At 40.4% G+C, this 57671-nt stretch carries 58 protein-coding genes and 4 pseudogenes (1 of these 62 running past the window's edge); 35 read left to right on the forward strand and 27 right to left on the reverse strand.

The genetic code is table 11. The features are described from left to right. The 4 pseudogenes from ACIQ6T_RS03405 to ACIQ6T_RS03420 form a co-directional block, all read left to right on the forward strand. A pseudogene (locus tag ACIQ6T_RS03405) lies at nt 1-387 on the forward strand (hypothetical protein); the annotation flags it as partial. Between the two features lie 93 nt (nt 388-480). Further along, nucleotides 481-1059, forward strand: a pseudogene (locus tag ACIQ6T_RS03410) (M16 family metallopeptidase); the annotation flags it as partial. 45 nt (nt 1060-1104) lie between these two features. Further along, nucleotides 1105-1698: pseudogene (locus ACIQ6T_RS03415) on the forward strand (M16 family metallopeptidase); the annotation flags it as partial. A gap of 393 nt (nt 1699-2091) precedes the next feature. Continuing rightward, nucleotides 2092-3288 (forward strand): annotated as a pseudogene (locus tag ACIQ6T_RS03420) (M16 family metallopeptidase); the annotation flags it as partial. Nucleotides 3289-3356: 68 nt separating this feature from the next. Here the strand turns inward: ACIQ6T_RS03420 and ACIQ6T_RS03425 are convergent. From ACIQ6T_RS03425 to sufC, 6 genes are read right to left on the reverse strand one after another with little or no spacing between them, the layout of a single operon-like run. Then, nucleotides 3357-3770: a BrxA/BrxB family bacilliredoxin gene (locus ACIQ6T_RS03425; RefSeq protein ID WP_395784245.1), complete on the reverse strand. Its 414-nt coding sequence runs from the start codon at nt 3768-3770 to the stop codon at nt 3357-3359. A gap of 31 nt (nt 3771-3801) precedes the next feature. Continuing rightward, nucleotides 3802-4113 (reverse strand): iron-sulfur cluster assembly protein, encoded by a 312-nt coding sequence (locus ACIQ6T_RS03430; RefSeq protein ID WP_395784247.1) that lies wholly within the window; start codon nt 4111-4113, stop codon nt 3802-3804. Between the two features lie 12 nt (nt 4114-4125). Next, nucleotides 4126-4548, reverse strand: coding sequence for a SufE family protein (locus ACIQ6T_RS03435; protein ID WP_395784249.1), 423 nt, complete (start codon nt 4546-4548; stop codon nt 4126-4128). Nucleotides 4549-4550: 2 nt separating this feature from the next. Further along, nucleotides 4551-5780, reverse strand: coding sequence for a cysteine desulfurase (locus tag ACIQ6T_RS03440; protein ID WP_395784251.1), 1230 nt, complete (start codon nt 5778-5780; stop codon nt 4551-4553). A 2-nt stretch (nt 5781-5782) separates the two neighbouring features. Further along, nucleotides 5783-7027 (reverse strand): Fe-S cluster assembly protein SufD, encoded by a 1245-nt coding sequence (sufD, locus tag ACIQ6T_RS03445; RefSeq protein ID WP_395784253.1) that lies wholly within the window; start codon nt 7025-7027, stop codon nt 5783-5785. Between the two features lie 3 nt (nt 7028-7030). Further along, nucleotides 7031-7783 (reverse strand): Fe-S cluster assembly ATPase SufC, encoded by a 753-nt coding sequence (sufC, locus tag ACIQ6T_RS03450; RefSeq protein ID WP_395784255.1) that lies wholly within the window; start codon nt 7781-7783, stop codon nt 7031-7033. Between the two features lie 144 nt (nt 7784-7927). Here sufC and ACIQ6T_RS03455 point away from each other — a divergent pair, with 144 nt between their 5' ends. After that, the gene (locus ACIQ6T_RS03455; protein WP_395784257.1) at nt 7928-8254 is read left to right on the forward strand and encodes a HesB/IscA family protein; all 327 of its coding nucleotides are present in this window, start codon (nt 7928-7930) and stop codon (nt 8252-8254) included. Here ACIQ6T_RS03455 and ACIQ6T_RS03460 read toward each other — a convergent pair. Next, nucleotides 8251-8862 (reverse strand): Maf family protein, encoded by a 612-nt coding sequence (locus ACIQ6T_RS03460; protein ID WP_395784259.1) that lies wholly within the window; start codon nt 8860-8862, stop codon nt 8251-8253. The genes ACIQ6T_RS03455 and ACIQ6T_RS03460 overlap by 4 nt on opposite strands. Before the next feature lie 99 nt (nt 8863-8961). Between ACIQ6T_RS03460 and ACIQ6T_RS03465 the strand changes: the two genes are divergently transcribed. The 6 genes from ACIQ6T_RS03465 (at nt 8962) to ACIQ6T_RS03490 (ending at nt 11523) form a co-directional block, all read left to right on the forward strand. Next, on the forward strand, nt 8962-9426 hold the full coding sequence (locus ACIQ6T_RS03465) for a MarR family winged helix-turn-helix transcriptional regulator (RefSeq protein WP_395784261.1): 465 nt from the start codon (nt 8962-8964) through the stop codon (nt 9424-9426). Between the two features lie 12 nt (nt 9427-9438). After that, nucleotides 9439-10005 (forward strand): YceI family protein, encoded by a 567-nt coding sequence (locus tag ACIQ6T_RS03470; RefSeq protein WP_395784263.1) that lies wholly within the window; start codon nt 9439-9441, stop codon nt 10003-10005. A gap of 72 nt (nt 10006-10077) precedes the next feature. After that, the gene (locus tag ACIQ6T_RS03475) at nt 10078-10704 is read left to right on the forward strand and encodes an NAD(P)H-dependent oxidoreductase (protein WP_395784265.1); all 627 of its coding nucleotides are present in this window, start codon (nt 10078-10080) and stop codon (nt 10702-10704) included. A 176-nt stretch (nt 10705-10880) separates the two neighbouring features. Further along, complete coding sequence (locus ACIQ6T_RS03480; RefSeq protein ID WP_395784267.1) at nt 10881-11057, forward strand: hypothetical protein; 177 nt, start codon at nt 10881-10883, stop codon at nt 11055-11057. Between the two features lie 27 nt (nt 11058-11084). Continuing rightward, nucleotides 11085-11261 (forward strand): hypothetical protein, encoded by a 177-nt coding sequence (locus ACIQ6T_RS03485; protein WP_395784269.1) that lies wholly within the window; start codon nt 11085-11087, stop codon nt 11259-11261. Between the two features lies 1 nt (nt 11262). Beyond that, nucleotides 11263-11523 (forward strand): hypothetical protein, encoded by a 261-nt coding sequence (locus ACIQ6T_RS03490; protein WP_395784271.1) that lies wholly within the window; start codon nt 11263-11265, stop codon nt 11521-11523. 9 nt (nt 11524-11532) lie between these two features. Here ACIQ6T_RS03490 and ACIQ6T_RS03495 read toward each other — a convergent pair whose 3' ends face one another. From ACIQ6T_RS03495 to ACIQ6T_RS03505, 3 genes are all read right to left on the reverse strand, one after another. Beyond that, nucleotides 11533-11727, reverse strand: a complete 195-nt coding sequence (locus ACIQ6T_RS03495) for a helix-turn-helix domain-containing protein (RefSeq protein WP_395784273.1) — start codon at nt 11725-11727, stop codon at nt 11533-11535. 75 nt (nt 11728-11802) lie between these two features. After that, nucleotides 11803-13245 carry a CCA tRNA nucleotidyltransferase gene (locus tag ACIQ6T_RS03500; protein WP_395784275.1) on the reverse strand — a complete coding sequence of 481 codons (1443 nt, stop codon included), beginning with the start codon at nt 13243-13245 and terminating at the stop codon, nt 11803-11805. A 2-nt stretch (nt 13246-13247) separates the two neighbouring features. Then, nucleotides 13248-13811: an L-threonylcarbamoyladenylate synthase gene (locus ACIQ6T_RS03505; protein ID WP_395784277.1), complete on the reverse strand. Its 564-nt coding sequence runs from the start codon at nt 13809-13811 to the stop codon at nt 13248-13250. A gap of 83 nt (nt 13812-13894) precedes the next feature. Here ACIQ6T_RS03505 and argS point away from each other — a divergent pair, with 83 nt between their 5' ends. From argS to ACIQ6T_RS03525, 4 genes are read left to right on the forward strand one after another with little or no spacing between them, the layout of a single operon-like run. Continuing rightward, complete coding sequence (gene argS, locus ACIQ6T_RS03510) at nt 13895-15676, forward strand: arginine--tRNA ligase (protein ID WP_395784419.1); 1782 nt, start codon at nt 13895-13897, stop codon at nt 15674-15676. A 45-nt stretch (nt 15677-15721) separates the two neighbouring features. Then, entirely contained in the window at nt 15722-16300 is a 579-nt protein-coding gene (locus ACIQ6T_RS03515) for a glutathione peroxidase (protein WP_395784279.1), read from the forward strand. A 2-nt stretch (nt 16301-16302) separates the two neighbouring features. Next, the gene (gene menA / locus ACIQ6T_RS03520; protein WP_395784281.1) at nt 16303-17211 is read left to right on the forward strand and encodes a 1,4-dihydroxy-2-naphthoate octaprenyltransferase; all 909 of its coding nucleotides are present in this window, start codon (nt 16303-16305) and stop codon (nt 17209-17211) included. A 15-nt stretch (nt 17212-17226) separates the two neighbouring features. After that, the gene (locus tag ACIQ6T_RS03525) at nt 17227-18579 is read left to right on the forward strand and encodes a tetratricopeptide repeat protein (protein WP_395784283.1); all 1353 of its coding nucleotides are present in this window, start codon (nt 17227-17229) and stop codon (nt 18577-18579) included. Here ACIQ6T_RS03525 and ACIQ6T_RS03530 read toward each other — a convergent pair. Then, entirely contained in the window at nt 18576-19349 is a 774-nt protein-coding gene (locus tag ACIQ6T_RS03530; protein WP_395784285.1) for an AMP nucleosidase, read from the reverse strand. The two genes, ACIQ6T_RS03525 and ACIQ6T_RS03530, sit on opposite strands and share 4 nt — an antisense overlap. A gap of 69 nt (nt 19350-19418) precedes the next feature. Between ACIQ6T_RS03530 and ACIQ6T_RS03535 the strand changes: the two genes are divergently transcribed. The 4 genes from ACIQ6T_RS03535 to ACIQ6T_RS03550 all read left to right on the forward strand — a co-directional run bounded on the left by ACIQ6T_RS03535 (nt 19419) and on the right by ACIQ6T_RS03550 (nt 23866). Beyond that, the gene (locus ACIQ6T_RS03535) at nt 19419-19877 is read left to right on the forward strand and encodes a type I restriction enzyme HsdR N-terminal domain-containing protein (protein WP_395784287.1); all 459 of its coding nucleotides are present in this window, start codon (nt 19419-19421) and stop codon (nt 19875-19877) included. Further along, nucleotides 19874-21499: an alkaline phosphatase PafA gene (gene pafA / locus ACIQ6T_RS03540; protein WP_395784289.1), complete on the forward strand. Its 1626-nt coding sequence runs from the start codon at nt 19874-19876 to the stop codon at nt 21497-21499. The genes ACIQ6T_RS03535 and pafA overlap by 4 nt, the downstream gene beginning before the upstream one ends. 81 nt (nt 21500-21580) lie before the next feature. Next, the gene (locus ACIQ6T_RS03545; protein ID WP_395784291.1) at nt 21581-22891 is read left to right on the forward strand and encodes a UDP-glucose dehydrogenase family protein; all 1311 of its coding nucleotides are present in this window, start codon (nt 21581-21583) and stop codon (nt 22889-22891) included. A gap of 3 nt (nt 22892-22894) precedes the next feature. Beyond that, nucleotides 22895-23866, forward strand: coding sequence for a UDP-glucuronic acid decarboxylase family protein (locus ACIQ6T_RS03550; protein ID WP_395784293.1), 972 nt, complete (start codon nt 22895-22897; stop codon nt 23864-23866). A gap of 131 nt (nt 23867-23997) precedes the next feature. Here ACIQ6T_RS03550 and ACIQ6T_RS03555 read toward each other — a convergent pair whose 3' ends face one another. The 3 genes from ACIQ6T_RS03555 to ACIQ6T_RS03565 form a co-directional block, all read right to left on the reverse strand. Next, entirely contained in the window at nt 23998-24606 is a 609-nt protein-coding gene (locus tag ACIQ6T_RS03555; RefSeq protein ID WP_395784295.1) for a hypothetical protein, read from the reverse strand. A 46-nt stretch (nt 24607-24652) separates the two neighbouring features. Beyond that, nucleotides 24653-24874: a hypothetical protein gene (locus tag ACIQ6T_RS03560; protein ID WP_395784297.1), complete on the reverse strand. Its 222-nt coding sequence runs from the start codon at nt 24872-24874 to the stop codon at nt 24653-24655. Between the two features lie 177 nt (nt 24875-25051). Beyond that, nucleotides 25052-28372, reverse strand: a complete 3321-nt coding sequence (locus tag ACIQ6T_RS03565; protein ID WP_395784299.1) for a carboxypeptidase regulatory-like domain-containing protein — start codon at nt 28370-28372, stop codon at nt 25052-25054. A 245-nt stretch (nt 28373-28617) separates the two neighbouring features. On the opposite strand from ACIQ6T_RS03565, the gene selD reads away from it, so the two are divergent. From selD to purS, 6 genes are read left to right on the forward strand one after another with little or no spacing between them, the layout of a single operon-like run. After that, nucleotides 28618-29664 carry a selenide, water dikinase SelD gene (gene selD, locus ACIQ6T_RS03570; RefSeq protein ID WP_395784301.1) on the forward strand — a complete coding sequence of 349 codons (1047 nt, stop codon included), beginning with the start codon at nt 28618-28620 and terminating at the stop codon, nt 29662-29664. Further along, a complete protein-coding gene (locus ACIQ6T_RS03575) occupies nt 29664-30425 on the forward strand; it encodes an alpha/beta fold hydrolase (protein ID WP_395784303.1) in 762 nt (253 codons plus the stop codon). Before selD ends, ACIQ6T_RS03575 begins: the two co-directional genes overlap by 1 nt. Then, complete coding sequence (locus ACIQ6T_RS03580; protein ID WP_395784305.1) at nt 30422-31129, forward strand: SAM-dependent methyltransferase; 708 nt, start codon at nt 30422-30424, stop codon at nt 31127-31129. The genes ACIQ6T_RS03575 and ACIQ6T_RS03580 overlap by 4 nt, the downstream gene beginning before the upstream one ends. A gap of 19 nt (nt 31130-31148) precedes the next feature. Next, a complete protein-coding gene (locus ACIQ6T_RS03585) occupies nt 31149-31790 on the forward strand; it encodes an MBL fold metallo-hydrolase (protein ID WP_395784307.1) in 642 nt (213 codons plus the stop codon). After that, nucleotides 31787-32503: a CDP-diacylglycerol--serine O-phosphatidyltransferase gene (pssA, locus tag ACIQ6T_RS03590; RefSeq protein ID WP_395784309.1), complete on the forward strand. Its 717-nt coding sequence runs from the start codon at nt 31787-31789 to the stop codon at nt 32501-32503. The genes ACIQ6T_RS03585 and pssA overlap by 4 nt, the downstream gene beginning before the upstream one ends. After that, a complete protein-coding gene (gene purS / locus ACIQ6T_RS03595; protein WP_395784311.1) occupies nt 32500-32751 on the forward strand; it encodes a phosphoribosylformylglycinamidine synthase subunit PurS in 252 nt (83 codons plus the stop codon). Before pssA ends, purS begins: the two co-directional genes overlap by 4 nt. Before the next feature lies 1 nt (nt 32752). On the opposite strand, the gene ACIQ6T_RS03600 is transcribed toward purS, so the two are convergent. Continuing rightward, nucleotides 32753-33109, reverse strand: a complete 357-nt coding sequence (locus tag ACIQ6T_RS03600; protein ID WP_395784313.1) for a CoA-binding protein — start codon at nt 33107-33109, stop codon at nt 32753-32755. A 95-nt stretch (nt 33110-33204) separates the two neighbouring features. Here ACIQ6T_RS03600 and ACIQ6T_RS03605 point away from each other — a divergent pair, with 95 nt between their 5' ends. Then, nucleotides 33205-33759 carry an HNH endonuclease gene (locus ACIQ6T_RS03605; RefSeq protein ID WP_395784315.1) on the forward strand — a complete coding sequence of 185 codons (555 nt, stop codon included), beginning with the start codon at nt 33205-33207 and terminating at the stop codon, nt 33757-33759. Here ACIQ6T_RS03605 and metF read toward each other — a convergent pair. The 3 genes from metF to kdsB are packed head-to-tail and all read right to left on the reverse strand — an operon-like array spanning nt 33751 to nt 39315. Beyond that, complete coding sequence (gene metF, locus ACIQ6T_RS03610; protein ID WP_395784317.1) at nt 33751-34704, reverse strand: methylenetetrahydrofolate reductase [NAD(P)H]; 954 nt, start codon at nt 34702-34704, stop codon at nt 33751-33753. The two genes, ACIQ6T_RS03605 and metF, sit on opposite strands and share 9 nt — an antisense overlap. A 3-nt stretch (nt 34705-34707) precedes the next feature. After that, nucleotides 34708-38469 carry a methionine synthase gene (gene metH, locus ACIQ6T_RS03615; RefSeq protein ID WP_395784319.1) on the reverse strand — a complete coding sequence of 1254 codons (3762 nt, stop codon included), beginning with the start codon at nt 38467-38469 and terminating at the stop codon, nt 34708-34710. Between the two features lie 42 nt (nt 38470-38511). After that, nucleotides 38512-39315 (reverse strand): 3-deoxy-manno-octulosonate cytidylyltransferase, encoded by an 804-nt coding sequence (gene kdsB, locus ACIQ6T_RS03620; RefSeq protein WP_395784321.1) that lies wholly within the window; start codon nt 39313-39315, stop codon nt 38512-38514. 3 nt (nt 39316-39318) lie between these two features. Here kdsB and ACIQ6T_RS03625 point away from each other — a divergent pair, with 3 nt between their 5' ends. The 5 genes from ACIQ6T_RS03625 (at nt 39319) to ACIQ6T_RS03645 (ending at nt 43706) form a co-directional block, all read left to right on the forward strand. After that, on the forward strand, nt 39319-40083 hold the full coding sequence (locus ACIQ6T_RS03625; RefSeq protein ID WP_395784323.1) for a hypothetical protein: 765 nt from the start codon (nt 39319-39321) through the stop codon (nt 40081-40083). Next, complete coding sequence (locus ACIQ6T_RS03630; RefSeq protein WP_395784325.1) at nt 40070-40897, forward strand: LysM peptidoglycan-binding domain-containing protein; 828 nt, start codon at nt 40070-40072, stop codon at nt 40895-40897. The genes ACIQ6T_RS03625 and ACIQ6T_RS03630 overlap by 14 nt, the downstream gene beginning before the upstream one ends. A gap of 166 nt (nt 40898-41063) precedes the next feature. Next, nucleotides 41064-41843 (forward strand): TIGR02757 family protein, encoded by a 780-nt coding sequence (locus ACIQ6T_RS03635; RefSeq protein WP_395784327.1) that lies wholly within the window; start codon nt 41064-41066, stop codon nt 41841-41843. Next, nucleotides 41840-42787, forward strand: a complete 948-nt coding sequence (locus ACIQ6T_RS03640) for an aldose 1-epimerase (protein ID WP_395784329.1) — start codon at nt 41840-41842, stop codon at nt 42785-42787. Before ACIQ6T_RS03635 ends, ACIQ6T_RS03640 begins: the two co-directional genes overlap by 4 nt. A gap of 28 nt (nt 42788-42815) precedes the next feature. Beyond that, nucleotides 42816-43706: a DUF3078 domain-containing protein gene (locus ACIQ6T_RS03645; RefSeq protein ID WP_395784331.1), complete on the forward strand. Its 891-nt coding sequence runs from the start codon at nt 42816-42818 to the stop codon at nt 43704-43706. On the opposite strand, the gene ACIQ6T_RS03650 is transcribed toward ACIQ6T_RS03645, so the two are convergent. Together ACIQ6T_RS03650 and ACIQ6T_RS03655 are read right to left on the reverse strand one after the other, a co-directional pair. Further along, entirely contained in the window at nt 43703-44602 is a 900-nt protein-coding gene (locus tag ACIQ6T_RS03650) for a Ppx/GppA phosphatase family protein (RefSeq protein WP_395784333.1), read from the reverse strand. The two genes, ACIQ6T_RS03645 and ACIQ6T_RS03650, sit on opposite strands and share 4 nt — an antisense overlap. After that, nucleotides 44602-44895, reverse strand: a complete 294-nt coding sequence (locus ACIQ6T_RS03655; protein ID WP_395784335.1) for a HesB/IscA family protein — start codon at nt 44893-44895, stop codon at nt 44602-44604. The genes ACIQ6T_RS03650 and ACIQ6T_RS03655 overlap by 1 nt, the downstream gene beginning before the upstream one ends. A 128-nt stretch (nt 44896-45023) precedes the next feature. Between ACIQ6T_RS03655 and ACIQ6T_RS03660 the strand changes: the two genes are divergently transcribed. Next, complete coding sequence (locus ACIQ6T_RS03660; RefSeq protein WP_395784337.1) at nt 45024-46589, forward strand: response regulator; 1566 nt, start codon at nt 45024-45026, stop codon at nt 46587-46589. A gap of 1 nt (nt 46590) precedes the next feature. On the opposite strand, the gene ACIQ6T_RS03665 is transcribed toward ACIQ6T_RS03660, so the two are convergent. Beyond that, entirely contained in the window at nt 46591-47262 is a 672-nt protein-coding gene (locus tag ACIQ6T_RS03665) for a cell division ATP-binding protein FtsE (protein WP_395784339.1), read from the reverse strand. 4 nt (nt 47263-47266) lie between these two features. Continuing rightward, the gene (gene fsa, locus ACIQ6T_RS03670) at nt 47267-47923 is read right to left on the reverse strand and encodes a fructose-6-phosphate aldolase (RefSeq protein WP_395784341.1); all 657 of its coding nucleotides are present in this window, start codon (nt 47921-47923) and stop codon (nt 47267-47269) included. A 196-nt stretch (nt 47924-48119) separates the two neighbouring features. Here fsa and ACIQ6T_RS03675 point away from each other — a divergent pair, with 196 nt between their 5' ends. Genes ACIQ6T_RS03675 through ACIQ6T_RS03685 form a run of 3 tightly spaced genes read left to right on the forward strand, consistent with a single transcriptional unit; the run spans nt 48120 to nt 50114 of the window. Then, nucleotides 48120-48824, forward strand: a complete 705-nt coding sequence (locus ACIQ6T_RS03675) for a tetratricopeptide repeat protein (RefSeq protein ID WP_395784343.1) — start codon at nt 48120-48122, stop codon at nt 48822-48824. An 11-nt stretch (nt 48825-48835) separates the two neighbouring features. Next, nucleotides 48836-49201 carry a transmembrane 220 family protein gene (locus ACIQ6T_RS03680; protein WP_395784345.1) on the forward strand — a complete coding sequence of 122 codons (366 nt, stop codon included), beginning with the start codon at nt 48836-48838 and terminating at the stop codon, nt 49199-49201. Then, nucleotides 49194-50114, forward strand: coding sequence for a sugar phosphate isomerase/epimerase family protein (locus ACIQ6T_RS03685; protein ID WP_395784347.1), 921 nt, complete (start codon nt 49194-49196; stop codon nt 50112-50114). The genes ACIQ6T_RS03680 and ACIQ6T_RS03685 overlap by 8 nt, the downstream gene beginning before the upstream one ends. Nucleotides 50115-50149: 35 nt before the next feature. Here the strand turns inward: ACIQ6T_RS03685 and ACIQ6T_RS03690 are convergent, their stop codons facing one another. From ACIQ6T_RS03690 to ACIQ6T_RS03710, 5 genes are all read right to left on the reverse strand, one after another. Continuing rightward, complete coding sequence (locus ACIQ6T_RS03690) at nt 50150-50881, reverse strand: outer membrane lipoprotein-sorting protein (RefSeq protein WP_395784349.1); 732 nt, start codon at nt 50879-50881, stop codon at nt 50150-50152. 68 nt (nt 50882-50949) lie between these two features. Beyond that, the gene (locus ACIQ6T_RS03695; RefSeq protein WP_395784351.1) at nt 50950-52164 is read right to left on the reverse strand and encodes a TCR/Tet family MFS transporter; all 1215 of its coding nucleotides are present in this window, start codon (nt 52162-52164) and stop codon (nt 50950-50952) included. Nucleotides 52165-52188: 24 nt separating this feature from the next. Further along, on the reverse strand, nt 52189-53082 hold the full coding sequence (locus ACIQ6T_RS03700) for a sugar phosphate isomerase/epimerase family protein (RefSeq protein WP_395784353.1): 894 nt from the start codon (nt 53080-53082) through the stop codon (nt 52189-52191). Nucleotides 53083-53361: 279 nt separating this feature from the next. Then, nucleotides 53362-54105 (reverse strand): alkaline phosphatase, encoded by a 744-nt coding sequence (locus tag ACIQ6T_RS03705; RefSeq protein ID WP_395784355.1) that lies wholly within the window; start codon nt 54103-54105, stop codon nt 53362-53364. 1 nt (nt 54106) lies between these two features. After that, nucleotides 54107-57671, reverse strand: the 3' portion of a protein-coding gene (locus ACIQ6T_RS03710) for a pyruvate carboxylase (RefSeq protein ID WP_395784357.1). The gene runs 296 nt beyond the window's last position; only the last 3565 of its 3861 coding nucleotides appear in the window; its start codon lies off the right edge, out of view; the stop codon is at nt 54107-54109.

Consider the following 57671-nt stretch of genomic DNA (forward strand, 5'->3'; position numbering starts at 1 on the left):
CCTTTGTATTGGACCGGCTTAGCCGATGTAGAAGCATACCTTGGGAACACAATTTCTGCGGATGAAGCCTACCAAAAATCACTCGAATTAGATTCATTCTTCGCCCCTACCTGGGTAAAATGGGCACAGTTGCACTTTGATTTGGAGGATTTTGAGAAATCGGCTGATATCATGCTTTCGGCCATCGATGAACTGCCTGAAGAGGCCGAATTGTATTACCGTTCTGCCATATTTCTAATTAAAGCCGGCCAATTCAAGGAGGCTTTTCATTTTCTAGAAACGGGTTTAGTCTTAGATTATGACAAGCACGTGCTCATCTTTGACTATTTTCCAAACTTGGAAACACAAAAGGCTATTTTTAAGTTAATCCAACAATACAAAAAATAAATTCCTTCCGAACAGGAAATCAACCTTTCATCCAAATCGCTTTCGATATACGAAATGCTTTGGTAAATTCGCTTCTTATTCAAATTTAACAAAATGAAAAAATTGTTTTACACGGGTCTTGCGATCCTACTACTTCAAGGTGCCGCATTTGCGCAACAAAAAGCGAAATCGCTACCTATCCCTGAAAAAGTGACTTCTGCTGAAGGAATCACAGAATACAAATTGGCCAACGGTCTTAAAGTATTATTATTTCCAGACCCTTCTAAGCAAACCATTACGGTTAACATCACCTACTTAGTGGGTTCGCGCCACGAAGGATATGGTGAAACAGGAATGTCCCACTTATTGGAGCACATGGTGTTCAAGGGCACAAAAGAAAAACACAAAGAAGTTGCCAAAGAGATCTCTGATCATGGAGCTCAATTTAATGGTACAACCTGGTTAGATCGAACTAATTACTTTGAAACTTTTGCATCAACAGACGAAAATCTAGATTGGGCATTGGATATGGAGGCTGACCGTATGATCAATTCACGTATTTCAAAAAGTGAATTGGAAACGGAAATGACTGTAGTTCGTAACGAATTTGAGAGTGGCGAAAATGATCCGGGAAGTGTCTTGATGGAGCGTATTGTTTCAACAGCTTTCTTATGGCATAACTACGGTAACTCGACGATTGGTGCTCGTTCTGATATAGAAAAAGTGCCTATCGAGAACTTGCAGGCCTATTACCGCAAGTATTACCAACCAGACAATGCGGTATTACTAGTGGCGGGCAAATTTGACCCGGTAAAAACATTGAAATTAATCAATGAGAAATTTGGGGTAATTCCGCGTCCAGAGCGTGTATTAACACAAACATTTACGGCAGAACCTACACAAGATGGCGAGCGTGAAGTGACTTTACGCCGTGTGGGAGATGTCCAACAAGTGGGAATGGCTTATCATATTCCATCCGGATTACATCCTGACTTTATTGCTTGCGATGTTTTAGTTGACCTACTAACAGATGCTCCATCAGGTCGTTTGTACAAAGCGTTAATTGACACGAAGAAAGCGTCCAGCCAATCTGGTTTTACCTTTCAGTTAAAAGAACCAGGTTTAGTGTATTTCGGTGCTGAGGTTTTAAAAAGCAAATCAGTCGATTCAGTCAAAAACATCATGATTGAGACGATTGAGCAGTTTGCTAAAAAAGCACCAACCCAAGAAGAGGTTGATCGCATCAAAACAAAAGGCATTAAGAATATTGAGTTATTGTTAAATAATGCACAACGTGTGGGCGTAGGTCTATCTGAGTATATTGCTCAAGGAGATTGGAGATTGTTATTCCATACACGTAATCAATTAGAAAAAGTTACCGTTGCTGATGTTCAACGCGTTGCAGCAAAATACTTTAAATCAGCGAATCGTACGTCGGGTATTTTCTACCCAACTGAGAAACCGGAACGTGCTGAAATTCCAGAAGCAAAAGATGTTGCTGAAATACTAAAAGACTTCAAAGGGAAAGCTGCTGTTGCGGAAGGAGAAGCTTTTGATCCATCACCAAGTAACATTGATGCGCGGACTAAAAATGAGAAAATAGCGGGTATTTCATTGGCTTTATTGCCAAAGAAAACACGTGGAAACTCAGTTTATGCACGAATGACCTTACGTTTTGGTGATGAAAAATCATTATTGGGAACGTCAACTGCCGCTGACTTAGCTTCGGATATGTTGACAAAAGGAACAGCAAAACACACACGCCAACAATTCCAAGATGAATTGGATAAATTAAAGGCGCGTGTATCCATCTCAGGCATGGCCTACCAAGCAAACGTTTCAATCGAGACAACGCGTGAAAATTTAATCCCTGCTATGAAGTTAGTAGCTGAGGCATTAAAACAACCTGTTTTCCCTGCTGATGAATTCGAAAAGTTAAAGCAAGAAAATTTAACGCAAATAGAAGCGCAGAAAAGTGATCCACAAGCAAAAGCATCCGAAGTGTTAGGACAATGGAGGTCAGGACATTATGCAAAAAATGATGTGCGTTACCAACCTACTATGGCAGAACAAACAGAGCGTTATTCTAATGCGAAGTTAGAAGAAGCTATTGCTTTCTACAAAGGATTCTATGGTGCTTCAAACGCAACGTTCTCAGTTGTAGGCGATTTCGATGAAGCTGCTATCAAGGCATTGATCAAAACTGAATTTGCAGATTGGAAATCACCTAAGCCGTACACGCGTATTCAAGATAAATTCAAAGATGGCAATGGTCAGGTGAAATCAATTGAAACACCAGACAAAGCAAATGCATTTTTCTTAGCATACCAGCCGCTCAAGATGGCCGATTCAGATCCTAACTATGCAGCCATGGAATTAAGTAATTACATGCTGGGTGGTGGTAGTGGATTAAGTTCCCGCTTAATGAATCGTATCCGTCAAAAAGATGGTTTATCCTATGGTGTAGGCTCGCAATTTATAGCGAGTCCACTTGACCAATCAGGTGCATTTATCGGTTATGCAATTTATGCTCCTGAAAATGTAGCCAAATTAGAAGCTGCATTTAAAGAGGAAATTGAGAAAGCGCTGAAAGAAGGATTTTCTCAGAAGGAAATCGATGAAGCGAAGAAATCATGGTTACAATCGAAGCAAGTTACGCGCTCGCAAGACAATGCTTTAGTAGGTACTATAAACTCAAATATATACCTAAATAGAAACATGAAATGGTCTGAAGATTTAGAAAATAAAGTTAAGAATTTGACTTCAGAGCAAATCACCGAGGCCTTACGCAAGACAATTGACTTGACTAAAATGTCATTCATTAAAGCTGGTGACTATGAAGGAGCTGCTAAGAAAATGGCAGAAAAAGCAAAGAACACACCGTCTGAATCAGGCGCTGTAGGCGGAGCACCGAAGCCATAAAACAAGAAGAGCCGTTCGATGAACGGCTCTTCTACTTAAAAAAAGGAGCTTTAAGGCTCCTTTTTTTATTAACAATACTCTTCAAAAACACCCTCTAAATGTTGCGCAATTAAAGCCGCCGAACGACCTTCGATGTGATGACGCTCAACAAAGTGAACCAACTCACCATCCTTGAATAACGCGATTGATGGAGATGATGGAGGATAAGGCAAGGTATACTCACGTGCTTTTTGGGTGGATTCTTGATCTACACCCGCAAAAACAGTTGCCAAGTTTGTTGGCTTTTTAGCTGAAGCCGAAACTGCCGCTTTCACGCCTGGACGAGCTGTAGATGCAGAACATCCGCAAACTGAATTAATAAACAATAAGGTTGTACCTGGTTTTGCCATGGTATCTTCTACTTCGGATGCCGACTTCAATTCTTGAAATCCACCTTCAACGATATCCATCCGCATGGGATGTACTAAATGTTCTGGATACATATATTTCTAATTTTTAGTTTTTAAAACACATTTACATAAATCCAAGTTCCAACTTGGCAACTTCTGACATCATATCTTGCGCGTAGGGTGGATCAAATGTTAGTTCCACAGAAACCTCTGCAATTCCTTCCACTTCCCTAATTGCTTTTTCGATGTCAACGGGAATACTTTCGGCCGATGGACATGACGGAGAAGTTAACGTCATTAACACATACACATTATTGACTGGAAAAATTTTGATTTCATAAATCAAACCCAACTCATATACATCCACCGGAATTTCGGGGTCATATACCGTTTTGATTGCCTTTACTACTTCTTCCTTTAATTCTGCTTCGGTCATGCTTCTTTTTGCTTAAGCGATTGCATGAAATGCAACAGCGTAATTCTTCATTTGTTTAACCATGGAAACCAATCCATTTGAACGCGTTTGGGCCAAATGCTGGGACATCCCAATTTGATCAATGAAATACAAATCAGCTTTCATAATCTCCTCGGGTGTATGATTCGATAAAACTCGTATCAACATACTTATCATACCTTTAACGATAATCGCTTCAGAATCTGCTTGAAAAACAACTAAATCTCCTTGTTTCTCCGCATGTAACCAAACCTTACTTTGGCATCCTTTAATGACATTTTCTTCTGTCTTAAATGATTCCGACATAGGCAAAAGCTTTTTACCTAAATCGATCAAATACTCATATTTATCAGCCCAGTCTTCAAAAAGACCGAACTCCTCAATTAATTCATCTTGGGTATGACTGATTGTGCTCATATTTATGATAACATCATTAAACAGCGCTTTAATGCCTTGACAAATAAATCAATTTCTTCTTTCGTGTTGTAAAACGCGAAGGACGCGCGGCAAGTTCCTACCAAATCATAGCGAGCCATTAAAGGCTGCGCGCAATGATGACCAGTCCGAATCGCCACACCAAATTTGTCTAACAACACACCGATATCCTGCGGATGCACTCCATCAATCACAAAACTTACAACTGCGATTTTCTCCGGAGCTTGACCAACGATACGTAAACCGTCAATTTGACTTAATTGTTCAGATGCATAATCCAATAATGCTTTCTCTTGCTCCCAAACTGCATCTGCAGGTAAGGATTTCAAATAATCCAACGCAAACCCGAAAGCATATACGTCGGCAATATTAGGCGTACCCGCCTCAAACTTATAAGGCAATTCATTGTAGGTAGTACCCGAAAAACTTACCTCTTTAATCATCTCTCCACCACCCTGATATGGCGGCATCGATTCTAAAATTTCACGTTTGCCGTACAAGACTCCCACGCCCGTTGGACCAAAAAGTTTATGTGCCGAAAATACAAAGAAATCCATATCCAAGGCCTGCACATCAATATCAAAATGTGCAACTGATTGCGCACCATCAATCAGAACCTTTGCTCCTGCATGATGTGCCATGTCTATCATTTGCTTAATCGGATTGATTGTCCCAATCGCGTTAGAAACATGATTAACCGCAACTAATTTCACCCGATCGGATGTTAAAAGCTGTCCGTAAGCTTCCATGTCTAATACCCCAACTTCATCTACAGGTATCACTTGAACCTCAGCTCCCGTTTCTTGGGCATTCATTTGCCATGGAACGATATTGGAATGGTGTTCTAAATTAGAAACCAAAATCACATCCCCTTTCGAAAAATTCGCACGACCGAAGGTCTGGGCAACTAAATTAATCCCTGCCGTGGTGCCTGAAGTAAATATAATTTGATCTGTGGAGGGCGCATTCAAAAAGTCCTTCAACTTGGTACGCGTCAGCTCATATCCAGTCGTTGCACGTTCAGCCAGCGTATGTAAGCCCCGGTGAATATTTGCATTGTCTTGGGTATAATACTGATTCAGCGCATCAATCACAACCTGAGGCTTCTGGGTCGTAGCCGCATTATCAAAATACACCAATGGCGCCCCATTGACCTGTTGGTCCAAAATGGGAAAATCCTTTCTAACTTGAACAATATCAAATTTATCTACCATGATTACGCACCTAAGGCTTGTTGTATTTTAGCGACAACCCGATTTGAAATTGATTCTTTCAAGGCAGGAATTTCTACTTTATCAATGACTTGTTGGACAAAAGCCAACATCAACAATGTTTTCGCCGCATCGAGTGATAGACCACGTGAACGCATGTAAAACAATGCTTCTTCACTCAGCTGTCCCGTCGTCGTCCCGTGTGAACATTTAACATCGTCAGCCCAAATTTCTAATTGAGGTTTGGTGTTCATAATCGCTTTATCAGAAGCTAAAACGTTTTTACAGGATTGAAATGCATTTGTCTTTTGTGCGTCAGGACGAACAAATATTTTTCCATTAAACACACCCGTTGAATTTCCAAGTAACACACCTTTATACAATTCATTTGATTCTGAATTCGGCATGCGGTGATCAACTACCGTATGCGAATCCACGAGTTGATTATTACCAGGCACATATAAACCATTCAAATTCGAAATAACTTGTTGGCCATCTACATAAAAATGTAAATTATTCCGAATCAATCCTCCATTAAGTGAAAATGTAAACATATCCACTACACTTTGATCGGCTTGAAAGATGAAAGTATGATCAACATGGGTAGTTGACAAACCAAAATCCTGTGTTTTTACAAAGGTCAAATGGGCATTTTTTGAAACCCAAATTTCTTGAACATAATTAGATAAAATTGATTTAGAATCCTCAGAGGAGGCTAAATCATCCACCCAAATAAGTTCGGCGCCTTCTTCTAAGTAAATCAATACTTTAATTTGAATGGCCGAGGCGATACTAACAGAGGCAAAATACGTGTGTAATACAGGTTTTTCAAGCTTCACCCCTTTCTTAACCCAAATAACTTGATGAGAACTAGCTAAAGCATCATTCAAATCATATAAAGGATTTTGATCTAGAATGGGATTACGTTCATTGAAAGCCTGCATAAATTCAGGTTTTTGAGCAGCAAAACTGGCAAAATCTAGATATTCAACACCTTGAGGCAATGAACCTACTAGCGTCATTTTTCCGTTTTGCGTTTGAATCTCAACGGTATTTTCTAGTGCTAATGCGGCTGAATTAACTGACTGTTCCGAAGTATTCCAATTCCACTCGATATCATTCAGCGATTTCAAGGAGGTATATTTCCATTCTTCCCATTTATTGGTAGGAAAGCCTTTGGCCAAAAAACGATCTAGTGAGAACTGTTTTTCTTTAGAAAGCGAAATGGTTGCTAATGTATCTGTTGCCATTATTTAGTCTACTAAAGCTGAAATAATCCAATCGTAACCTTTTTCTTCTAATTCAAGTGCTAAATCTTTCGTACCTGATTTCACGATGCGCCCCTTGTATAACACGTGAACGTAATCAGGAACGATGTAATCTAACAAACGCTGGTAGTGAGTCACGACAATTGTCGCGTTGTCTGGGCTTTTTAATTTATTGACTCCTTCAGCTACGATACGCAAGGCATCAATATCTAAACCTGAGTCTGTTTCATCTAAAATGGCTAGTTTAGGTGCTAAAACAGCCATTTGAAAAATCTCATTTCGTTTCTTCTCGCCGCCAGAAAAACCTTCATTCAATGAACGAGACAATAAAGATTGGTCAATGTTCACATAGGCCATCTTTTCTTTAAACATTTTCAAAAATTGAACTGCGTCTAAAGGCTCTTCACCTCTATATTTACGTATTTCATTGACGGCCGACTTCATAAAGTTGGTGGTCGAAACGCCTGGAATCTCCACAGGGTATTGAAATGCAAGAAAAACACCTTCCGCTGCACGTTTCTCAGGTGCCAGATCAAGTAAATCCTTACCAAAAAAAGAAACGGAACCCTCGGTAACCTCGTAATCTTCCCGACCGGCTAATACGGAGGCCAACGTAGATTTTCCAGAACCATTGGGTCCCATGATTGCATGAACTTCTCCCGCTTTGACCTCTAGATTGATACCTCGAAGAATCTCTTTTTCGCCGATTCGAGCATGTAAATTCGTAATAGACAGCATACGTATGATTTAAAATTGGTAATTGAACTCAAAATTAAAACCATAAATTTTACAAAACCACACTTTATTTAGATTCACTCTAAATAAAGGCAAAATAATTCCAAATTTTACCTATATTTGTGTCGAATTTTAAATGAGATACACATGATCACGATATCAGAATTGGCTGCGGACCGCATTAAGGAATTGCGTCAAAAAGAAGGATTAACAACTGATTTCAACATACGCGTAGCTGTTGAGGGTGGTGGTTGTTCAGGATTGATGTATAATTTGGATTTCGCATCGGAGCTAAAGGATAATGACGCCATATTTGAAGACAAGGGAGTCAAAATCATGGTAGACAAAAAATCAATCTTATATTTAGCTGGTACAGAATTAGATTTCTCGGATGGCTTAAATGGAAAAGGCTTTCAATTTAAGAATCCAAATGCATCGAGAACTTGTGGATGCGGTGAAAGTTTCTCCATCTAGATTCCTAATGGCATTTGCCTTGACTCAAGAATAAAGGGTTTAAGCAATTGATAAACATGATATATAGGCAAACCCATAACGGTATAAAAAGAGCCGTCTAATTTCTCAATTCCTGCCATCCCAATAAAATCTTGAACACCATAAGCGCCTGCTTTATCTAATGAGGTACCGCCACGTACGTACCATTCAATTTCCCAGTCGGCCAATTCCCGAAAACGCACAAAGGCAGAATCCGACGCTTTTACAATTCCGTTTGGACTAGCTAATGCGATTCCTGTAACCACTTCATGTGTTTTTCCTGATAATTTTTTAAGCATCTGCAACGCATCTTGCTTGTTGGCCGGCTTATTCAAAATTTCATTTTCCAAGATCACCACCGTATCAGCAGCTAAAACCAACGAATTCGCACAGCTTTCAAGAAGTGCTTTCGCCTTGCGTTCGGCCAACATCACCGGAACATCTTGTAGGATCATTTCATGTGGAAATGACTCGTCCACATCCGATGGCAAGACAGTGAACTGAAAACCTGCTTGGGTCAAAATCTCTTTGCGACGTGGGGAATTCGATGCGAGTATAAAAGGTAATTGAAGGCTAAAGGAATCTTGCATGACCAAAAATAAGATTTAATCAGACGTTTTAAAAAAATATATTTAAAAACATTAGTATTTAATGTAATTACATTTAATTTTGCAACATCAAATTCAAGTATGGGAATTTCAGCGGATTTAAAGCAAACTAAGTTTCATTCAGAAGAAAGTAAGGCGATCGTTAATGTGATCTTTACGGGCAACTGGATGATGCAGCAACAACATAATCTTTTGAAGCCTTTTGGATTGACGCCACAACAATACAATGTACTTCGAATTTTGCGTGGGCAACAAAATAATCCCATGACCGTTTTAGCAATTACCGAGCGCATGATGGACAAGATGTCAAATGCCTCTCGCCTAGTAGATAAACTTTTAGACAAAAAATTAGTTCTAAGACGTGAGTGTCCAAAAGACCGTAGGGCAGTTGATGTGATTATTTTACCCGCAGGATTAACTTTATTAGCTGAAATCGACCAAGTTCAAAAACAGTGGGAAATGACCTTTCGAGGGATTGGCGAGGACAAAATGAATCAATTAAACATCCTACTGGATGAATTTAGACATGTATTTTCGAACAATTAAACAATAAATAAAATGAAAAAAGTAAGCTTTATCCTAGCCGCTCTTGTAATGAGCATCTCGTCTTTTGCAGCACCAAAACCTGTAAAAGTTAACACAGCAGCAAGCTCAATTGCTTGGTATGCAGAAAAAGTAACTGGTAAGCACAACGGAACTGTAGCAATATCTGCTGGAGCTTTGAACGTAGACGGAAACAAATTAGTGGGTGGTAATTTCACCATTGATTTAAAAACAATCAAAGCATTGGATATCACAGATCCAGCGTACAACCAAAAGTTTATCGGCCATATCTCTTCAGGAGACTTTTTTGAGGTTGAAAAATTCCCGACAGCTAATTTTGTGATTACGAAAATCGCTGCGAACCAAATTACAGGTAACTTGACAATCAAGGGCATTACCAAATCTGTTTCATTCCCAGCTGAAATCGCAGTAAAAGGAGGAAAAGTGTCTGCAAAGGCTTCGATCACAATCGACCGTACAGATTACAACATTCAATATGGCTCAAAGAAATTCTTTGAATCAATTGGTGACAAGGCTATCATGGATGACTTTAAGTTAGTCGTTTCATTGGTTAGCGAATAAATTAATCCGCTTAAGAGCCGAGGTGTAAATTTTACGCCTCGGCTTTTTTTATAGTTAAACTAAATAACAAACATGTCTATAATTAATGATTTAGCTTGGCGTTATGCGGCAAAGCGCATGAATGGCAACAAGGTACCAACTGCTAAAATTGAAGATCTGTTAGAAGCAATCCGCTTGTCTGCCTCAGGATTTGGCCTACAGCCATATCAGATTTTTGTGATTGAAAATCCAGAATTACGTGCACAAATTCAACCCATTGCATTTGGCCAACCGCAGGTTACGGAATCTTCGCATTTACTTGTATTTGCCGCATGGAATGAAATAACAGAAGAAAAAATTGATTCATTTATACAATTGGTTTCTGAAACACGTAACGTACCTGTCGCTAATTTAAGTGATTACCGCAAAGCAATTAGCGGAATGTTGAATCGTACACAAGAAGCTCAGGCAAACTGGGCGGCTCGCCAGGTGTATTTGGCCATGGGAACAGCACTCGCTGCAGCAGCCCATTTTAAAATTGATTCAACACCTATGGAAGGATTTATGCCTGCCAAATTAGATGAATTGCTCGATCTGTCTACGAAGGGATTGCATTCGGTATTGATGCTAGCAGTAGGAGAACGCGAAGAAAAGACTGACTTTATGGCTAATGCCATTAAAGTTCGGTATCCAAAAGACCAACTTTTCATTCGCATGTAATCGCACCAAATTCTTATTTAGTTAAAAGGCTCCTTCGGGAGCTTTTTTTTTATCAGTTTTTTAGTCTAAATCCGAATGAACTAGTCACGCGTCGAATATGACATGACTTAGCTGACCGCTACTTTTATATAGCAATCGCGACGCAAATTAAACTCACATTTTAACCCTAAAAAACAATGAGAAATGAATGGAATTCCTTGAACAATTTTACAGACTATGAACTTAGTTGGCACGAGCAAATGCACATAGAAGCCGGTGGTTTCTGGGAAATAGTGGGCATTATCTGTGGGGTATTAACGGTAGTAGCCATTATTTACGTATTAGGTGGAGCCGCTGTATTATTAGCACTTTAATATTAATTCACATTTAAAAAAAAGATAATGGAACTTGAAAAATTCAATCGATTTGCCTTGAGCGAATTGGAGATGCATGAAATCTCGGGTGGAAATTGGTGGTCTGACTTTAAGACTGGATTTATGGACGGTTTTAATTGGGCAACCGGGGTCGTATTGGACGCAGTTAGCTTTGTTGACAAACTTAGATTAGCCACACCATAATATGAACCAGGACCCATTACGTGAACTACAGGCAAGAATCAATAATAAAAAACAATTGATTTCTGAGGTACATCAAAATGTAACCAAAACTATCCTACTAACTATTAATGGACATTTTGAAATTACAAAACCGATCATTCAGCCCAACGTAGCGCTTAAAACAATTGAAGAAGAATTGCCATGCCTGATTACGGATGGAATAAAATCCGTTAGCGAAAAAATCAATCGGGTTTTGATGGAATTTCAAGCAGCCAACTCGTAAGTTGGCTGCTTACAATAAATCGCGCACATCAACCTGAAAATAAGTGGCAATCGCCAGTAATCGCTCAACGCTCAATTTTGTTTTCCCCGACTCAAGCTTTGCGTACGTACTCTGCGTAATTTTTAAATTAAACGCAACGGCTTCTTGTGAAATTCGGCGCTCCTCTCGTAAATTTTTCAGGTTAATCAGTAGCTTAGACATCATAGATTTGGAAAAAACAAATCTAAATGAATCTAATAGGCATTAAAGCTAAATAACTGATATTGAAAAACAGTAAACTTATAACTTCAAAAATTCTTCCAATGAGATTGAAGGTTTTAAACCCAACCGCATTCCTTCGTGAATTAAAAGATCCCAACCAGAGGCTAAATCGTTTCGAATTTGTCCTTCTAAAATGGCTTCGCGAATGATCACTTTAATTTGGCCAATCTCTTTTCCAGGACCTAAATCAAACACATGCATGATGATTTCACCTGTGATGACGGGTTGAAAATTACGTAGCGAATCGCTGGCTTCTACCTCTTTTAGCTTTTCTTCTACCGTGTCAAAATTCCGTAAATAGCGTTTGACTTTATCTCCATTTTTCGAGGTGATATCGGCCCGACACAACGTCATAAGTGCCTCAAGCTCATCTCCTGCTTCAAACAATAAGCGGCGCAATGCGGAATCAGTAATTTCTTCTTTGGAGAGCGCAATTGGTCTTAAATGCAGGCGAACTAGTTTTTGCACCAACTTCATTTTCTCATTTAGCGGCAATTTAAGTCGCTTGAATATTATAGGAACTTGGCGTGCCCCCATTTCTTCGTGTCCATGAAATGTCCATCCTTTTCCTTGTACGAATCTTTTGGTTTGCGGTTTCGCAATATCATGTAAAATTGCTGCCCAGCGCCAAAATAAATCATCTGTATTGACCGAAATATTATCCAACACCTGAAGTGTGTGGTAGAAATTATCTTTATGTCCTTTGCCATCCTCCGTATCTACCCCCTTCAACTTCATAAACTCAGGGAAAATAATGGGTAAAATTCCACAAGCGTCCAACAGCAGAAAACCGTATGAAGGTTTTTTACATAAAATGATTTTGTTTAATTCATCTGAAATACGCTCCATAGAGATAATCGACAAACGATCTTTCTCCTTTTGAAGTGCATCAAAAGTCTCAGGTAAAATATCAAAGCCCAATTGACTCGCAAACCGAATCGCACGCATCATCCGCAACGGATCATCCGAAAAGGTAATGCCCGGTGCCAAAGGGGTACGAATACATTTAGCCTCAATGTCAGCTAAACCTCCAAAAGGGTCCAATAAGTTGCCCCAAGAAGCAGCATTCAATTGAACGGCTAACGCATTAATCGTAAAATCTCTGCGATTTTGATCATCTTCCAAGGTTCCTTCCATCACCAAAGGTTTCCGAGAATCACGTTGATATGACTCTTTCCGAGCACCCACAAATTCCAAATCCCAATCATCTACTTTAAGCATGGCCGTACCAAAATTCTTAAATATAGATACGGCATGATCTGGCAACTCAAATTCGCGTGCAACTTGCTCTGCAAGTTCAATACCGGAACCGATACACACAATGTCGATATCTTTACAAGGCCGACCTAATATATGGTCTCTCACATAACCCCCAACTACATATGCATCTATGTTCAAGCGATCTGCCGCTTGTCCAATTTTTTTAAATATACCTTCCTCGATGATGGCTAATCCCTGCATACTTACGATCTAATCAGTGTAAATTCACCCCCAAGCCCTAATCTGACTATTTTTGAGGGCTTAGTACTTGCCTTTTTCGCCTGAGGGGCTTGTAAAATATAATCAACCTGATCCTTTATTTCCGTTGAAATTGACGCAAAATCAATCGGTGATGTACTACCTGAAATATTAGCCGAAGTCGAAACAATCGCCCGCTGGTACCGATAAACCAAGCCCTTACAAAATTCATCTTTCACTAATCGAATGGCAATTGAGCCATCAGGACCCAATAAATGGGTCGATACATTTTTCCCTTTCGGATAAATAACAGTCAAAGGATCCTCCGCAAACTCAACCAAATCCCATGCAATTTCAGGCACCTCTTCCACATACTCGCTTAATTGTTCAATTTTTGAAATTAAAACAATCAATCCCTTCTCTACAGGCCGCTGTTTTATTTGCCAAATTTTCTCAATGGCTGTATCCTGACGCACATCACATCCGATACCCCAAATAGTATCACTTGGGTATAAAATAACCCCTCCAGCTTTTAAAGATGCCAAAGCATCTTGGTACAGATTTTGCATAATGGGCACAAAGGTAGCAATGTTTGCCCGTAATTGGCTACCTTTGGGGTTTCAAAATCAACACACAATTTGATTTAAACATGTTGCGAATTCAAAATTCAATCAGTGCGAGTATTAGCCTTGGCCTTCGCCAACTGTTTTCCATAGAAGCGAATGACATTAGTCTTCAAGAAACCAAAAAGGAATTTGAAGGTACATTTACCTGCGTTGTTTTTCCATACACGAAACAAGCAGGCATGGCACCTCCCATGATTGCACAAAAGTTGGGTGAATTCGTTCAAGTAAATAATGAATATGTTGACCAATTTCAAGTAGTTCAAGGATTCTTGAATTTGAGTTTAAAAGAAGAAACCTGGGTATCCATTTTAGCGGAATGTTTAGCTGATTCAAATGCGTTTCAATTAGCACCCAAAAATGAAAAAGTTTTGATTGAATATTCTTCCCCTAATACCAATAAACCACTACATCTGGGTCATTTACGTAATAATTTCCTAGGCTATTCCGTGGCTCAAATCATGAAAGCAGCTGGCTATGAAGTTATTAAATCAAATTTAGTTAACGACCGGGGAATTCACATTTGCAAATCCATGTTGGCTTACCAACTATTTGGTCAGGGAGAAACACCTGAAACAAGTGGCATGAAAGGCGACCACCTAGTAGGAAAATATTATGTAGCTTTTGACAAAGCCTATAAAGAAGAAATTGAAGCACTTAAAATAGCTGGAAGAACAGAGGACCAAGCTAAAGCAGAAGCTCCTATCCTACTTCAAGCACAAGCCATGTTACTCGCTTGGGAACAGCAAGACCCGGAGGTACTCTCACTCTGGGAACGTATGAATTCCTGGGTTTTTGCCGGTTTTGAGAAATCCTACGGGCAAATGGGCGTTGATTTTGATAAAATCTACCGCGAATCAAACACCTATTTATTGGGAAAAAAATTGGTAGACGAAGGTTTAACACAAGGTGTATTTTTCCAAAAACCAGACGGTTCTGTTTGGATCAATTTAGAAGCGGAAGGTCTAGATGAGAAATTAGTCTTACGTAAAGATGGCACGTCTGTATATATCACGCAGGATATGGGGACAGCCCAATTAAAATATGCTGATTTTGGTGCGGATAAATCCATTTATGTGGTAGGAAACGAACAAGATTATCATTTTGAGGTCCTTTTTCATATACTTAAAAAATTGAATAAACCTTACTCTACAGGTAATTTCCACCTGTCTTATGGCATGGTAGATTTACCAAGCGGTAAAATGAAATCAAGGGAAGGTACCGTCGTAGATGCCGATGACCTCATGGCAGAAATGGTTCAAACAGCCAAAGAGCGTACAATGGAGCTAGGAAAAATAGATGGATTTTCAGTAGCTGAATCCAATGAACTATTTAACCAGCTTGGTATGGGAGCTTTGAAGTATTTTTTACTCAAGGTAGATCCCAAAAAACGAATGTTATTTAACCCTGCCGAATCCATTGATTTCCAAGGAAATACCGGACCATTTATTCAATATACGCATGCCCGAATTAAATCGATAGTTCGCAAAGCCACAGAATTAAACATCAGTAACGAATGGACCGAAGATCAGTCGATTACATTGGCAACGGCAGAACAAGAATTAGTCTATTTAATAGCTCAATATAAATTAAAAATTGAAGAAGCAGCTTCCCAGTTGGCACCATCAGTCATCGCCCAATACGTATATGATTTAGCGAAACAATTCAATAAATTTTACAACGAATTAAGCATCATTAACGAAGAAGATAAAACAAAACAAAAGATTCGCTTATCTTTAGTGGAAATGACTGGCAAAACAATTCGTCAAGCCGCATTGTTATTAGGAGTAATCGTCCCCGAACGGATGTAAATGAAACGTAAAACACTTATATTCACCATTTTAATCAGTAGCATTATGATCATAAGCCTTATGAAAATCGGATCACTATTAACGGCGTTAGCCTTACCATTCACCCAAAACATGGCAAAATCGAGACCAGAAAACACAGAAACAGTTGCTGGAAAAAACTTTTACTCTTTTAAGATGAAAGGGATTGATGGAAAGGAAATTGACTTCAGTCAATTTAAAGGAAAGAAAATTATTGTGTTAAACACGGCTTCTAAATGTGGATATACACCACAATATGCAGATTGGGAGAAATTCCACAAAGCGAATAAAGATGTAGTTATTTTAGGTTTTCCCGCTAATGAATTTGGCGGACAAGAACCGGGTACTAATTCGGAAATTGCATCTTTTTGCCAATTAAATTACGGAGTTTCATTCCAAATGATGGAAAAAGTGGTAGTTAAAGGCAACGCTAAATGTGACCTTTACCAATGGCTAACAGACAAATCACAAAATGGATGGAATGAAAAAGAACCAAGCTGGAACTTCTGCAAATACATCATTAACGAAAAAGGTGAGTTAGCCAATTTCTTTGCTTCGGGGGTAAAGCCAACGAGCCAAGAGTTTATTGAAGCTTTAAAAAAGTAAATATGAATCGATGGGTAGAGGCGGCTCGACCGCGGACCTTACCGCTGGCTGTTTCCAGCATATTATTAGGTAACTTTTTAGCATTCGCTCAGGGAACATTTCACTGGGCGATTGCTGTTTTGGCGGTATTGACAACTTTGGGACTTCAAATTCTATCAAATTTCGCAAATGATTTAGGTGACTTTACGAATGGAATTGATACCCAAGACCGTACAGTCGCTTTGCGTGCTGTTCAAACAGGTAAAATCAGTCAATCTGAAATGCAGATCGCCGTTCGCCTAAGCGCAGGGATCTCCTTTACACTTGGGATTGGATTATTATTCGTAGGACTACAAAACGCATCACTACAAACGTGGATGGGTTTTTTGGGTTTAGGAATCGCTTGCATCGCGGCAGCTATCGCCTATACGGTGGGAAAAAGACCATACGGCTACATGGGACTAGGTGACCTCTCTGTATTTATTTTTTTTGGATTAGTTGGCACCATGGGTTCTTATTTTCTTCAAACAAAATCCATTCCAATTCATATAGCCATTCCTGCGTCAGGTTGTGGATTTTTATCCGTAGCCGTTTTAAACTTAAATAATCTAAGGGACCTAGATAATGACAAACGGTCAGGAAAATTTTCGATTCCCGTTCGAATAGGTAAGATATTTGGATTTTATTACCAAAAAGCATTGCTAATTTTGGGAATTATTTGCTTTGCAGCCTATCATTTTATCGCTTTAGAAACAGCATCATCTACCACGAGTAATTTACTTGTCTTACTGGGTTATTATCCGATCATCCAGCTTGTGCGCGAACTAAATCCAGAAATGACCCCGGCTGAAATAGATCCTTATTTAAAGAAGACGGCATTAAGAACTTTATTCTTAATTTTGCTTTTCGGAATTAGTGAAATCATCCAATAATCAATAAAACTGACCATGAAACATATTTATGCAACAATACTAGTAGGCATTTTCTGCATAACAGCTACGAATACCTTTGCACAAGAAAGCATAAATTACCTTGAATTAGGATTAACGCAGAACAAAACGGGCAATTACGCTGATGCTTTACGCAATTTCAGTTTAGAAATTGAAAAGAATTTGGCTAATCCAAATCCGGATTCTTTTTACAACCGAGGCTTTGCCAAATATAACTTGAAAGATTTTCGTGGAGCCATCTTAGATTTTGACAAGGCAATCGAATTGAAACCCACATATTTCGAAGCATTTATTGCACGCGGACAAAGTTACAGTAAGCAAGAGAATCACAAAGTGGCCATACAAGACTACAATGAAGCGATTCGCCTAAATCCGTTGGAGGCAACTGCCTATTACAGCCGAGGCATATCGAAAATGAAATTGGCTAATTACAGAGGAGGTCTTTCAGACTTTAATAAATCACTTGAATTGAATGCTGAGTACGCTCCAGGTTTAGCAGCACGAGGTGAAGCCAAATCAAAATTATTTGACTTCAAAGGAAGTATTGAGGACTTTGATAAAGCTATTGAATTAAGCCCAAAGCGTTCTGGTTATTTTTCTTTCCGCGCGTATGCAAAAATGCAATTATCGGAATACAATTTGGCATTAAAAGATTATGCTGAAGCCATCAAATTAAGTGCCGATAATGCTGATGATTATTACAATTCAGGATTTTGTAAAACGCAATTAGAAAATTTTCGGGGCGAAAATGGTGAGAAAGGTGCGCTAGAGGATTTTTCAAAAGCTATTGAAATGGACCCAATGAAAGTGGAAGCTTATTACGGACGCGCATTTGTAAAAGCAAAATTAGGTGACCAACGTGGCGCAATTGATGATTATAGTAAATCAGCTGATTTAGGAAATAATGAAAATGCGAAAATTATATATGACGCAAAAATGACCAAAGTTCTTTTGGATGAATTACGTAACGGGGTTCCTGACAAGTTGAAAATAGCATCATTTAGCACAGAACGTTCGGAAGTATACTTTAATCGGGGTGTCGCAAAAGCAAAATCTGGGGATGCCAAGCAAGCAATGGAAGATTATAACCGTGCGATTTCATTAAATCCAATCTTCGCAGAAGCCTACTATTTCAGAGGCGTAGCTAAATCATCCTTAGGCGATCAGCGCAATGCCATTCAGGATTGCTCCAATGCCATCAAGTTGAATCCGAAATATGCTGAGGCCTATTTTATACGAGGTATCATCAAGTTAGCGCTGGGTGATTCTTCTGGCTGTATGGACTTAAGTAAATCAGGTGAATTAGGATACAATCAAGCGTACCAAGTTATTCGGGATCACTGCAACTAATCAAAACGTAAGTGTTTAACTGATTCCCCTGAACTCGCCAGTTCAATTAATGAATCTATACCAATCTGTAAATGAGACTCCACATAACTTGTGGTGACTTTTTTATCCGAAACTTCCGTCTTAACGCCATCAGGAGTCATGGGATTATCCGAAACTAATAACAAGGCTCCGTGGGGGATTTTATTAACAAATCCTACGGTAAAGATCGTCGCAGTCTCCATATCAATTCCCATCGCACGAATTTCAGACAAATAGGTTTTGAACGCTTCGTCATGCTCCCAAACACGGCGATTAGTGGTGTAAATCAAGCCCGTCCAATAATCTAATTCGTGTTTTTTTATCATCGAAGAAACCGCACGCTGCAAACGAAATGAAGGTAAAGCAGGCACTTCTTTTGGCATATATTCATCTGAAGTTCCCTCCCCACGAACGGCCGCAATAGGCAAAATCAAATCGCCCAAACTTAAATTCTTTTTTAATCCACCACACTTGCCTAAAAATAAAACAGCTTTAGGACTGATGGCCGCTAAGATATCCATGACAGTAGCCGCCATGGGAGAACCCATCCCGAAATTGATTATTGTAATGTTATTTGCAGTAGCCGTTTGCATAGGCCGATCATTTCCAAGAATCTCAACCTGGTACTTCGCAGCAAACATATCGACGTAATTTTTGAAATTTGTCAATAATATATATTGGCCAAATGATTCAATCGGTGTACCTGTGTAACGTGGTAACCAATTTTGAACAATCTCTTCTTTCGTCTTCATAATTTGATTAGGTGTAATGTAAATAACGAACAAATAGCTTAATTTAGTCCTTTGTTTGGCTTAAAATCTATGCGCCCGTTGGCAGAACTGCAATTGCTCTTTCCCGAATTTGAGTATAAATTAACGCAAAAGGATGGAAAGATTTTCATTTACGATGGGATTGCAAAAAAATATCGCGCGTTAACTCCGGAAGAGTGGGTTCGCCAACATTGCTTAAATTACCTAACGCGTTACCTAAACTACCCTTCATCAATCATTCAAATAGAACGAGGACATGAAATAGATCAAATGCAACGAAGAACTGATATTCAAGTATTTGACAAGCAGGGAAACGTATTTATGTTGATTGAATGCAAAGCACCCCATGTGGCATTATCAGCCCAGGTGTTTCAGCAAATAAGTCAATATCAAAAGAAAAACGAAGCGAGATTTTTGGTATTAACCAACGGCCTTGAACATCAAATATTTGAAATAGACATTGAAAAAGCAACAACAAATCAATTAACTGAATTTCCAATTTACCAATGAAAAAAATCAACTTACTTATTTTGGCTTTAGTGGCAAGCTTATCAGTCACTTATGGACAGAAAAAATCAACTGATTCGAATCGACCTGCTTTGGTGGTAGGAATCGTCGTAGACCAAATGCGTTACGAATATTTGTACAAATATGCGGACCGCTATTCTAACAATGGGCTTAAACGCCTCATCCGCGAAGGAATGAATTGCCAAGATAATCACTATAACTACGCTCCTACCGTAACGGCTGCCGGGCATGCCAGTGTTTACACAGGGACAGTCCCAGCAGTCCATGGAATTGTGGGTAATGAATGGACGGACGTAGCCACAGGCAAAAAGGTGTATTGTACAGATGACAGTACCGTTAGCACCGTAGGAACCACGGGTAAAACAGGCTTCATGTCGCCTAAAAACATGTGGACAAGCACAATTACGGATCAATTAAAATTAGCTCAAAACTTTAAGTCAAAAACCATTGCCATTGCCTTGAAAGACCGTGGGGCAATTTTGCCAGGAGGTCATTCAGCTGATGGAGCCTATTGGTATGACTCAAAAGAAGGCCGGTGGATTACATCTAGTTTTTACATGCAATCACTTCCGAAATGGGTGCAAGCATTTAACGCAGAACAGCGTGCTCAAAAATATACCAAAGCAGGATGGAACACCCTCTACCCTATTCAAACGTATACGATAAGCGGACCAGATGATTCTCCTTATGAGTCAAAAATGGCAGGTGAAACTGCCCCTGTGTTCCCACATACATTACAAGGAGGGAATCCATTGGAATTAATTCGCACAAGTCCCTATGGAAATACATTGACAAAAGATTTCGCGATCCAAGCAATGACCGAGGAAAAATTAGGTAAAAATGGAACCACCGACTTTTTAGCCGTAAGCTTTTCGTCAACAGATTATGTAGGACATAGTTTTGGCCCTCAGTCAGTTGAATTGGAGGATACCTATTTGCGTTTAGACCAAGACATCGCTGAGATATTAACTTATTTGGATAAAAATTATGGTAAGGATCAGGTCTTAGTATTCCTAACAGCAGATCACGCGGTGGCGGAAATCCCAGGATATTTGAATAGTCATAAAATGCCAGGTGGTGTTTTTGATCGGGTAAAAGCCATGGCTGATATCAAAAAAGTAACGCAGGAGGCATTTGGACAGTCTGACCTGATTATTGGTGAGGATAACTCGCAATTATACTTCAACAAGTTAGCATTAGCCAAAATGAACATTGATCGGGCAAAACTAATCCAAGTCGTTAAACAATCGCTAAAGAAACAAGTAGGCTTTCAGGAGTTAATCGACCTGCAAAATATTGAGGGTTTGACCTTAAACAACTTGTATGCCGATTTAATAAGAAACGGATATAATCCAGATCGCAGTGGTGATGTGATGATTTTGTTGAAACCTCAATGGTTTATGGGCAGTAAAACAGGTACAACACATAGTACGTTGTATGCCTATGACACACACGTTCCATTATTGTTTTATGGCTGGAAAGTTAAGCCTAGTGAGGTAACTGAACGTACAAGTATCAGTGATATTTCGACAAGTTTAGCCAATTGGTTGCATTGCATGGAACCATCGGGAAGTATCGGTCGTATTATCCCTTTAAAAAAGTAGCCGACAAATCAATAAGTAGCATTAATTAAAGATATTTGGCTAAATTTGCTCTCATTTTTTGAACAAAATAAAGAATTCTCTATGAAAATTGCGGTTGTTGGCACTGGGTACGTAGGCCTCGTAACAGGAACCTGTTTTGCTGAAACAGGAAACTATGTAACATGCGTTGATATTAATGAAGCGAAGATCAAGCAAATGCAAAATGGGATTGTTCCTATCTACGAACCAGGCTTGGAAGACATGTTTCATCGGAATGTCAATGAAGGCCGATTAAATTTCACTACTTCCTTAGTGGATGGAATTGCGGGAGCCAAAGTTATTTTCTTAGCCTTGCCAACGCCCCCAGGGGAAGATGGTTCTGCCGACTTAAAATACATTTTACAAGTAGCGAATGATTTAGGTCCATTATTGACTGAATATACCGTCATCATTGATAAAAGTACAGTTCCTGTGGGTACGTCTGAATTAGTCCATGCGGCGATTGCTAAAAACGCCCAAGTTGATTTTGATGTCGTATCAAACCCAGAATTTTTGCGTGAAGGAGTCGCAGTAGAAGATTTCATGAAACCTGACCGCGTGGTCATTGGAACAGAATCAGATCGTGCGAAAGATGTAATGACTAAATTATATGCGCCATTGGTTCGCCAAGGAAATCCAATCATCTTTATGGATGAACGCTCTGCGGAGATGACCAAATATGCTGCTAATGCGTTTTTGGCCACCAAGATTACCTTCATGAATGAAATTGCCAATTTATGCGAGAAGGTCGGTGCTAATGTCGATGATATTCGTCGGGGCATCGGAACAGACTCCCGTATCGGAAAGCGATTCTTATTTGCAGGTATTGGTTATGGCGGTTCTTGTTTTCCAAAAGACGTGCAAGCCTTAGCTAAAACATCCGAAGATAATGCCTATCAATTTCACATTTTGGATTCGGTGATGCGTGTCAATGAATTGCAAAAAACGAAATTGATGCCGTTGATTGAAAGTCACTTTAACAATGATTTGGCTGGAAAAACGATTGGAATTTGGGGCTTAGCTTTTAAACCTTATACAGATGATATTCGTGAGGCACCTGCCTTGTATAACATCGAGGCATTGTTGGCCCTAGGTTGTAAAGTACGTGTTTATGACCCGGAGGCGATGAAAAATGTCAAAGAATTACTGGGTGATGTCGTGGAATATTCCAAAAATCCATATGATGCTATTGAAGGGGCAGATGCCTTAATGATCGTAACAGAATGGCCACAATTCAGAACACCTGATTTTGAACGCATGGATACTTTATTGAAAAATAAAGTCATTTTCGACGGACGTAATTTATATGAATTGCCCCAAATGCAAGAGTTAGGCTACACCTATTATTCAGTAGGCCGCAAATTTGTTATATAACTTATGAAACGAATATTAATTACCGGAGGAGCTGGATTTTTGGGATCGCATTTATGTGATCGATTTATCAAAGAGGGTTATCATGTCATTGCGATGGATAATTTGATTACGGGTGATTTGAAGAATATTGAACATTTGTTCAAATTAGAACATTTTGAATTCTACCACCATGATGTTTCTAAGTTCATTCATGTACCAGGAAACTTAGATTATATTCTACACTTTGCCTCTCCAGCATCACCGATTGACTATTTAAAGATCCCTATTCAGACCCTAAAAGTGGGCTCTTTAGGTATTCATAATTGCCTAGGTTTAGCGCGTGTCAAAAACGCAAGAGTCTTAATTGCATCTACATCAGAAGTATATGGAGATCCTACCGTGCATCCACAACCGGAGGAATATTGGGGAAATGTCAACCCCGTGGGTCCGCGAGGCGTATACGACGAAGCCAAACGCTTTCAAGAGGCGATGACAATGGCATATCATACCTATCACGGATTAGAAACGCGCATCGTGCGAATTTTTAATACCTATGGACCACGCATGCGTCTGAATGATGGCCGTGTATTACCAGCATTTATTGGCCAAGCCTTGCGAGGCGAAGATTTAACGATGTTTGGCGATGGATCGCAAACACGAGCTTTCTGCTATGTAGATGATTTGGTAGAAGGGATTTACCGTTTATTATTGAGCGATTATGCCCAACCGGTCAATATCGGAAATCCGGATGAAATTACGATTAAGGAATTTGGTGAGGAGATTATCAAATTAACAGGAACGAGTCAGAAGTTGATTTCACTTCCATTGCCCACCGACGATCCGAAACAGCGCAAACCAGACATTACGAAAGCAAAAGCTTTATTAGGCTGGGAACCTAAAGTAACGCGTGCGGAGGGTTTGAAAATTACCTACGAATACTTTAAGTCATTAAGTCCTGAGGATTTACATCGCATGGCGCATCATAAAGAGTTTTAATTAAAACCGGGGAAACCCGGTTTTTTTATATCCAATAGAGGTGATATACTTCACTATTAAATTTTAAATTTTAATCAAAATAAATGCTACTCAAATGAGCAGCATTTATTTTAAAAAATCGAAATTATAGTTTAGTGATTTCCTCCCCCAATTATGAACCCAACCTTCCATTTAAAAAATGAATTTAAATTAATACCTGAGAAATTATTGAGTTGGGCATCATATGAATGGGAAGGAATAAGATTAAATTCAATTGATATTCTGAATTTACTATATTCTAAACCAGGTCTAAGCATAATTCCCGGTTTCATACCTTGAAACACAGTTTCGTTTATTCCAAGACTAGTTGGAGATGTTGACATGCTATACATATGAGATAAATTAAAAACACCTACTCCTCCACCTAAGCTATAAACTAACCTAGGTTGTATTTTAATAAAATGATCATATGTTCCTAATATAGATGTCATACCGATAGCTTCCGAACTTAACGAATTAACTTCAATATTTTTGGCCATAGCAAAAGCCCCAAAACTAAATCCAATCGTTTGATGGTCTGAAATATTATATGTAGGATCAAGTGAAATACCTATCCCAAAATCTAGCTTATTTAATTCAAAGGTACGCCCAACATCAAGGCTCACTCCAACACGTATTTTATTTGACTCTTGAGCAATCAAATTAGAAAGGCTCATTAAAAATAATACTGAACAAAATAAAATTAGATTTAATCTTTTCATTAAATATGGAATAGAGGATTATTTAGTTGATACAATACCCATCAAACTATGGCTTATAGATAGCTCCAGTAGCAAAATCTACAATTGTTCCCGGCCAAAAAAGTAAAACATCCGCAATTAATGCACCTACACGAACTTCGCGTCCAGGCTGTCCAGCTGCTGGAGCTGTACGTTGTTTTGCAGAAACTGGTCCGCCAAATACAGTAGCACATGAACTCATTGATGCTAATACAAACATCAAAAACAAAGGTTTAATAACTTTTTTCATAATATCATTTTATTTAGAATTAAACAATTTTTAAAAGTATTGATTAAAAAAATCATTACTTCACAAAACTTATTTTACGGCAATTATAAAATAAATAGACTTTTGGTTTAAAATACATTTAAATACCAAAAAAGGCTGCTCTTTCGAGCAGCCTTTTCACTTCGGATTAGCAATATCTTAGTTGAAGATATAACGGATACCGAATTGTGCTTGCCAGCGAGATCCAAGTCCGAAAGAACGTTGGAAAGTCTCAGCTAATGGCGTAGTTCCTGAACGGAAAGGGAATTGGAATACTGGTCTTCCAGTAGCCGCATCATTTGTTACGTAATTAACTAAAGCTGCACGCAATGGCGTTTGATTCAATCCCCACTGTGGAGATACATAGTTACCGAAGTTAAATACATCCAATGTAAATTGTAGCGTATTCTTCTTGCCACCTACATTGATATAGAAATCTTGGATTACTTTGAAATCAAAATTGGCAGACCATGGTAACTCAGCACCATTACGCTCCGCATACTGTCCACGACGAGAAGACAAATACTTATCTTGTGTGATGTACTTATCTAAATCAGTCCACTGTTGAGCGGCTGTATACGTACCTAAATCACGTAACAAAATCTCAGATTGGCTACGAGGAACATACATCAAGTCATTAAATTGATTGTCACCATTCATATCACCTGAATACGTGTAAGAGAAACGACCTGATGGAGCTACTGAATACGTAAAACCAAATGTAGTAGAAGCTTTCTCATTCAAGTAATTCAAACGGTATGAACCATACGCATTAATACGGTGTGATTGCATATAAGAAGAGTACGAAGCAACGTTCTCGTTTGGATCACCTGAAACAACACGGTCTCTCCATTGCGATTGTGCAATCGAACCTCCATCATTCACCGAACGTGAATCAGAATTCGTGTATGATAAGGAAGCAAATAATCCATTATCAAATGCCTTAGAAACCGTTGCAGTTAATGCATACGAATAACCCAAGTTTGTGTTCTTGATTACAATCGCGTCCGAGATGTTCGGAGCTGAAGTTGTAGCAATTCCGTTTGCAGGACCATTAACTCCTCTTACGTTACCGTAAATTTGAAAGTTTCTTGCTGTGCTTGGAAGTCCATTTGCACCTAACGTATAGAAAATAACACGATTGTCAGCACCTACTGCTTTAACCGTTGAATTAGGCAAGTTGACATTTTCTAAGTAAACCGCATTGATATCTTTTGTGTAGATACCTTCCACAGATACGATCCAGCCATCACCCAATTGCTTATCCACTGCTAAGTTTCCACGGAATACTTGAGAGAATTTAAAGTTTGGATCTGTAACCGCTAGGTTATAAGCTGTAGGTGTAACGGTCGACGATACAGCTGGACGGTATGCATTCACATCCGCATTGAACGGACGATTAGTTGGATTACTTAAGTTTTCAGATCCAAATAAAACACCATTATTAGACAATTGGTTAGACAACCATACGTAAGGAACACGACCTGAGAAGATACCCAAACCACCACGTACTTGTGTTGTTTTGTCATCCTTCACATCCCAGTTAAATCCGAAACGTGGAGACCATAAAACAGTAGTCTCAGGGAATTTGTTGGTTGCCAACTTAACACCATCGCGGAAAGTTAAATTAGGCACAAACGAGTTCGTGTACTTTGGCTCATCAAAAGATGGGAACGAAGTTGCATCAGCACGTAATCCAAATGTCAATTTCAATCCTTTCGCTGCCGTAATCTCATCTTGTCCATAGAATGACAGGGTATTACCTTTCATTTCAGCAAAAGGGAATTCCGCATAATTAGACCATTGTTGACGGTAAAAAGCTGGAATAACTGTTTTGTCTCCATTTGCTGACTTGATGAAATCATCAATCGATCTAAATTGGTAACCACCGTAGTAGTTAGGCGCAAAACCATTCTTAAATGCATTCGCCTCATACGCAAAACCTAAGGTGTATACATGCTTTCCTTTATAAATCGTTAAGTTATCTGAGATTTGGAAAATGTCAGAATTCAACAAGTTATTTGCCGAGAATGGCTCATAACCAAAAGTAGTCAATTGGTTTAAGTTGTTATTTCCAATATCTACCGTTGGGAATGGTGTATTATTCACAGGTGACTCACGGAAATCGCGCATCGCTGTGTAACCCACCGTCAAGTTGTTCGAAATTGAATTCGAGAATGTCGAGTTCAATTCAGCAATGTACGAGTCTAAGTTATTATTGATACGATACAATGAACCTTGGAAAGGTAACACGTTAACCGAAGGCGAACGACCTCCTGGTAATGAACCTGAATTCGAAGGAGAAATGTCAGCGTATGAACGTAAATAATTGTACTTAACGTTCAACTTATGCTTGTCAGAAATATTCCAGTCTAAACGAACATTAGCTTTTTGTGAGAATTTCTCTCTATTGTAGTTCTCGTATGCACCTGGATCATAATTGAATTTCGACAATAAGAATGCTTTCAATTTATCTAAATCTTCCGCTTTCGCAATTGATCTATTCGGCTCAGAACCTGTACGTGTTGCCACAAAGTTTGAACCTGGATCTGTTTGTGTTTCTTGCTCAAATGAACCGAAGATAAATAACTTATTCTTGATGATAGCTCCTCCTACACGTGCACCAAATTGACCACGGTTGAATTTACCAAATTGAGATGTTGCATCTCCAATTTTATTTCCTACTAAACCTTCGTTTGTACCAAAATAGTAACCTGAACCAGTCCAATTATTTGTACCCGACTTTGTTACTACGTTGATGTTTGCACCCGTTGCCATACCTTGACGTACGTCATACGGAGCAATCAATACTTGGAATTGGTCAATCGCATCCACTGAAATTGGCGAAGCACCTGCTTGACCACCGATTGTTGGTGATAAAGCAAACGCATTGTTAAAAAACGCTCCATCAACTGTTACGTTATTAAACAAGGCGTTACGACCTGCAAAGTTCAAACCATTCGCACGTGGATCTAAACGAGCAAAATCACCCAATGAACGATTCAAGGTAGGTAAAGTTGTAATTGACGAGTTTGAAACGGTTGTTGCCGCACCCGTACGTCCTGAGTTAATCACAGAACTACGTGAAGCTACGACCTTAACTTCTTCTAATTGAGACTGACTTACTTCTAACTTAAAGTTTTGACGTAATTCAGAGGCCAAAGTCAACACAATTCCTGATTGTGCAGATTCTTTGTAACCTACGAATGAAACAGTCACTTTATAAGGACCACCCACACGCATGTTAACAATGTTATAACGACCATCCGCACGCGTAGACGCTCCGTAACGTGAACCTGTTGGCTCATGTACCGCAATCACCGTAGCACCTGGTAGGCCTTGGCCTTTTTCGTCAACTACCGTACCTGCAATTGCAGAAGTCGTTGAACCTTGAGCAAACACCTGCCCAATGGGAAGCATCATGAGTAGCGCAAAAAACGCTCCTAGTAATACTGAGTGAGTAATAAACCTTCTCTGCATAAATTTGTAAATTAGTTATAAATGATATAGAAGAAATGAAGACACAAAATAAACCTAAAAAATCAAATACTCCAAAAAGAATGGATAAGACTTTTGTCATAATTAACTGATTGATAGCACTAAATTCACAAATAATGTACCTTTTCACATGAAACGAACACCGATTAGTCCTAAAACCGTTTAAAATTTAACAGAAACATAATTTTTAATTATTTAAAGAATAATTTTGCGCTAGAAATTTTCCTATGCAAACGAACGAAGAACCCATCAAGCTGACATCTTATTCCCACGGTGCAGGCTGCGGATGTAAAATATCACCCCAAATTTTAGATCAAATCCTACAATCGGACACGCCTAAAAAACACTACCCCCTTCTATTAGTTGGCAATGAAAGTCGCGACGACGCCGCTGTTTTCGATTGGGAAAACGGTGAAGCCGTCATTTCAACCACCGATTTCTTTATGCCGATTGTTGACAATCCATTCGATTTCGGAAAAATTGCCGCAACAAATGCGATTTCGGACATATATGCTATGGGTGGCAAACCGCTCATGGCCATTGCAATTTTAGGTTGGCCTATCGATAAAATTGCTCCCGAAATTGCCAGACAAGTATTAGAAGGCGGCCGCGCCGCTTGTGCTGAAGCTGGTATTCCACTCGCTGGAGGGCATTCAATCGATTCCCCCGAACCCATTTTTGGTTTAGCAGTAACCGGGAAAGTCAAAAAAGAAGACCTAAAACAAAACGACCAAGCTTCCGCAAACGCGTTGTTATATTTAACCAAACCCCTAGGCGTGGGCATTTTAACCACCGCCCAAAAAAGAGGCATCGTTTCTGACCAAGACCTGGCTACAGCCGTTAAACAAATGAGTACGCTTAATTCTTTCGGATCGAAAATAGCTCCGTTGGATTATGTAGAATCACTCACCGACGTCACCGGTTTTGGTCTCATGGGCCATTTAATCGAAATGTGCGACGGTTCCGGCGTTAGTGCCGAGTTGTTTTTTGACCAAATACCAACCCTCAATAATCTAGACCATTACCTGGATCAGAAATGTTTTCCCGGAGGAACCAGCCGCAATTGGGCAAGTTATGGTCACCGAGTACAAGAAGGAATTACAGAAACCCAACGGCTCATCGGGGCTGATCCGCAAACTTCGGGTGGCTTATTAATCGCCGTTTCCAAATCACAAAAAGATGCATTCGAAACCTTTGCGAAGGCTGCAGGCTTCGATCTAAAGCCGATTGGCCAAACGATACTGAAAAAAGAAAAAGCGATCTACCTAAAGTAATGGAACTATATTTTAGAAAAGTAGGTGAACAAGGACCTGCCATGATTATTTTACATGGAATTTTTGGTAGCTCCGACAACTGGTTGGGCATCGCAAAGGTTTTTGCCAACACCCATCAAGTCTATTTAGTGGACCAACGAAACCACGGACAATCACCCTGGTCCGACGATTTCGACTACCAAGTGATGTCGGAAGACCTGAAAGAATTCATCGACACGCATCAATTGACCAATCCGATCATCATTGGACACTCCATGGGCGGTAAAGTAGTCATGCAATTCGCATTAAACTACCCAACGCTTTCTGACAAATTCATCATTGTAGATATTGCACCAAAATTTTACCCGGTCCACCACACATCAATATTGGAGGGATTAAACTCGATCGATCTAAAAACGATCGCCTCGCGAACCGAAGCAAATGAACACCTCAAGCGCTTCGAGGAACAAGAAGGCATTCGACAATTTTTATTAAAGAACCTGTACCGCAAAAACGATGCGGAATTCGCCTGGCGAATTAACCTAGCCGTCATTACCAAAAACATTGATGTAGTCGGCCATGAATTATGGGTCAAAAACCCCTGCCAGACACCTATACATTTTATAAAAGGAGCAAATTCACATTACATCCAACCAGAAGACGAACGCTTCATCTCCGAAATCTTCCCCAATTTTGAATTACACAAGATTGCAAATGCGGGACATTGGGTGCAGGCCGACCAGCCTGATGCTTTTCTTCAAGTCATCAAGTCCATCCTATGAAACTGATACTTATTCCTTGCCCCATTGCAGAAAATACAGCAGCTACGTCATTAGCGCCCGAGGTGGCTGCACACATCGCACAATGCCAGCATTTTCTTGTCGAAAACATACGGACAGCGCGGCGATTTATATCCGAACTGAAACTTGGCATCACGATCGATTCGTTGACATTCGAAATTTTAGACAAAGACACCCAGAAAAAAACAATCCTTGATTTTTTAAATAAACATCAAAACGAAACTTATATTGGTGTTATTTCCGAAGCAGGTTGCCCAGGTGTCGCTGACCCAGGCGCGCTAGCCGTAGGAATCGCACAAGAAATGGGGATCGAGGTTGTCCCGCTCGTAGGACCATCCTCCATCCTACTCGCGCTCATGGGATCCGGGTTTTCAGGCCAAAAATTCGCCTTTCATGGCTACCTTCCCATCGAGAAACCTGCCCGCATTAAGCGCATGGAACAATTAGCCCAGCTAACCGAAAAAACGGGCGAAACACATATATTCATCGAGACTCCCTATCGTAACAATGGGTTATTGGACGACATGATTCAGCACTTTCCTGGAAATACGTTGGTGGCCATAGGTGCTAACCTACAAGGAGAAGGTGGTTTCATCCAAACAAAAACACTGAAAGACTGGTCGGCACAAAAACCCGAACTACACAAAATACCCTGCATTTTCCTTTTTGGCCAAACCAATAATTAATCCGAAATTTGTAGCGTTTATGATACAGCTCGAAGTCTTCCAATTCAATCCCTTTCAAGAAAACACCTACTTATTGTGGGATGACGCCGGAAATGGAATCGTTTTCGACCCAGGTTGCTACAGCTACGAAGAGCGTAAAGAAATCAAAGATTTTATCACCGAGAAAGGCATTCAAATGAAATACATTTTGAATACCCATGCACACATCGACCACGTATTGGGCGTATCCTTTTTCCAAACCGAATACAAAATTCCTTTTTGCTTACATCTGAAGGATAAACCCCTTTTAGATGACGCGGGCAATCGCGCAGAAGTCTACGGATTCCCGCATTATCAGGCTGCAAACGTCGATCAATGGATTAGCGCAACAGAGCGTATTCAAATAGGCGAATTTGACATACAAATTTTATTTGTACCCGGTCATGCACCCGGACACGTGGCTTTCTACTTAGAAAAAGAAGGTTGGGTTATCGGTGGAGACGTACTTTTCAAACGTAGTGTGGGAAGGACTGATTTTCCGTTGTGTAATCATGCCGACTTAATGCAAAGTATCCAAACGCAATTATATACCTTACCCGGAGAGACGATTGTTTATCCAGGACATGGGCCTAAAACGTCTATTGCAGAGGAAAAACAACATAATCCCTTTGTAAAAGCATGAAAAAAGAAATACCAAATTTATTGACATTGGCCAACCTGCTTGCGGGCTGTTTGGGTATTTACTTTGTCATGCAGGGTAATTTACTTTGGGCATCGTATTGCATTTTCATTTCGCTTGTTTGCGATTTCTTAGATGGATTTTTAGCGCGATTACTCAATGCTTATTCTGAATTAGGTAAGCAATTAGATTCGCTGGCCGACATGGTTTCTTTTGGTGTTTTACCAAGCTTCATCCTTTTCGCACTCGTTGAACAAAGTTGTGGAACGCAATGCTCCGTGGGCATTTTTGGGTTCTACAAACCATTTATGGTATTTTCCCTGGCGTTAATGTCGGCCTACCGACTCGCAAAATTCAACATTGATACCCGCCAGAGCGATCAATTCATCGGGGTACCCACACCCGCAAATGGGCTATTAGTGGCTTCATTGCCATTAATTCTACATTTCCAACCAGAATTCAGCCCCTATATTCTTCACTTTAAAGGTTTATTGATTTACAGTATACTCATGAGTTATTTATTAGTCGCGGAGTTCCCGTTAATGGCTTTCAAATTTAAATCCTGGGGATGGGCGGCAAACCAAATGCGCTACTTATTCCTAATTTATTGTGTTGCTATATTGCTATTGCTTAAATTTGCAGCTTTCCCGATTTTAGTAATTTCCTATATCGCCTTATCCTTAATCCAATCGTTACTTAATACCAGACAAAAATGAAATTTATCGCAGAAATCAATGTAATGCCTCAAAAAGAAATTCTTGACCCACAAGGAAAAGCAGTTCGCATTGGCTTACAAAATTTAAATATCACACAGGTTTCTGATGTGCGTATTGGAAAGCATATCACATTGCAATTGGAAGCTGCATCTGAGGCCGTTGCTAATGAAATTGTAACGGAAGCATGCAAGAAATTATTGGCCAACTTGATCATGGAGGAATTCGAATTCACCCTGACAGCCGTATAAATTAAAATTGGCCTGTATGCAACATCACAAGCGTGCAGGCCTCTTCTACTTCCATCCCGTCCGCAGCAAGCTGCTGCATTAACGCTGGGTTTTCTGTTCCTGGGTTGAAAATTACCCGCTTAGGTTGAAGACGCATTACATATGCCAAAAGATCTGTCTGATTTTGAGGCCCTACATACAATGTAACCGTGTGAATATCCCCCAAGTCTGGTTGGCCCACCTGAATATCAATTCCCCCAATTTCTCCAGGTTTGTGTCCTACCAAAATCACTTCATGCCCTTTAGACAGCAATAATTCCGTGGCGATGTACGCATAACGGGCTGGATTTGTGGAAGCACCATAGACTAAAACGCGCATGTAAGTTTATCAGTTTTGTGATGCAATAATAGCACAAAAACAGGCGTTTTCTAGATTAAAAAGTCGTAATTACGTCACAACCACTAATTAAAGTCATGCATTCAACTCCTACACCTTGGATTGAACAATGGAAACGTATTCAATCCGCTGATTGGCCAATAGAAATTCATATCGAAATTTCTAGTTTTGGCCGAATCAAAAGCTTCAAAACAAATTCGCTCGGAAAAATCATTCGAGGCTCTAGCATCCAGAATTACAACTCATTGAATATACGCTATCAAGGTAGTTCGATTAATCGCTATGTCCATAAACTTGTGGCTGAGCTTTTCCTTCCAAACCAAGATGCCCATGCGATTTATGTAATTCACCGAGATTTCGATAAACAAAATAACCAAGTTGAAAATTTAGCTTGGGTCACACGCGATATGCTGACAGCACATAATGCAAACAATCCGGCTATTCTGATGAAGAAAAGGCCTGCACGCACGAAGAATTACAAGTTGAATGTTGCGAAAGTTTTGCTCATCAAGCAGATGCTACAAACAGGCAAAAACCGCATAAAAATGATTGCAAAGCAATTTGGTGTTACTTCAACGCAGGTAAACCGGATTAAAAATGGCGCTAATTGGAAACAAGTCCAGTTAAAATAATTGAGAAGCAATTGCCTTTACACTATCTGATTTACTCATGGTGTAAAAATGCAAAGCGGGAACGCCAGCCTTGATTAATTCCTTTCCTTGCTCTACTGCCCAGTCTATCCCAACTTGCTTAATAGCTGCGTTACTGGTACATTTTTTAACTTCTTTCACCAATATCTCAGGAATCTCCAGGTGAAATATTTCAGGCAGAATCTCTAATTGACGGGCAGTTGCTAATGGTTTTAATCCCGGAATAATGGGCACCTGAATATCCATGGCCCGACATTTTGCCACGAAATCAAAATAGTGTTGATTGTTAAAAAACATTTGGGTTACAATATAATCGGCACCCGCATCTACTTTTTGTTTTAAATAGCGTAAGTCCTCATCCAAGGAAGCCGCCTCAAAATGCTTTTCCGGATAAGCTGCAACCCCCACACAAAAATTGGTTGGCAACGATTCTGTCTCTTCATGCAGTAAAATACCTTGATTCATCGCGTGGACTTGAGCCACTAATTCATTCGCATACGCATGCCCACCTGGCTTTGGAACAAATCGATCCTCGCCTTTTTCTTGGTCTCCACGCAATATAAGTGCATTCTCAATTCCTAAATAATGTAAATCAATCAAGAAATCTTCTGTCTCCTCTTTCGTAAATCCACCACAAATAACATGGGGAACCGCCTCCGTTTTAAAACGCTGCATGATAGCGGCACAAATACCTAAGGTACCTGGACGCTTACGAATAGGAATGCGTTTCAACACACCATCTACTAGCTTTTCAACATACTCCTCGCGGTGATACGTTACTTCAATAAAAGGCGGATTAAACTCCATCAGGGGTTCAATGTGGGAAACCAATTCTCCTAAATGCTGCCCCTTCATTGGTGGAATAATCTCAATCGAGAACAAAGTCTTGCCTTTTGCCGACTCTAAATACTGTGTAATCTTCGTCATAGCCTACGCATCATATGTTAAAACAGGACTCAACCAACGCTCAATCTCTTCTAATGCCATGCCTTTCCGAGCTGCATAATCCACAACTTGGTCTTTGGCAATTTTACCTAAACCAAAATACGTACTTTCCGGATGCCCGAAATAAAATCCAGAAACCGCCGATGCTGGATACATGGCATAACTCTCCGTTAATTGAATGCCAATCTGCTTTTCCGCATCCAATAATTCAAACAATCGTTTCTTTTCTGTATGATCTGGACAAGCAGGATATCCTGGCGCAGGACGAATACCTTGGTATTTTTCCATGATTAATTCTTCATTACTCATGGACTCATCAGCCGCATATCCCCAATATTCCCGACGCACCCGCGCATGCATTAACTCAGCAAAGGCTTCCGCCAAACGATCAGCTAATGCCTTGACCATGATGGAATTATAATCATCATGTTCCGCCTCATATTTCGCTAATAATGCCTCAATTCCAATACCCGTTGTCACCGCAAACGCTCCCACATAATCCGTCTCTCCCGTAGATAATGGAGCAACAAAATCACTTAGGCAACGATTAGGTAAAGAAGCCGACTTCTGGCCTTGTTGGCGCAAATGATGCAACCAAGCCGTCGAATCCGAAGTCTCATCTTTACGCTGAATGTTAAACGACGTATGTGCATGCACTCCATGTTTTTCACAAGGAACTTCTTGCACCTTTTCTTCAAAATCATGTAAAATTATATCGTCACCCAAGGAATTCGCAGGAAAAAACCCAAGCGCAGCTTTAGCGGTCAATAACTTTTGGTCTATGATTTCTTGTAGTAAGGATTGCGCATCATTGAATAGTTTACGTGCTTCCACGCCAACCGTCTCATTATCAAAAATACGTGGGTATTTCCCAGACAATTGCCACGTGGAGAAAAATGGTGTCCAATCAATGTATTTCGCGATTTCAGCCAAGGAATAATCTTGGAAGTATTTCACACCCAAAAATGATGGCTGATTTGCCTTAAATCCAGTCCAATCGATACCAGATGGCTTTTGACGCGCTTGTGCAATCGATAAATAATTTTTCTCTTGTTGGCGCGCCGCATGCGACACCCGCAACTCTGCATATTCTTTTTTAATGTCCGTAAAAATCTCTTGAGCTGTCAACTCACTTTGTAGCAAACGACCGGCCACAGGAACTGAACGAGACGCATCCAACACGTGAATCACGGGTCCACTGTAATGTGGATCAATTTTTACAGCCGTATGGATCCGGGAAGTAGTCGCTCCCCCAATCAATAAAGGAACCGTAAATCCTTGCCGCTCCATCTCCTTCGCCACATACACCATCTCATCCAATGAAGGTGTAATCAGACCTGAAAGACCAATTATATCAACTTGATGTTCTTTGGCAGCCGCTAAAATCTTTTCGCAGGATACCATCACGCCAATGTCGATTACTTCGTAATTATTACAAGCTAAGACAACACCAACAATATTTTTACCGATGTCATGGACGTCGCCCTTTACGGTTGCCATTAATATTTTGCCTGCGGATGAACTCTCCCCTCCTTGTTTTTCTGCCTCAATGTAGGGTAATAAATAAGCAACGGCCTTTTTCATGACGCGGGCCGACTTCACCACTTGGGGTAAAAACATTTTGCCTTCGCCGAACAAATCACCGACCACATTCATGCCATCCATCAATGGCCCCTCGATTACTTGAATAGGCCGCTCAACCAATTGGCGCGCTTCCTCCACATCCTCATCGATGAATTCCGTCAAACCTCTAATCAATGCATGCTCTAGTCGCTTACTAACAGGTAATTGGCGCCAAGCATCATCTACCACAGCTTCCTTCCCAACTGACTTAACTGTCTCAGCGAAATGAACTAGTTTCTCGGTAGCTTCAGCGTTACGATTTAACAAAACATCCTCGCACAATTCCCGTAAAGCTGGTTCAATTTGGTCGTAAACGCCTAATTGACTCGCATTCACAATCCCCATGTCCATACCTGCTTTAATCGCATGGTATAAGAAAACGGTATGCATCGCTTCGCGAACGGGTTCATTCCCGCGAAAGGAAAAGGAAATATTGGATACCCCGCCCGATACTTTGGCATGAGGTAAATTAGCTTTAATCCATTTAGTAGCCTTGATAAAATCATTTGCATAATTATTATGCTCATCAATTCCCGTTGCGACCGTTAAAATATTCGGATCAAAAATAATGTCTTGCGCAGGGAATTTGACAACATCGACCAAAATACGGTAGGCACGTGTACAAATCTCAATCCGTCGCTCGTACGAATCCGCTTGACCATCTTCGTCAAACGCCATAATCACGACAGATGCGCCATATTGCTTAACCTTATTCGCTAATTCAATAAAACGCTCCTCTCCTTCTTTTAAGGAAATCGAGTTGACAACTGACTTACCTTGCACGCATTTCAAACCAGCTTCAATCACCTCCCACTTAGAAGAATCAATCATGATCGGTAAACGCGCGATATCCGGTTCAGCCATCAATAAATTCAAAAATTGTGGCATCATTTTGACACCATCGATCATCCCCTCATCCATGTTGATGTCCAAAATCTGGGCACCGCCATCCACTTGCTCCCGCGCTACAGCAATCGCTTCCTCAAAATTTTCTTCTCGAATTAAACGGGCAAATTTCTTAGAACCAGTCACGTTGCACCGTTCACCTATATTAACAAAATTGGTGATTTCTGTAATTTCCAAAGGCTCCAACCCCGATAATTTCTGATTTTGCGAATCAGCCGGAATAACATGTGGCTTATATTTCGCAGCAATTTCAGCAATTGCTTGAATATGTGCTGGCGTCGTTCCGCAACAACCGCCAATAATATTGACAAAACCGTGTTGCAAGAAATCCTCAATCACCCCAGCCATTTGTTCTGGCGATTCATCATACTCGCCCATCTCATTCGGCAAACCTGCATTCGGGTGAGCCGATACAAAAAATGGTGATTTATCGTTTAACGTTTTGATGTAAGGTCGCATCAAATCAGCCCCTAATGCACAATTTAAGCCCACAGACAAAAGTGGCATGTGCGAAATCGAAGTTAAAAAGGCTTCCGTCGTTTGGCCAGAAAGCGTACGGCCGGATGCATCCGTAATCGTCCCAGATACCATGACGGGCAAATAAGGTTTGGGCGGATTTGCCTTGAAATAGTGATCAATCGCGAAAAGTGCTGCCTTCGCATTTAGTGTATCAAAGACCGTTTCTACCAATAGTAAATCAGCACCACCATCCACTAAACCACGTACTTGTTCTGTATAAGCTTCGACCAATTCATCAAAAGTAACAGCCCGAAACCCAGGATCATTTACATCCGGAGATAGTGAAAGTGTCCGATTTGTGGGTCCAATTGAACCTGCCACGTAACGCGGTTTTGCCGGATTTTGAGCCGTAAATTCATCCGCTACCTCGCGCGCAATTTTCGCAGATTCAAAATTTAGTTCGTAAACCAATTCCTCCATGTGGTAATCTGCCATCGCGATGGAAGTCCCCGAGAAGGTATTGGTTTCAGCAATATCCGCTCCTGCGGCAAAATATTTAGCATGAATTTCTTTGATAATATCCGGGCGAGTAATCGACAATAAGTCATTATTACCCTTCACCTCGTGTGGAAAATCTTTGAATCGATCGCCACGGTAATCAGCATCCGATAATTTGTATTCTTGAATCAAGGAACCCATGGCGCCGTCCAACACAAGAATCCGGTGGCGCAATTGTTCGTAAATAGATGGCTTCTGCATATGGGAGCAAAGATACCAAAATCAGAGGAATTGAAGCAAGAATTAGGCTCCCAGGAAGCCCATTTTTTTAATCTTTTCTAAATCTGCAGGACTATCAATCCCAATCGTTTCATATTCGGTTTGAATGGTCTGGATGACATAGCCTTTTTCTAGCCAACGTAATTGCTCTAATGACTCCGCTAATTCTAGCGCTGAGGGTTTTAAAAGACTTAATTCACGTAATGTGTCTGCTCGATAGGCATATAAACCGATGTGCTTATAAAAGGGGTGATGGGCCAACCAATCTTCTTGCGCCACCCCGCGTAAAAACGGGATTGTTTGACGTGAAAAATATAAGGCATGACCTAACTCATTGATAACAACCTTAGGGGTATTGATTGAAAATAGGGTGTTTTCGTCCTCCACACGCTTAATTAAGGTCAAAATAGGCGCATTTGTGGCAAACCCAGCGGCCAATTCCGTGAGTTGGGCCGGCTCAATAAATGGCTCATCCCCTTGAATATTAACAACATAATCAACAGGCTCACCCAATTTCTCCATGACCTCTGCACAGCGATCAGTACCTGAAACATGATCCTCTCGCGTCATGCATACTTCTGCCCCAAAAGCTAAAGCGGCTTGTTGGACCCGCACGTCATCTGTCGCAATAATAATGCGATGCCAACCAACCACTGCGGACACGCGCTCAAATGTTCGCTGTATCATCGATTTACCTCCAATATCCACTAGAGGTTTACCCGGAAAACGCGTAGATGCGTAACGGGCGGGAATCACGGCAATAACTTTTTTACCTTGCATCATGGGAATAGAAGCGGTTATGCTAAAATTTTCACCAAATTTGCACATAATTTGCGGGGAATCCGTGGGATAAAGGTGGAAAAAATATATACACATACATTTTCAGGAAACATATGGAGCACCGGTTACTTCGGTGATGCCCAGCGTCCTAAATGCTGGATTGAGACACGCGTAAATGAAACATGCCAGTGGCATGAGGTAGATTTGACTGACTTTAGTACACGTGAAATTCCGTTTCCGGCGGAGGCCAACAAACCAAAAAGTTGGCTCACGGGCATTCAAAACATCGGTGTTTTCCTTTGTTTACATACGGGAAAAAATCCAGGAATTGAGGCAATTGAAGGATATGATTTAGCAACAGGCAGAAAAGTCTATCGGGTTGAATTGACAAATTGGATCGCAGTGGAAGGAATCTATTTACGCACCCAAAAGGGGGATCTAAACTTGCAAACGGGGATTTATGAGACCCAGAAATCAATAAAATGGCAAGGTGTTTCATTTGAATCTCCCCAGCATTTTGAAGAAAGTCAGCCGGGATTAGAGGCTTTTCAAAAGCTATTTGAGCAAAAATTTGGGGAAACGATTGCAAAAGGATTGGATTACTGGGAAGGTTCTGATAAGCTAATATTTTCTTATTACCTTTACGCGCAAGGCTGGAAAAATCGATTGCGCATTTGCACATTTGATTTCCAGACACTCCATGAAGAAACGCTAGCAGAAGGAGAAAAAATTGGCTTTCAAACGTTTCAAATCGTTAACAGACATTTGGTATACATACGAGATAAACATGAATTAGTGATCTATGCGGACATTTAAACTAATCTTTTTACTGGTTTTTGGATTCACACTTGCGACAAAGGCCACGTCACTTGACTCTTTAGGACTTAAAAAGGAAAGTAACAAAACGTACATCGTTTACAAAGTAGGATCCAAGCAGACCTTGTTTTCTATATTAAAGAAATACAACCTTTCTTTGGCTGAGTTTAAGCAAGTAAATCCAGAAATTAGTATTCCAGTAAATTCGGGTGAAATTGTTTTTATCCCGGTCCATTATCTGGACGAGAGTACAAACACGCTTCTTTCTGTGGCTAAGCCAATTGAAAAAGTATCATTAGAAAAACCGAGCAACGCTTCGGGCTTGCACATCGTTGCCGCAAAACAAAGTTTATTAACCGTTGCAAATCTCTACAAAGTCACGATGGCAGAATTGCGCAAATGGAATAACTTGACGACGGATGTTTTAAAAGAAGGCCAACGCCTTCAAATCTCGGAACCTACAGCGGTGGATAAATCCACTTTAATGCCAAGCAAAACACCAGAAGCTGTCAATACCGAAGCTGATATTAGCAATAATGATGGCTTGCGAAAAACCATTGAAACGGGAATTGCCGAATTAATTGACGTGCCAGACAATTCTGGAAAATACTTAGCCTTACATAAATCTGCTCCAATCGGCACATTAGTACTTGTTAAAAATTTAGCCAACAATCAGAGTATTTGGGTAAAGGTAATCGGACGTCTACCGAGTTCAGATAATAAATTAATCATCAAATTATCTCCGAAAGCATTTGAACGATTAAATGCGATTGACAAACGTATCCGCGCTGAAATCAGTTATTTAGTTCAATAATGGCCAAACGAAAAAGACCCATAACAGCTGGTACAGTAGCATTCGAGATCCTATTTATTCTCTCCTACCCGTTTATTGCTGCATTTTCTGCAACCATAACTGTCTTTGTTTGGATACTTTCCTTACCCTCAAGGTTACTTGCATTTTTCGGCAATAAATAAGCGCCATGGAGCAACATATCCAAAACCTCTTGGATTCCAAATATGCATTTTTCAATCATCCTCGTTTCATCGAGCATGATCCGATTCAAATACCACATGCATTTAGTCACCAACCAGACATTGAAATCATGGGATTTTGGGTGGCGATGTTGGCCTGGGGCCAACGGAAAACCATCATATCCAATGCAAACGAATTAATCCAATTGTTTGATGGTGCGCCACACGCGTTTATTATGGGACATCAAGCGCATGATTTAAAACGTTTTGAAACCTTCAAGCATCGGACCTTTAATTACACAGATACCTTGTATTTTATCCGATTTTTTAATCGGCATTTTTCAAAGCACGCGAGCCTTGAAACCGCGTTTAGTGCGCAATACAATCCCGCAGAAATAACTATTGAAGCTTCCATAAATCGGTTTTTTCACACTTTTTTTGATGATGAATTTGCACCAAAGCGTACGCAAAAACATATTTCAGCTCCCTTTAAAAAATCGGCGTGTAAACGGATTTGTATGTATTTGAGGTGGATGGTACGAAAAGATGAATTTGGTGTGGACTTTGGTTTGTGGAACAATATAAAGCCATCCCAACTCGTTTGTCCGTTGGACGTACATGCGCAACGGACAGCTGAAAGTTTACATTTAGTTTCTCCGGGGCCTGCAAACTGGAATAAAGCATTGGAATTAACGGAATCATTGCGTCAACTAGACCCCCATGATCCAGTAAAATATGATTTCGCCCTATATGGAATGGGTATTGAAGAAAAAACGATTTGGCAATGATCATCGAACAAAACGAACAACAGATTTCATTAGTAAACCCGAGAAACCAAGCGCGCGTAGAGATTAATCTAGGTGCGGGAGGATTACTAACACGCTACGACGTGGAAGTTGGAAAAGAGCTTTTAAACATCGTAAAACTGCCCTTTTCTGACCGGTACCCCTTAGAATCTAACCCATATCATCCTTCGGCTTGGTTAAGTCCTTGGGTAAACCGTGTCCGCAATGGGAATTATTCTTTTGAAGGTAGAAATTATCAGTTGGCCATTAATGAACCAGATTTAGGCAATGCGATCCACGGTTTAGTAGCACGAACCTCATTTATCTTAACAGCTTCAAAGGCAACGGAAAATGAGGCCTCGATTCGAATTAGTCATGTTAATGAAGGCGCTGTAAAAGGCTACCCCTTCCCATTTGAATTTTCAATCGAGTATACCTTTGAAAAAAATGGAGGATTGCGGGTCAATTTCCATGCAAAAAATACAGGGTCAACTAATATGCCATTTGCGTGTGGTTGGCATCCTTATTTCGGTTTTCCAGATACGTTATTGGATAAACTCGAAGTGAAATTTGCTTCAAAATCGCGCTTTCTGTCAGACGCACAAATGATTCCCATGCGCGAGGAAGCATTTGACCGATCTGAACCGATTGCTTTAGCGACAGAAAAACCAGATCATGTATTTCGCTTAAAACCCATGGAAAAACATGTAACTGAATTATATGATAACAAACGAGAAATCAGCCTCTACCTAGAACAATCTAGTATAGAATTCCCGTTTCTAGTGGTATTCGCAATCGAAGACCAAAACGCTGTAGCGATTGAACCAATGACTGCCAATACCGACGCCTATAATACCGGTGATGGCTTACTCGTTTTGACTCCCGAGGCCCAATTCGACGCAGAAGTTTATTTATGGGTAGGAAAAGGAAGCAAATCTGTACGGTAGGCCAAATCATTTTTGTACATTTGTCGACATGAAATCACTTTTTACATTCATTTTTTGCATTCTTTTTGCCTCAGGCCAACTGTTTGGTATGGTTAAGGCGGATAGTTTGGCACAACAATGGAAAAAGGATTTTAATACGGGGATCAACTTAAATCAATCTAGCTTTAGTGATAATTGGAAAGGAGGAGGTACAAATACCTTTGCGATTGGTTGGTTTTTAAATCATTCCGCTAAAGTTGTCAATAAAAATTGGCGATTAAATAGTGACCTGAATCTTCAGGTGGGTTTTTTGCAAAATAGAAACCAGAGTCTACGTAAAAATGTTGACCGTATATTTTACGAATTTAAGGCAGGTTATCGGATCAGTAACAAATGGGATTTTTATGGATCCACCAACTTTCAATCTCAATTTTTTCAAGGGATTGAGTTTAACAAAAAAAATAAATTTGGCATCCCGGTTGATTCATTGGTGTCAAATATCTTTGCACCAGCCTATTTGACGACTTCGATGGGCTTGGAATACCATCCGCAAAAATCATTTTACACACGAATCGGTATTGGTAGTTTACGCCAAACGTTTGTCTTCGATGAGCGTATTTCACGCGCGGGATTGTATGGATTGGAGCGTCCTGGAGATAATATTAGAAATCAATTCGTCTTTCAATATTTAATGAACGTAGAGAAAGAAATTTTTCAGAATATAAATATGAAGGCTCGTTATTCAGCGCTTATAGATTATTTCAGACTTGGGAAAACGGATGGAATTGTACACCGACTGGATGCCAACTTTACCATGAAGGTGAATAAATATGTGTCAACAAACTTGCAAGCGGTTCTTTTCCGAGATTATGACCAAGATCCCAATTGGCAATTTTCGCAAATTTTAGCCATGGGTGTGTTGTACCGGTTGGGTAATTAAGTAGTTGACCGCCTGCGTGCCTGCATGCGTTCATGTAACATTTGAATAATTCCATCTTTCAAACCGAGGTCAGGTACAAAGATTGTTTCACATCCTGCTAAGTCCATGGCTAATAAATAGATCGATGCCGCTGGCACAATAACATCCGCACGATCCGTATTTAAACGCAATTTATTCACACGTTCTTCATAACTATAAGAGCCAACAAAATCAGCTATCCGCTTTAATTCCGCAAAATCCATTGTTTTTTGCTCATCTACCTGCGTCGATAAGTTGTACAACTTACTGATATTTCCACCGGTACCAACAGCATATACCGGACCGGAAATAGTGCTTTTTTGAAGACTAATCCACTGCTGCATTTTCTCCCAATCTCCCGCTTTCTCCTTGCCCTCCAGCAATCGTACAGATCCGATCTTGAAGGATTTGGTTGCAAATTTTTCTTGATTTCGGTAAAAATTCAGCTCCGTTGACCCACCACCAACATCAATATGCAAGTAATTTTTCTTCGGATTTAGCGATTTCACAACGACATCATTGATGAGCTCCGCCTCACGCGTACCGTCAATCAATTGAATTTTCATGTCTAAAATCTTGTGAACGCGTGTAATAATTTCAGTTGAATTAGAAGCCTCACGCATCGCTGAGGTAGCACAAATGGCATAATCCTGAACTTCATGCAAATCCATTAATAACTTGTAAGCATGCATTAATTTAAATATGCGCACTTCCGATTCAGGACTAATAGCCCCGTCGGTGAATACATCATGCCCCAAACGAAGCGCAAATCGAACATATTCTACACGCTTAAAACTGATCATCCCCTCGTTGTCTAGCACAGATGATATCTGAAGACGTGCGGCGTTTGAACCTATGTCGATAGCAGCGAATTTCATTAGTTTGGGTTAGGTTTATGTAAATAAAAGCCATTGGCGCCAGGATCGAAATCAACCTCAGTACCCACGACAAATAACATTTGGCGTTTATCGATGACCACCGGTATTTCAGCAATCAGGTATTGATCATCAAATTCCGATTTTTGATCAAACCCTAAAACATAGGTTCCACCGCAAGCACCACCCCGCATACCTATGCGAACATAAGGTTCTGGCATAGAACCATTTTCGATGATGCTACGTAAATTTTCACGTGCAGAATCAGTAAAAGTTACGGGTGAATTATTTGACATACAAAAATGATTGCGACGCAAAAATAGTTAAATTTAGCCTGCTATTTCACGAATGAGTGGTTAACAAATTTTAATTTTTGCACACACAATAATTCGGACACAAACAAGTTAAGGTTAAAAACGCAACGATGATTTATTCCATTCTTTGGGCAGACGACGAAATCGACTTACTTACTCCCTACATTATATTCCTTGAAAATAAAGGATACCAAGTTACGTCGGTCAATTCAGGTGCTGATGCACTCGATTTAGTCAATACACAGAAATTTGATGTCTTGTTTTTGGATGAAAACATGCCAGGGATGTCGGGCCTCGAAGTCTTACTTGCCATCAAAAAAATACGTCCCAACCTTCCGGTTATCATGATTACGAAGTCTGAAGAGGAGGAATTAATGGAAGATGCGATTGGATCAAAAATTGCCGATTACCTCATAAAGCCACTAAATCCTAACCAATTATTACTTTCGGTCAAGCGAATTTTTGACAAGAAGCGCTTAGAGGAGGAGAAGACGAATTTAAATTACCAACAAGAATTCAGGGAATTATCGATGCGTTACCAAGACCGATTAAACGCGGAAGAATGGGCCGATATTTATAAGAAACTAACGTATTGGGAATTAGAAATTGATCAAACTGAAAACAAATCCATGTCGGAGATTTTAATCAATCAGAAATCGGAGGCGAATGTTCACTTTTCAAAATTCATTGAAAATTCATACGAAAATTGGCTCCAGCGTCCGGATGCGAATACGCCCGTTTTGTCGCATTTGATGATGCGTAAATTTGTGTTTCCCCGAATCAATGACAAATCGCCCTTATTCTTTATTTTGATCGACAACCTGCGTTACGATCAATGGAAGACGCTTGAGCTATTTATACAGGAGTACTTCCAGATGGAAGAGGAGAAAACCTATTATTCTATATTACCTACGACGACGGCCTACGCACGAAATTCCATCTTTGCAGGTATGATGCCCGCTGAAATTCACAAAAATTACCCGGATAAATGGGTCTTTGATTTAGGTGATTCCGAGGATGAAGAAGGGTATAACAAGCATGAAGAATTTTATTTAAACGAACAATTAAAGCGCTTGCGCATTCCAGCAAAGGCTTCATACCATAAAATTATTCATCAATACCAAGGAAAGCAGTTGGTGGATAACTTCAACAAACTACTTACTAACCAGCTAAATGTAATCGTCTATAACTTTGTAGACATGCTTTCGCATGCGCGTACAGACATGGCGATGATTAAAGAATTAGCTCCGGACGAATCTGCTTACCGAAGTTTAACGGCTAGTTGGTTCCAACATTCCCCCCTATTTGATCTACTAAAACGTATTTCGGATAAAAAGGGCCGGGTAATTATCACAACAGATCATGGTATGATTCGGGTACAAAATCCAATTAAAATCATAGGTGATCGAAGTACGAATACCAACTTACGTTACAAACAGGGAAAGAATTTGAATTGGGATCCATCGAATAAACTATTTGTGAGTCGCAAGCCAGAGCAGTTATTTCTACCGAAGCCAAACATGTCTACAACCTATGTTTTCGCGAAAGATGATCACATGTTTGCCTACCCAAATAATTACAACCAATACGTAAACCATTACCGAAATACATTCCAACATGGAGGCATTTCGTTAGAAGAATGCATTATACCGGTCGCTTATTTAGTGGGAAAATAACTTAGATTGCTGCAGTTGGTTCGATTTTACCACCTTCACACTTCAAAAATTTACCAGGCACCTGACGCATGGTGTTATAATCATGACTTGCCATAATAATGGCCGTTCCTTGCGCAGTCAACTCTTTGAATAACTGCATAATTTCTAAGGAGACCTCGGGATCCAAATGGCCCGTTGGCTCATCCGCCAACAACAACAAGGGATTATTCAAGATTGCCCGTGCAATACAGATTCGTTGCTGCTCACCACCTGACAACTTATGGACACGTTTGTGAATAGAATTAGACATGCCTACACGAGAAAGCACATTTTCAATTAACGATTTAATTTCTGCTTGATCCGTATGGCCAGTAGCTTCTAAAACAAAAGACAGATTTTTTTCTACGTTCCGATCGGTCAGTAAGTGAAAATCTTGAAAGACAAACCCTAGCTTACGACGCAAAAAAGGAATTTCTTTACGTTTGATGGTTGCTAAATCATAGCCGACAACCTTAGCTTGTCCCTCATCGATGGGTAATTCAGCGAAGATTGATTTAAAAAAAGTACTTTTCCCGCTTCCTGTACGTCCAATCAAATAATAAAATTCACCTGCCTCAACTGAAAGATTGATATCTGTTAAGGTCGGGATCCCCTCTTGGGAAATACTTACATGCTCAAAAGACAGGATGGACATAAAATTATTGGTTTACTTTGGCGTGATCAGCTAAAAAAGTAGCTAGACCCGAATCAGTCAAGGGGTGTTTTGATAAAGCTAAAATGGCTGATAATGGTCCAGTCATGACATCTGCAGCTGCTTCAGCACATTTGATGATGTGCATTGGGTGGCGAACAGAGGCTGCGAGAATTTGTGTATCAAATTCGTAATTATCATAGATCAAGCGAATTTGCTCGATCAACTCAATACCGTCGAATGAAATATCATCTAAGCGTCCGATAAATGGAGAAACGTAAGTTGCACCAGCCTTGGCTGCTAAAAGAGCTTGACCTGCTGAGAACACCAACGTACAATTTGTTTTAATACCGCGATCTGAGAAATATTTCAAGGCTTTGATACCTTCTTTGATCATGGGGATTTTAACAACTATTTTTTCGTCAAGTTCAGCTAATTCCTCACCTTCACGAATCATACCATCATAGTCTGTTGCAATAACTTCCGCAGAAACATCGCCATCTACGATATCGCAAATGGCCTTATAGTGACGTAAAACATTATCTTTTCCACTAATACCTTCTTTTGCCATTAATGATGGATTGGTTGTTACACCATCCAAAACCCCAAGATCTTGAGCTTCCTTAATTTGTGCCAAATTTGCTGTATCAATAAAAAATTTCATGCTTGTACGATTTAGATGAACAAAAAAATGGCAAATTCACCGCTACGACCTACCTACCCTTGCTTCGATCAAGACCTGGGGGATTCAGAGGGAGCTGGTAATTTGCCACTGCAAAGATGCGACAATCACCGCTTTTTTCAAAATATATGCCAATAATTTCCAATTTGACAGTAACTTTATTCACTATTAAAAAAATATGCGATTTACCTATTTCATCCTATTCAGTCTACTTACCTTATCCTGTTCTTCAGATGCAGATTCTTGGCTTGAGGAAGCCAAAAAACGGCTAAAAGCAGGAGAAACTGTTTCGGCCAAAGAAGCCATTAAAAAGGCAATCGAAAAAAATCCTGGTTTAGCTGAGGCCTACAACCTACAAGGAGTAATTCTGTTTCAAGAAAAAGATTTAGCTGGTGCAGAAATACAATACCGAAAGGCAATTGAATTAAAACCGTCTTTGGTGCAGGCCCAACTGAATCTAGGTGCCTTATTAATGGAAAATGGGAAATGGAAAGAGGCATTTTTGCCCACGAACGAGGCTGTTAAACTGCAACCTGACTCCAGTGCAGGATATTTACAACGTGGAATTGTTTTAGCCGCTTTAGGAAAACCTGCCGAGGCGAAAGCAGATTTTACACGTTGTCTGCAGATTACACCCACCGAAATTAATGCCCGCTATAATCGGGGTAATATCTATTTTCAAGAATTAAATTACACCGAAGCCATCCGCGATTTTGAGGCGAGCGTCAGAACCAATACTGAATTTGGAAAAGGGTATTATGCATTGGGGCTTTCGTATTATTATGTTAAAGAAAAGGATAAATCTTGTTTAGCGCTCCAACAAGCCAAAAAATTAAAATATCCGGGGGCATCACAAGCCGTCAAAAACTTATGTAACGAATAAATAAATCGATCATGAAGCAACCCTTATTTATTGCTGGAATTCTGTTTACAGTAATTTTTACACTCTTTTCATACTGGCAATTAAATGACCCAGATCCGATTCTTTGGGTTCCTGTTTATGGCTCAGCGGTGTATGTTTCAATTCAAGCCGTTCGTGGAAAAGTTAATCGTGAATTGATAAGTATCCTTTTTATATTAAGCCTGATGGCTGGCATTCAACTTTGGAGCGAAATGACCGCCTGGGAAGGATTTATGACGGATGGTCTGGCAATGAAGACGATTAACCAAGAATTAGCACGTGAGGCTGTGGGTCTGTGGATCTGTTCATTCGCTCTTGCTTTATTATACAGCTTAGATAAACTAAAAAAACATGCTTGATCTCGGCCTAAATTCTGCCATTTTACCTGACTTGACCTTAGAGCAAGTTCTTGATTATGCACATCGGGCTCAATTTGCCTGCGTTGAAGTGATGTGCTGGCCCTCCACAAACGCGGACACCCGCAGATATGCTGGGGTTTCTCACATTGCAGTTGACCAATTGGATTCACTTGGACTTTTAAATTTAAAGACCTATCTGAAACAACATCCAGTAAAAATCTCAGCATTAGGCTATTATCCGAATCCCATGGATCCAGATGAGCACCAAGCAGCTTTTTATCGGGAGCACATTAAAAAGGTAATTCACGCAGCCGCAGTATTAGAAATACCGGTTGTCAATACGTTTGTTGGCCGCGATTACACGAAAAATGTAGCCTATAACATCGCAAAATTTTCAGAAGTATGGCCCGAGATTATTGCTTTAGCTGATTCCTTAAACATAAAAATAGGAATTGAAAATTGCCCCATGTTTTTCACCGACGATGAGTGGCCGGGAGGGAAAAATCTAATGACAACACCAAAGATTTGGGATCAATTATTCAGCATTATCCCATCCGCAAATTTTGGATTAAATTACGATCCTTCGCACATGGTTTGGCAACAAATGGATTATTTATTCCCAATTCACAACTATGCAGATAGACTGCATCACATCCATTTAAAGGATGTTAAAGTGTATTCAGACAAATTAAATCGGGTAGGAATTCTTGCCAATCCATTGGAATACCATTCGCCCAAAATACCCGGATTAGGTGACATCCATTGGGGAAAATTCATTTCTGCCTTACACGATGTACGCTACCGTGGGCCCATTGTGATTGAAGTGGAGGATAAGGCCTTTGAGGGATCTCCTGACGACATAAATAAGGCTATTCATGCGGCCAGAAACCACATAAATACCTTTTTGCCTTAACGAAAAACGGGAGCCGAATGGCTCCCGTTTTGATTTTATTTACTTGGCTTTTTAAACAAGCTAGGGTCTACGGGGACATTTAATTCCACCGACGTTGTATCTACTTGCATCATACCGCCCATTGGGCTTGCCGCCTCAACAGTAAATGGAAAAAATAAACCATCCACAGCTTTATAGTTCGAATAATTTACTTCTGTATCCACCGACTGACCATTCGCCTGTACTTTAGAAATTGTCTTAACGATGTAATACGTAGAGGAAGAAACGTAAACTTGAGAATCCTCTCCTCCAGCCTTAGATACTTTTAACAAAAACACATCTGCGCCATCTAATTTCTCTTTACTCACAAGTTCAATAGTAGCTCCCGAGTTTTTCGCTTGAATTAAAGCTGAGCCTAAACTCTTCTGCGAACCAGCTAATTTCACTTGCTCCCTTGGCATATCTTCTGGCTCACCCGTTCCGCCCATCATAGCTGGACGAATCATCCATCCTGAATTTTCATCCACGACAGTAATGATTTTGTTACCCATTACTTCCACTTCGGTCCGAAATGCTTTGCCAACGGCCATCGAAGTTTTTGATTCGATATCCATTCCTTGAACACTAAATTTATTTTTGACAACTGCGGATTTAACTGCTGCCCATTTTTCAGGACTTCCCATAGCCGCTTGATGCTTAGCTAAAACCTCCTCTGTACTTTGACCAAAGGCAATCGCAGAACTTAAAAGCAGTAAGCCAGCGAACACGTGTGTAAAATTTCTTTTCATCTTTTTATTTTTTTTGAAAGGTAAATAAATATCTGATTTGAATTCGCAAATCATACAAATTTATCAGTTTACTGATTATTTTTTGGAATTGATCGCATGATGATACCCCAAGCCACAAGTCCTACAATTCCAGCCGCAAAAAATGCCGCACCAGGGAAATTATGTTCTCTCATAGTGAAATAGGCAAATAAATTAGACGCAAATAATGGACCTAAAATTGTCGTAATGGACTGCAAACTGGTTAATCCTCCTTGAAGTTCACCTTGCTCATTGGCCCCCACCTGCTTCGTAATTAAACTTTGCAACGCAGGTCCAGCTAATCCACCCAACCCAAATGGAATCATAAACGCATACATCATCCAAGATTCTGAGGCGAAAGCGAATAATAAAAAACCTATAGCCCACAATAATAAACCATACGAAATTGCTTTGCGCTCCCCTATTTTAGGCGTAATAACACGCGTTAAACCGCCTTGTACAACAGCTACGATTAGGCCCACAAAAGCTAATGAATATCCCACCTCGTCAGGAGTCCAGTCAAATACTTTCATCGTAAAATACGACCAAGTACTCGGATGCGCCTGACTGGCTAATTGCACACAAAAATAACCTCCTACCAAACCAAGTACCATCGGATGGTACTTCGACATGTGTTTGAGCGAACCAAAAGGATTAGCTCTTTTCCAATTGAACGGTCGGCGATTCGCCAACGAAAGTGATTCAGGTAACACAAAATAGCCATAAAGCGCATTGACCATAGTCAAACCTGCAGACGCATAAAAAGGTAAATGAATGTCAATATTTCCTAAAAATCCTCCCACAGCGGGGCCGATAATAAACCCGAGACCAAACGCGGCTCCCACCATACCAAAGTTTTTGGCACGGTTCTCATCCGTAGAAACATCAGCGATATAGGCCTGCGCAGTCGTAAAACTAGCCCCCGTAATCCCAGCTAAAATGCGCCCCACAAACAACCAAGTAATGTTAGGCGCATTTGCTAGCAGTAGGTAATCCAATGAAAACCCAAAAAGAGATGCCAGAATTATTGGCCTACGTCCGAACTGATCAGAAAGTCCGCCCAAGATTGGCGAAAATACAAATTGCATAATGGCGTAAGAGGCCATTAGCCAACCAGAATATTGGGAGGCAATACTTAAATCACCTCCCGTAAATCCTCGAATTAATGTGGGCATCATCGGAACAATAATTCCAATTCCCATCACATCAATTACTAACGTAACAAATATAAACCCAATCGCTGCGCTTCGCTTCTTCTGTAACATGCATGTAAATTTGGACGCAATTTACTAAAATTGATAGGCAATTTTACCCTGAAGAAAATCTTTACTGATTTGTGCGCATTGCTTAGGTGTTTTGGCTTTATCTGGAACTCCATCTAATTCCACAATGGTCCAGCCGGCAAACTTAATTTTGTCTAATGCGGCGAAAACACCTACTAAATCTACGTTTCCTTGCCCTAACTCTACAAATTTATACGATTTAGGATTTGTATTCCCTGTAATTGGACATTCAACATCCTTCATGTGAAGACTATGCAATACCTTTTTGTATTTAATTACGGCCTCCGCAGGTTTTCCACCTCCTTGGTGGTAATGCGCCACATCTAATAAAAGGCGCACATATTTAGGATCCATCGCTTGAACTAAGGCATCCACTTCCTCTGGCGTTTCGCCATATTGATTCATGTGGTTATGATACGTGGCTTGTATACCGATCTCTTTTGTTAATGCGCCAATTTCATTCATAGCTACTCCCAAACGCGCTAATTCATCGGCGGTTGGCGGCACATTATTTTTACGTAAACTATTCGTTAATTGAATAGATGTACCTCCCAAGGCTTTGACAAAACGTGCGTGATTCAAGTGCATCGCGGCATTTGCTTCTTTTTTTGCTGGGTCTATCTCCACATTGCCACTCGAGAACATGACTAAAGAAAGTCCTTTGGCATCCATTAATTGCTTTAATGCCGCTGAGTTATCCTTGTATTTCCCATACGTATTCGCGCGCAATTGAATGCCCTTGTAACCTAATTCCGCTAATTCTTCAATAGCCTGTTCATCTTTCCCACCCCATGTAATGGCCGAATAGCCCATTCGGTAGGTTTTAGATTTGGCAGTAGGGACAAATGCAGCGAATGCCAAAAGTGAATTTTGCGCAATAAATCGACGACGTGAAAGCATAAATTAGAGTTTAGAGGTTTGAGGTAAGAGTTAAGAGGTTTATCAAAACAACAAAAAAAAATACAAAGAAAAAAGGGAAAACAGTTGACTGTATACAGTAGTCAGTAATCAGTAGTAAGAAATTAGATGTTCAAATAAACATAAAACACTTTACTAACAACTGATTACTGACTACTGATTACTGACTACTGACAACTGAATACTGACAACTGACAACTGAATACTGACAACTGACTACTGATTACTGATTACTGACTACTGACTACTGATTACTGACTACTAGCGACTTACCTTCAAATACCCCGCCAAGTCCGCCAAATGATCCGTTCCGATGTAATCCACACCTAAGTCCAATAAAGTTTGATAAGCAATCATCGTATCTGGAGTCGCCCATAAACGAAGTTTGCGGCCCGCGGCGTGAACTCGATCCACGTAGGCTTGCAGTTTTTCACGCAGTGCCGGGGCCATCGGGACATTGCCACTCCACACCCCAAACTTGTAAAATGCCTCACTCTCTAGCTCCACATGCGATGCTAGGAAACTAGGAACTGGTTCATTCGACCGACCGTCAAACGTAATCCAATTCGGATATTTGACATAATCAGCCACTTTAGGGCGATTACCCGATATGACAATGCGTAATTTATTCTTTAGAATTAAATCCTTATGCGGCTCCAAAGCTTTGATAATTAATGGCAACGTCGAGTCCGAAGAAGTCTTGCAATCAATCAAAAATTGGTGGAAATTTCCCGCCTTTCCCGATTTTAACACCTGGATAATTGGCTCCAAATACAGATTCTGTAAGGTACGGGACGCCTTCAAATCCTTCACATCATGAGCAACCAATAATTGTCCATTCACCGCATACACATCCGATTCAATCGAACCAAATCCCAAAGAGAAGGCCTCATAAAATGGTTTTTCATGCTCATAATCATTATGTGCATGTGCCTTGGAAACCACCGACTGCGCCCACATTCCTGTCGAACACAAAAGCAAAAACAAAATCGCGATTTTTTTCATCTTATGGTTTCATGTAGTCACCCGATGCAATCCGTGTCTTCGGATCCGTCGGACGGTTATAGATATACGCATACGTGGTTATCTTCTTTCCCTTCAATGTTACCTCAACCTGCTCCCGAATAAATAGACTTTCCTCCGGACGATCCGTTTCATATTCTTCATATTCATCTAACACGTTCAACAACTTGACGGTATTCGATAACAAATATAATTCACCTACTACCTTATCAGCCGGATTTGCTGAAGGAATAATGCCTGGATATTCAGCCACCTGGAACATTTGACCTTGATAACTCGCCATACCCACATAATCCGAATTTCGCGCAATTAAACGATGTAAATCATTTCCACAATCGCGACGCAAGGTTCCATACACGAAAATGTATTCCTCCACATCTGGCTCTGGCAACTTCGCCTCTTCCAAGGTCAAGACCAAATCTTCTTGTTCTACTACCGTACCCTCATTCAGTACCACGTTTCCAATGATACCCTCAAATGGTGCCGAAACAATCGACTCCATTTTCATCGCCTCAATGATATACAACGGTGCATTTTTCTTCACTTCCTCCCCCGGCTTCACTAAAATACGACTTAAACGCCCTTGCAATGGAGCGCCAATGTCACCTTTTCCAGTCGCTTTCGCATGTTGTGCCCGCTCAACCTTAATATTCTTATCTAATATTTTCAAGCGACGCGCCTGACCATTCAAATCAAATGTGATATTTCGTAAACCAGATTCATCTGGGTCCGACATATATAAGTACTTGACAATGATCGTCTTACCGGGCTCAATCGTAATCATAATCTCCTCATCCTGCTTCAAACCATAGAAGAAAGCCGGCGTAGGCATCATCGTCAAATCACCATAAAGTGCCTGATTCTTGTAGAAATCTTCATACACTTTGGGATACATTTTGTACGACAAATAATCGTAGAATCCACCTTCATGATCCGGAAATTTAACTTTGAAATTTGCATAATCCGTATCAAAATCGATTGGATCCAAGTGGTCATTCGGTCGGCCCTCATAAGGCACCTCTCCCTTCAACACAATCTCTTGCAACTGTTTCGGGAATCCTTGATACGGCTGACCCAAACCACCTTTAAAGAAATCTTTCACCGATTCTGGGAAAGATAAGGTCGAACCTTTGGCATAGACATCCTCCGCAGTCAAACTATTCGCGGTCATAAATATGGCCATATCTCCCACCACCTTAGACGACGGTGTCACTTTAACAATATCACCAAACAAATTATTCGCCTCCGAGTAATTCGTCTTCAATAATTCAAATTTATCACCCACACCCAACGCGATCGCCTGACCACGTAAGTTGGTGTACTGCCCACCCGGAATCTCATTATTATACACCTCAGCCGTTCCTGCCTTCAATTCAGATTCAAAAGGGAAATACATGGCACGCGCCGCCTCCCAATAATTCGAATATTGATTCAGCTTATTCAAATCCAATTTTGGATCTTTTTCGTGGCCTTTCAGCATGGCCACCAACGAATTTAAGTTAGGCTGCGAAGTCAATCCCGACATCGAACCGATAGCTCCATCAACCACATCTACCCCCGCATCAATCGCCTTCAAATAAGTAGCCGATTGAACAGACGAAGTATCATGCGTGTGCAAGTGAATGGGAATATCGACCGCCTTTCGCAGCGCAGTCACCAATTTCTCCGCTTGGAACGGGCGTAAAAGACCTGCCATGTCTTTGATACAAAGTATATGTGCGCCTTCATCTTCCAGCTGACGCGCCATATCCACATAATATTGCAGATTGTATTTTTGATTCGTAAATACATCCCCTGTGTAGCAAATTGATACTTCCGCTAATCCAGGCGTACGCTCACGCACGGCGCGTATCGACACCTTCATCGCCTCAATCCAGTTTAACGAATCGAAAATCCGGAATACATCAATACCCGCTTCGGATGATTTCTCCACAAACTTTTCAATCAAATTATCCGGATAGGCTGAATATCCTACGGCATTGGATCCTCTAAATAACATCTGCAAAAGCATATTCGGCATCGCCTCTCTAAACTCTTCCAAACGCTTCCAAGGGGATTCCTGCAAGAAACGCATCGCCACATCAAACGTCGCGCCACCCCAAACTTCCATTGAGAATAAATTCGGGAAAGATTTGGCGAAGCCAGAGGCGACGGCCAACATATCTTGTGTCCGCACGCGGGTAGCCAATAAAGATTGGTGCCCATCGCGGAAGGTCGTATCCGTAAATAAAACTTGTTTGGTGTCGCGGATGTGCTTGGCAAATTTCTCTGGACCAAGTTCCATCAATAACTGTTTGTAGCCAGCTGGATATTCAGCAACATCCGAAATAATCGGAATGATTGGTTGGCGAAATGGAGCACTCGGCTTCACCTTAACATCCGGATTTCCATTCACAATCACCTCACCTAAATAGCGAAGTGCCTTCGTCGAACGGTCACGCGTAGGTTTGAAATTGAATAATTCGGGATGATTCGCGATAAATGGAACCGTACAATTTCCCTCCTGGAACACCGGATGGGTAATTACATTACGCAAAAATGGAATATTGGTTTTTACTCCACGAATACGGAATTCTGTCAATGCCCGATTTAAGCGTTCCGCAGCACCGCGAAGTGTACGGCCTTTGGCAGAAATCTTCACCAACATGGAATCGAAATAAGGCGAAATTTTCACCCCTGGATAAGACGATCCCTCATCGAGACGAATCCCAAAACCAGCCGCATTTCGATACGCAATAATCGTACCAAAATCAGGCTTAAATCCATTAGCTGGATCTTCTGTTGTAATCCGACACTGAATCGCAAAACCGTTTAACGGGATTTTCTCTTGCGATTGAATGAAAATACCCGGATCTGATAACTTATAATTTTGGGCAATTAATATCTGCGTTCGCACAATATCAATCCCCGTAACTTCCTCAGTAATCGTGTGCTCCACCTGAATCCGTGGATTAACTTCAATAAAGTAGATGTTTTCATCCTTGTCTACCAAGAATTCAACCGTCCCCGCATTGTAATAATTAACCGCCTTACCGATTGATAACGCGTATTGATATAATTTTTGCTTCGTTTCTTCCTTTAGGCCAAACGAAGGTGCCACCTCAACAACCTTTTGAAAACGGCGCTGAACAGAACAATCACGCTCATATAAATGAACTAAGTTGCCATGCTGATCGCCCAACAACTGTACTTCAATATGCTTGGGCTCATTAATAAATTTCTCAATAAATAACGTATCGTCACCAAAGGCATTTTTAGCCTCATTTTTAGCTTCTGAATGTGCTTTTTCTAATTCTGCCTCGGAGTAAACGACCCGCATCCCACGACCACCACCACCGGCAACCGCTTTCACCATGACAGGGAACGTGATGCGGCGCGCTTCAGCAAGGGCGTTTTCGTACACCGACATATCTCCTTTCGAATCAAGGATCATCGGGACGTTAGCTTTGAGTGCGGCAACTTTGGCTGCTACTTTATCACCTAAGGCATCCATCGCTTCTGGAGATGGGCCAACAAATACAATGCCTTCCTCACGGCACCTACGGGCC

The organism is Aquirufa sp. (assembly GCF_044377215.1).
Taxonomy (GTDB): Bacteria; Bacteroidota; Bacteroidia; order Cytophagales; family Spirosomataceae; genus Aquirufa.

Excerpts from the sequence above, each read along its gene's own strand:
- ACIQ6T_RS03500 (WP_395784275.1), bottom strand. The coding sequence starts at position 13,245 with ATGCAGGGATTAGCCATCATCGAGGAAGGTATATTTAAAAAAATTGGA.
- pafA (WP_395784289.1), top strand. The coding sequence starts at position 19,874 with ATGAAAAAAATCAACTTACTTATTTTGGCTTTAGTGGCAAGCTTATCA.
- pssA (WP_395784309.1), top strand. The coding sequence starts at position 31,787 with ATGAAAAAAGAAATACCAAATTTATTGACATTGGCCAACCTGCTTGCG.
- ACIQ6T_RS03640 (WP_395784329.1), top strand. The coding sequence starts at position 41,840 with ATGATCATCGAACAAAACGAACAACAGATTTCATTAGTAAACCCGAGA.
- ACIQ6T_RS03480 (WP_395784267.1), top strand. The coding sequence starts at position 10,881 with ATGAGAAATGAATGGAATTCCTTGAACAATTTTACAGACTATGAACTT.
- ACIQ6T_RS03525 (WP_395784283.1), top strand. The coding sequence starts at position 17,227 with ATGAAACATATTTATGCAACAATACTAGTAGGCATTTTCTGCATAACA.
- ACIQ6T_RS03635 (WP_395784327.1), top strand. The coding sequence starts at position 41,064 with ATGGAGCAACATATCCAAAACCTCTTGGATTCCAAATATGCATTTTTC.
- ACIQ6T_RS03660 (WP_395784337.1), top strand. The coding sequence starts at position 45,024 with ATGATTTATTCCATTCTTTGGGCAGACGACGAAATCGACTTACTTACT.
- ACIQ6T_RS03425 (WP_395784245.1), bottom strand. The coding sequence starts at position 3,770 with ATGTATCCAGAACATTTAGTACATCCCATGCGGATGGATATCGTTGAA.
- ACIQ6T_RS03565 (WP_395784299.1), bottom strand. The coding sequence starts at position 28,372 with ATGCAGAGAAGGTTTATTACTCACTCAGTATTACTAGGAGCGTTTTTT.
- ACIQ6T_RS03665 (WP_395784339.1), bottom strand. The coding sequence starts at position 47,262 with ATGTCCATCCTGTCTTTTGAGCATGTAAGTATTTCCCAAGAGGGGATC.
- ACIQ6T_RS03600 (WP_395784313.1), bottom strand. The coding sequence starts at position 33,109 with ATGCGCGTTTTAGTCTATGGTGCTTCCACAAATCCAGCCCGTTATGCG.
- ACIQ6T_RS03705 (WP_395784355.1), bottom strand. The coding sequence starts at position 54,105 with ATGAAAAAAATCGCGATTTTGTTTTTGCTTTTGTGTTCGACAGGAATG.
- ACIQ6T_RS03430 (WP_395784247.1), bottom strand. The coding sequence starts at position 4,113 with ATGACCGAAGCAGAATTAAAGGAAGAAGTAGTAAAGGCAATCAAAACG.
- ACIQ6T_RS03550 (WP_395784293.1), top strand. The coding sequence starts at position 22,895 with ATGAAACGAATATTAATTACCGGAGGAGCTGGATTTTTGGGATCGCAT.
- ACIQ6T_RS03515 (WP_395784279.1), top strand. The coding sequence starts at position 15,722 with ATGATCATAAGCCTTATGAAAATCGGATCACTATTAACGGCGTTAGCC.
- ACIQ6T_RS03440 (WP_395784251.1), bottom strand. The coding sequence starts at position 5,780 with ATGGTAGATAAATTTGATATTGTTCAAGTTAGAAAGGATTTTCCCATT.
- ACIQ6T_RS03535 (WP_395784287.1), top strand. The coding sequence starts at position 19,419 with ATGCGCCCGTTGGCAGAACTGCAATTGCTCTTTCCCGAATTTGAGTAT.
- ACIQ6T_RS03530 (WP_395784285.1), bottom strand. The coding sequence starts at position 19,349 with ATGAAGACGAAAGAAGAGATTGTTCAAAATTGGTTACCACGTTACACA.
- kdsB (WP_395784321.1), bottom strand. The coding sequence starts at position 39,315 with ATGTGCAAATTTGGTGAAAATTTTAGCATAACCGCTTCTATTCCCATG.
- ACIQ6T_RS03680 (WP_395784345.1), top strand. The coding sequence starts at position 48,836 with ATGAAGCAACCCTTATTTATTGCTGGAATTCTGTTTACAGTAATTTTT.
- ACIQ6T_RS03700 (WP_395784353.1), bottom strand. The coding sequence starts at position 53,082 with ATGCTTTCACGTCGTCGATTTATTGCGCAAAATTCACTTTTGGCATTC.
- ACIQ6T_RS03495 (WP_395784273.1), bottom strand. The coding sequence starts at position 11,727 with ATGATGTCTAAGCTACTGATTAACCTGAAAAATTTACGAGAGGAGCGC.
- menA (WP_395784281.1), top strand. The coding sequence starts at position 16,303 with ATGAATCGATGGGTAGAGGCGGCTCGACCGCGGACCTTACCGCTGGCT.
- ACIQ6T_RS03560 (WP_395784297.1), bottom strand. The coding sequence starts at position 24,874 with ATGAAAAAAGTTATTAAACCTTTGTTTTTGATGTTTGTATTAGCATCA.
- ACIQ6T_RS03455 (WP_395784257.1), top strand. The coding sequence starts at position 7,928 with ATGATCACGATATCAGAATTGGCTGCGGACCGCATTAAGGAATTGCGT.
- ACIQ6T_RS03435 (WP_395784249.1), bottom strand. The coding sequence starts at position 4,548 with ATGAGCACAATCAGTCATACCCAAGATGAATTAATTGAGGAGTTCGGT.
- ACIQ6T_RS03555 (WP_395784295.1), bottom strand. The coding sequence starts at position 24,606 with ATGAAAAGATTAAATCTAATTTTATTTTGTTCAGTATTATTTTTAATG.
- ACIQ6T_RS03465 (WP_395784261.1), top strand. The coding sequence starts at position 8,962 with ATGGGAATTTCAGCGGATTTAAAGCAAACTAAGTTTCATTCAGAAGAA.
- ACIQ6T_RS03575 (WP_395784303.1), top strand. The coding sequence starts at position 29,664 with ATGGAACTATATTTTAGAAAAGTAGGTGAACAAGGACCTGCCATGATT.
- ACIQ6T_RS03485 (WP_395784269.1), top strand. The coding sequence starts at position 11,085 with ATGGAACTTGAAAAATTCAATCGATTTGCCTTGAGCGAATTGGAGATG.
- ACIQ6T_RS03490 (WP_395784271.1), top strand. The coding sequence starts at position 11,263 with ATGAACCAGGACCCATTACGTGAACTACAGGCAAGAATCAATAATAAA.
- ACIQ6T_RS03655 (WP_395784335.1), bottom strand. The coding sequence starts at position 44,895 with ATGTCAAATAATTCACCCGTAACTTTTACTGATTCTGCACGTGAAAAT.
- ACIQ6T_RS03685 (WP_395784347.1), top strand. The coding sequence starts at position 49,194 with ATGCTTGATCTCGGCCTAAATTCTGCCATTTTACCTGACTTGACCTTA.
- ACIQ6T_RS03505 (WP_395784277.1), bottom strand. The coding sequence starts at position 13,811 with ATGCAAAATCTGTACCAAGATGCTTTGGCATCTTTAAAAGCTGGAGGG.
- ACIQ6T_RS03675 (WP_395784343.1), top strand. The coding sequence starts at position 48,120 with ATGCGATTTACCTATTTCATCCTATTCAGTCTACTTACCTTATCCTGT.
- ACIQ6T_RS03475 (WP_395784265.1), top strand. The coding sequence starts at position 10,078 with ATGTCTATAATTAATGATTTAGCTTGGCGTTATGCGGCAAAGCGCATG.
- ACIQ6T_RS03585 (WP_395784307.1), top strand. The coding sequence starts at position 31,149 with ATGATACAGCTCGAAGTCTTCCAATTCAATCCCTTTCAAGAAAACACC.
- ACIQ6T_RS03630 (WP_395784325.1), top strand. The coding sequence starts at position 40,070 with ATGCGGACATTTAAACTAATCTTTTTACTGGTTTTTGGATTCACACTT.
- selD (WP_395784301.1), top strand. The coding sequence starts at position 28,618 with ATGCAAACGAACGAAGAACCCATCAAGCTGACATCTTATTCCCACGGT.
- ACIQ6T_RS03460 (WP_395784259.1), bottom strand. The coding sequence starts at position 8,862 with ATGCAAGATTCCTTTAGCCTTCAATTACCTTTTATACTCGCATCGAAT.
- ACIQ6T_RS03545 (WP_395784291.1), top strand. The coding sequence starts at position 21,581 with ATGAAAATTGCGGTTGTTGGCACTGGGTACGTAGGCCTCGTAACAGGA.
- ACIQ6T_RS03605 (WP_395784315.1), top strand. The coding sequence starts at position 33,205 with ATGCATTCAACTCCTACACCTTGGATTGAACAATGGAAACGTATTCAA.
- sufC (WP_395784255.1), bottom strand. The coding sequence starts at position 7,783 with ATGCTGTCTATTACGAATTTACATGCTCGAATCGGCGAAAAAGAGATT.
- ACIQ6T_RS03695 (WP_395784351.1), bottom strand. The coding sequence starts at position 52,164 with ATGTTACAGAAGAAGCGAAGCGCAGCGATTGGGTTTATATTTGTTACG.
- ACIQ6T_RS03650 (WP_395784333.1), bottom strand. The coding sequence starts at position 44,602 with ATGAAATTCGCTGCTATCGACATAGGTTCAAACGCCGCACGTCTTCAG.
- sufD (WP_395784253.1), bottom strand. The coding sequence starts at position 7,027 with ATGGCAACAGATACATTAGCAACCATTTCGCTTTCTAAAGAAAAACAG.
- ACIQ6T_RS03580 (WP_395784305.1), top strand. The coding sequence starts at position 30,422 with ATGAAACTGATACTTATTCCTTGCCCCATTGCAGAAAATACAGCAGCT.
- metH (WP_395784319.1), bottom strand. The coding sequence starts at position 38,469 with ATGCAGAAGCCATCTATTTACGAACAATTGCGCCACCGGATTCTTGTG.
- purS (WP_395784311.1), top strand. The coding sequence starts at position 32,500 with ATGAAATTTATCGCAGAAATCAATGTAATGCCTCAAAAAGAAATTCTT.
- metF (WP_395784317.1), bottom strand. The coding sequence starts at position 34,704 with ATGACGAAGATTACACAGTATTTAGAGTCGGCAAAAGGCAAGACTTTG.
- fsa (WP_395784341.1), bottom strand. The coding sequence starts at position 47,923 with ATGAAATTTTTTATTGATACAGCAAATTTGGCACAAATTAAGGAAGCT.
- ACIQ6T_RS03690 (WP_395784349.1), bottom strand. The coding sequence starts at position 50,881 with ATGAAAAGAAATTTTACACACGTGTTCGCTGGCTTACTGCTTTTAAGT.
- ACIQ6T_RS03470 (WP_395784263.1), top strand. The coding sequence starts at position 9,439 with ATGAAAAAAGTAAGCTTTATCCTAGCCGCTCTTGTAATGAGCATCTCG.
- ACIQ6T_RS03645 (WP_395784331.1), top strand. The coding sequence starts at position 42,816 with ATGAAATCACTTTTTACATTCATTTTTTGCATTCTTTTTGCCTCAGGC.